Origin of the sequence: Methylocapsa aurea (genome assembly GCF_000746085.1) — a bacterium.
Lineage (GTDB): Bacteria > Pseudomonadota > Alphaproteobacteria > Rhizobiales > Beijerinckiaceae > Methylocapsa > Methylocapsa aurea.
The window spans coordinates 56,143-113,813 of sequence record NZ_JQKO01000014.1 but is presented as its reverse complement, the minus strand read 5'-3'; the positions used below and the strand labels follow the sequence as shown (position 1 = coordinate 113,813).

Here is a 57,671-nt window from a genome sequence, read left to right as displayed (position 1 = left end):
GAGAGTGGAAAGCCTCCCTTGAGGCGGGCGAGGCCATGGTCCATCGCCGCGACGTAATTCGAGACCTCGCGGACATCATCGAGGGGAACGCCAGGCGCCTCCTCCGCTTCGAAGAGCAGCAGGTCCGACAGGGACGATTGCGTGCCTTCGATCTGGGACGAGAGCACAGCCTCCTTGCGGACATACATGTAGAGGAAAAGCGGGGTGTCCGGCAGGATCGACGCCACCCCGTCGAGCCGGCCGAGCGCCTGGTTGGCGCGATCCAGCAAGCCCTGAAACGGCGCGAGGTCGATGGGCGGAACCGGCGGCAGCGGCGACGGCACGAACGCCCGCGCGCGTTCCCCGCCGACGGCGGTCACCTCATAGCGGCCGAGGCGCTGCGACAGATCGGCGGGTGGGGGCAATGAAAACATCCTTTCGTTAGCGTCTTTGCTATGAAAGGATAATGTAGTTTCCTTTCATAATCTAGCCGACCACGGGAGGCCGATGACGTCGCTCCAAAACGCCACTACTGCTCCGAACGAGCGGTCTCCAGCACCGGTTCGGGTCGATCGGCACGCCGTACGCGGGCGCGCGACGGCGTCGCACGGCCATCCAGAATATCGGCCATCTCCGCGGCGACACGGTCGGCGGTCATTCTGAGCGCCTCGTCGATGTGGATATAGCGCTGCGTGACGCCGCGGGCGGAGTGGCCGAGCAGCGCGGCGATCGTCAGCTCGGAAAAACCGAGATCGCCAGCGAGGCTGGCGAAGGTATGGCGGAGGGTATGCGGGGTGACATCGGCCAGTCGCGCCGTTTGGCAGATCCGGTCGAGGACGCGAACGACGCCGATAAAATGGCCATTGCCCCAGTCCGCGGGGAAGAAGAACGGCGATCCTGTCTTCGGCTGCGCCAGCAGGAGATCGACGGCGGCTTGCCCAATGACGCGCATCTGCGCGCCGCTCTTGGTGTCGGGGAAGCGGATCGCTCCCTCCTCTTCGTCAAGCCAGGCGCGTTCGAGACCGAGCCCCTCCATGCGGCGGAAGCCGGTGAGGAGCAAGAAACGGACAGCCGCAAGACCCGTCGGATGCTCTCCCTTTTCCGTGGCTAGGCGCAGCGTCTTGCCGAGGCGTTCGATTTCGGCCCGGCTCAGGCGCCTCTCGCGCGACGCGCCGGCGAGCTTGCGGACGCCCTTGGCGGGATTGGTCTCGATCTTGCCGAGGCGCACCGCATGTTCGAAAATTGCGTGCAATGTCGACATGGTTCGCGCGGCGACGCCTTCGCCGCCTGTCGTCGCGCCGCCGCGACTGCCGACTCGCGGTTTCGAGGTCTTGCCAGTCGCGATGTCGGCCTGGGCGCCCTCGATGTCGCCGAGCTTGAGCGAGCCGACCTGCCGTCTGCCGAGCAAAGGTTTGATGTGCGACTCGATCCGGCTGCGATCCATCGCCAAGGTCGAAGCCTTGATGGCGCGTCGACGTCGGCCAAGGATGCGTCCCGCCTCGGCCTCGAAGATATACCAGTCGCAGATCTCGGCGACGGTCAGGAGCCCGACCGCCTTGGCCTCTTCGGCGAGTGGATCGACGCCCTTTGATACGGCGACCAGTTTCTCATGCGCGAGGATGCGGGCCTCCTCGACGGTCATCAGTCCGTAGCGGCCGATGACTACTCGCCGATGTCGGCCCTCGGGAGTGCGATACTGGATGAAGAAGCTCTTCAGTCCGGATGGCATGACCTGCACGCCGAAGCCGCGGAGCTCGCGATCCCATGCGAAACTCTCCCGAACCTTGACCCCAACCTTCGAAGGTTTGGGAGGCTTCAGAGCGTCCACGACGCATTTTGTGAGCCTTTCATCAGCTATATCAAATACCTAGCGCATTCTTGCTTAGAATAGCGCAATCATACCCCCGATCGAGGCTGATTCCAAGCATTTCGAAGCAAGTCGCGGGGTGGTCAGGGAATACAGGCGGCGGGATTATGTTGTCTTAACTAATTGAATAATAGCGCTTTATCGCTCCGTAGCGAAGCGCCGGATAGTGCGGCGTAAGCCCTTCTGGCACGTTACCAAGGTTGGGGTCGAGGGTTCGAATCCCTTCGCCCGCTCCAGTTTCTCTCCATAAAATCAGCGCCTTAGCGAACGCCCTTCGGGGCGTTTTCTGCTTGCGCCGCCGCCTCAGCGGGGGAACGAATCCTCCGCAAGCGCGTCAATGCGCGCATTTGCGAGCGTCGCCGGAACTAACTAGGATCGATTCGATCCAATCTGAGCGAACAGGATTGTTTATACGTGATTGCAGCATCTGACTTGAGCGGCCCCCTGCCTGCATGGCTGCCGCTTTCGGTTCTCGCCTTTGCCGCCCAGATGATCGCCTATCATGGCGTCGGACTGCTGTTCGAATGGAGCGACCGGACCGGAAGGCTTCGCTCCTGCAAAGTGCGCGACGTCGACAGGTTGAGTTACCGGCAGCTTTTGCCGCGCGTGCTCGCCAATCAGTTTTTCATTCTGCTTCCGGCGATGGTCGCGGTTCAATATTGGGGGCTCGCTTTCGTCGGCGCGCAGCATCTGAGCCTCTGGCATTTTCTCGCTGGCATGCTGCTGATGGGCGTCGGACACGATATCGTCCAATACATTGCCCACCGATTCATCTTGCATCGGCCTGGCCTGATCCGCACGCTGGGCCATAGCCTGCATCATTCGACCGGCGCGAGCAAAGGCGTCAGCGCCTGCTACATGAGCTCCGCGGATTTTTTCCTCGAGATCGTCCTGCCCTATTTGATCCCTCTCATTCTGGTCGGCGCGGGAGCGGACGTTCTGTTTCACGTCGTCGTCGCCAGTCTTGGCGCGATCGGCGGCCTCTACGAGCATTCCGGCTACGATTTCGCCCTGGCCTTGCCGCGTGCGCCTTCAACGAGCATCTGGCGGCGGCCGCTCGCCTTTCTCGCCGCCGCGGTGACGAGCAAGGCTCATGGCGAGCATCATCGCCGCAGCAATGTCAGCTTCAGCGACGGATTCGGCAGTCCAGGCATTTGCGATGCGATTTTCGCGACCCGTTGGGACATGGTCGGCGACAAAGGCAAGGCCTGACGCTTCCGCGGCGGGCCGCCCCCGTCGCCGCCTCGGCCTCATGGCTTGAGGACTTGGCCTATTGTCCCTTCAAAGACCTTTTGACCGGATTTCATTTCACTCATCAGCATCAAATCCTCATTGGAGGCGCCATCCTTCACGGCGCGTCTTGCAACATGCTTGAGCGCGCTCGTCGCCTCCTTTTCAGATCCCCAATTGCGCTCCTCGCGATAGCCGCGCGAAGGAATCTCATAAACATAAAACGGCATGACTCTCTTCCCTGATTGGAAAGTCCGCGGCGCTCCTAGAGCGCTTTCCGATCGAATGGAGTCATTCGATCGATCAGAAATCGCTCCAGTGTTAAAGCGTCTGAGCATATTCTCGTCGAACAGATCGAACCAGTCTGTTCGGAATATGCTCTAGAGCGCTTCCTGGGGATGCGGATTTTCGATCGTCTGGATGACTTCAAATCCTTCAAACTCCGGATGTCCCAGCGTAAGCGGCTTTCGCTCGCCGGCCTGCTTGTGCGCGGCGCGGAATTGTTCGGATTTGGTCCAGGCGATGAAATCCTCTTGGCTCGCCCATAGCGTGTGCGACGAATAAAGCACGTGATCCTCGCGCTCCGGCCCACGCAGCATGTGGAAGGCAATGAAGCCTTTGACCTCGTCGAGCCGCGACTCCCGCGTCAGCCAGACATTTTCGAACGCCTTCTGCTCATCCTTGATCACTTTGAAACGGTTCATGGCGATGTACATGCGGGCGTTCTCCTTTGGCCGATCCGGCTGCCTTCATCTCTTTTAATGCATTTTCCGGCAAAGGGAGAACCGAAGCTCTCTTGCTCGCATTGACGGCTAGGTTTCGTGTCGTCTGAAGGTCGAGGCGCCGCTTCAATGTCGGTTCGGCGAGAATATCAGCCGGCGGTCTGCGGATTTGGCGGATGCTTTCAGCGCCCTGGCTGGAGCGTCCGGAGCCCGCCAGCCGCGCCTCTGTCGTGTTGGTGAAATCCGATGGCGATAGCGATAGCGAGCCTCTCCACATCGATGGCGCTCTGTCAGGCGGCAAAGCGCTTTGCGCCAGCCTATCTACAATGGAGCCGCCGAGGAGCGGCCTGGGCTGGATTCCAAAATAGGTGGATGGGGGATCGCGCATGAATGATGGAAAGAATTCTGACGCATTGCTTGGCAAACTCGCCAGCGAATGTGAGCATTGGAAGCGACGGGCGATGATCGCGGAGCCGCTCAATGAAAAATGGCGCTGCGCCGCCAACAAGACGGAAACGGACAATGCGGCGCTGCGAACGGAGATAGTCGAACTGCGCAGCCGGCTCAGGTCTTATCTCGGGTCTGAGTCCGTCAGCCCGTTCCCAGCGACGGCGCTTTCAAAACAATTGCGTTCAGAGGCCGGGCGTCCGGAAGGCATCGAAAATGGAACCGCGCTCGTCGCCGCGCAAATGGTGGAGCATTTGGAGGCGCGCGTTCTGTCGCTTGAAATACTCTTAAAGGAGTCGCAAGCCGACAGTTTTCTTGCCGCGGTCAATGCCGAAGCGGCGCATCAGATCGAACGATGGGGCGCCGCCGGCGGCAAAGGCAAGACGCCACTCGATTGGTATTGGCTGATTAGCCATTTCGCCCAAAAAGCCGCCGACGCCGCTATCGCCGGCGACCGCGGCAAAGCGCTGCGCGATGTCGTCTCGACGGCGGCTGTTCTCTTCAATTGGTTTGGCGCCATCAAAGGGACCGAGGCCCGCTTTCAGGCTCTCGTCGATGAGTTGGCGCCTCCTAAGCTAGCGGCGGAATGACCTTAAACTTGATCAAGCGGATGCATGCCGAATAACCAGCACGTTTTCTTTCCGGGCAATGGCCTCGCGATCTTCGGAGGCTTCCGCTATGCGTTTTGACCTCGCCTCCAGCGTCCGGGCGCGGCGCTCGACGCTGAAGGCTTTTTCAATCCCGTCGCAGCCAAGCGGCAGACGGGCGGCGCTCTCAACCGGCGATCGGGATGCTGGCGCCAGGCGCCTCGGAGAATCCATCCCCGCTTGTCGCCCAGCGCATGATCGACGGCGGCATATCGAGATCGAAATGCCGCCGACGCAAAAGCGCGTTGACGATGACCGCGCTGCGCCAAGCCATGAGGCTCAATTGCGGTTCGGCAATGCCATAGCTGTGTCTTCCGGCATTGAGCGCGAAGATGTGATTTTGCCGCGGCCCATCCCATTTCACCGAGAAATCGTCGCCAAGAATAAAATTGCCGGAACGATCGAGGGCTATTCTGTCCTTGAGCGGCGCGAGAAAGTCGGGGATTTTGAAGGCGTATCCAGTCGCCAATATGATGGTCTTGGCGAAGATGATTTCGATGCCCCCGTCGAACCCATTGCGCATCACCAGTTTGAACTCATCCTTCTGCCGGTCCGCCTGGATGACGTCCCGATGCGGCAGGAGCGCGACGTCGGCGTCGCTTCCTTCCAAGTGCCGCAACGCATATAGCCGACGGTAGATCGCGCGCAGAGTCGAGGCCGAGGCGCCGTCGCTCGCGAGCTTGTGATGCGACAGCAGACTCTGTCTGCGCTCCTCGCCAAGACGGCGGAATCGATCGACATATTCGGGCGTGAAAAGCTCATTGGTGAAAGGCGTGGCGTCGAGCGGCTCGAAATTTTGCCGTCGGCTGATCCACTTTATCTCCTTCGCCGGACTTTGCCCCTTGGATAGGAGATTGAGCACGATCTCGGCGCCGCTTTGTCCGCCGCCGATCACGACGATCCGCTCGCCGCTCATTGCGCCCAAATGCTGGGTGGCTTGCGACGAATGAAAGCAGTTGTCTCCGATAAGCGAACTTGCCCATGTCGGAAGACAGGGCGCATGGCCGATGCCGAGCGCTATATGTTGCGATGAATAATCCTGATCGTCCAGCCTCACCGTAAATGCGCTTCGACCGAACGACACCTCCTTCACTCGAGCGTTGAATTGCAAATCGCTCAACCCGTTGGCCGTCCATTCCAGATATTTCGCAAACTCCTTTCGCGGGGTCGCCTCGAATTCAGCGTTGAGAAACTTATAGAAGCGCTTGTGGGCGACAAGATAGGAGAGGAACGACCATCGACTGGTGGGATCGGTGGCCGTCACAAGATCCTTGAGAAAGGATGTCTGCAGCTCGGCGTCCGGCAGCATGAGTCCGGGATGCCAATCGAAGCGCTCGCATTGGTCGAAGAAGCGGGCTTGCACAGCAGGAATGGCGTCAAGATGAGCGGCCAGACTGAGGTTGAAGGGGCCGATTCCGACGCCCGCGAGATCAAGAGTCTGTTCGTTCATAGGCGTCTGTCCCCCAACCTTTGATGAAATTCTCCAGCTCCTCCAAGCGGGGAGCCTGATCGCGAAAAATCGAGCGCTTCCTCCATGCGGAGCGCCAGGCGCGCATGGAATGCGGTTGCGCCAATGATGTGAAGATGCGTCGTCCCCGACACGATTTCGGCGGCTCGAGCGTCGCGCGATAAGCTTCGCCAATCGATCAGGTTGAGGCCTCGGTTCAAGGAATCCTCGGCGGCCCAGGAATGGATCGGGCAATCGAACGGAGCCATATGATAGCGGCGAAAGATCAGCGCGTTGTCGATCAGCACCCAAAACGTGTGCTCCCTGCTGCCGATGTCTGGTCCATCGACTGGCAAGTCCTCCTCGCTATTGCCGACGTAGCGCAGGAATTGATCATAGGCCTGCGCGTCCATCGAACTCAGAAGGCGGTCCCAATCGGCGCGCATCCTGGTTTCGCCCAACCAGATCGCGATGCGCCGCTGTAGGTCGTCTCGCTCCCCCGGATCGAATTTGGGAATCGCGCCGACCGCGAAGTCGGTATCCATATCGCAGACATCGACCATGCCGATCATGCGCAGATCGATATCGTCCTTCAGCATTCGCGCCGCTTCGTAGGCGAGCAGGCCGCCCCATGACCAGCCTAGAAAAAAACAGGGCTGTCCCTTGCTCTCGCTTCGAATGCGCTCCGCATAGCGCGCGGTGATCTCTTCAACGGAGGCGTCGATCTTCTTGTCTTCCGATAGCGAGTAACAAAGAAAGCCCGTCGCCGGCTGATCCGGGCCCAGATAATCGACGAGCCGCATATATTCACGCGTGCTGACAAGAAGGCCGGGAAAGCAATAAAGCATCGGCTTTGCGCCATGGGAGCGCAGGCGAACGATTTCCGCCTCTGGCGTTCGCTCCCGCATTCTGTCAATGACCGGCGCCAAGGAGCGGATGTCTTGATGGTTGAACAGATCGGCGATGCCAATGTCGCTGCTCGGGTTCATCAACTTGACGCGGGCGAGAATTCTCAACGCGGCCAAGGAGTGGCCGCCAATCTCGAAAAAGTTCTGCGTGACGCCGATCTCCGACAGGCCGAGGATATCGCGCCAGATCGCAGCCAGTTCCTCCTCCCGCTTCGTCGCGGGCGCGACGAGATCCGCCGGCGATGATGCTGGGGAGGGCAACGCCGCGCGATCGACCTTGGCGTTCGCGTTGAGCGGCAGCCTGTCCAAAACGACGATGGCGCTGGGAGTCATATATTCGGGCAACTGCCGAGCCAGGCTCTTGCGCAATTCCGTCGGACTGAGGCGCATCCCCTCCGCAGGGACGACATAGCCCACCAGCTGGGGCGGGTGACCGCCATCGGCTCGCAGCATCGCGGCGCATTCGCTGACATGGGGTTCGGCGCGCAGCGCGGCTTCGATCTCGCCGAGTTCGATGCGATAGCCGCGCAGCTTCACCTGGTGATCGCGGCGGCCGATGAATTCGACCGAGCCATCTTCTCTCCAGCGCGCGAGATCGCCCGAGCGATAGAGGCGCTCGTTCGCCTCGCTAAAGGGATCGCGCACGAAGCGCTCAGCGGTGAGCTCCGGATTTCCGACATAGCCACGGGCGACGCCGTCGCCGCCGATATAGAGTTCTCCGGTTACGCCGATCGGCGCCGGATTGAGATCCTTGTCGAGAATATAGACCCGGCGCCTTCCCACCGCGCGGCCGATCGGCGCGTAGGTCCCATCAAAGCGGGCGCCCGAGCGGACCTTCCAAACCATCGGCGTCATGATGGTTTCGGTCGGGCCGTAGCCATTGATCAGCCATTCCGCCTTGAGCGCGCCCGACAAGAGGTCGAATGTCTTTTGCGCGAGCCCTTCGCCGCCGAACGAATAGAGGCGAAGCGGCGGAGCGGACCCGATCGCCGCCGCCCACTCGGCCAATTGTTGCAGATAGGCGGTCGGAAAACTCGCATTGTTGACGCCATGGCGCCGCATGGCCGCGAATGTCTCCTCGGGCGTCCAAAGCCTGTCGGGGAGCACGACGCTCCCCCCGACCATCAAAGGGGTCATCCAGCGCTCATGCCCGCCGTCCGAGCTGAACGGCAGAAAGGCGAGCTCACAGGACTCGGCGTCCATCTCGTAGATGCGGGCGGTGCTCTGGCAATGGCGAGTCAGCGGACCGTGTTCGACCGCCACGCCTTTAGGAAGGCCGGTCGATCCAGAGGTGTAGATGACATAGGCCAGCTGATCGGGGGCGATGTCGCCTGCTGGCGCCAGATGCGGCTCCCGATCGAGGTCAATCCGATCAATCTCCAACACGACCGCATCGACAACATCAGAAATTGAAGCGCGCAGAGCGCTCTGCGTGAGGACAATCGAAATGCCGGCGTCGTTCAAGATATGGCGGTTGCGCGCTGCCGGATGATCTGGATCGATGGGGACAAATGCGGCGCCGGCCTTCAGCGCCGCAAGAATAGCGACAATGGCTTGCGGCGAACGCCGCAACGCAATGCCGACGCAAACCTCCGGTCCCGCGCCAATGGCCAGCAAGCGGTGGGCGAGTTGATTTGCCGACCTTTCCAGCTGGCCGTAGGTCAAGCATGAATCGCCATGATAGACGGCGGGCGCGTCCGGTTGACGCTGCGCCTGCGCTCCGATGATTTCGTGGATCGGCCGTTCGTCGTCGCTCGCCGCGTCCTCATAGGGCGCAGACAGGCGATCGAGTTCTTCCGCGTCGAAGAGCGCGATATCCCGCAGCGCAATTCCAGGATCGACGGTGACCGCGGCGATAATCTTAGCGAAATGATCCAGAGTCCGCTCGATCATCCCGCTATCGAACAAGTCCCCCGAAAAGCCGATGGACACATCGATGGCGCCATCCGCATTCTCGCTGGTCCTAAAGACGATATCGGCGTCGGCGCGCGATCCGCCCGCGTCGATGACCTCGATTTCAACGCCGCCCTTCAGATGCTCGAAATCGATCACAGGCCGGCGATGTTCGCACAAGGCTTGGATGAAGGTCTTGCCGGATTCGCCATCTCGATCGGAGATTTCCTGCGCCAGCCTTTCGAAGGGGACATGATGCGCTGCGGCCTCGTCTAAAGCGGCGGCTACCCGCTCAAGGGCTTCCAAGAAAGTCATGTCGGTTGTCAGCCGCGTCAAAAGAGGGGCAACATCCTCAAGCCGGCCTACGGCGCCTTGCCGCGCCGAATCGGCCCGATTCTCCACCACCACCCCAAGAGCGAACGCAACTTGCTCGCCATAGCGGCCAAGCAGCGCGTTAAAGGCCGTCAAAAGCAAGGTAGACATTGGCTGCTGCGCGCCGACTCTCAAGCGCCGCAAGCTGGCGCTTGACTCGGCGCCGAGTTTGAAACCGCGCACTCCGCGTTCGCCGGTGGGGGCCCTGCCACCAAGATGACGCGTTGGAAAAGCCAGCGATGGCGGTTCGGCCGGCAAACGATCGCGCCAGAAATTCAACGCCGTGCGACAAGCCTCGGAACGAAGCCATGCCTGCTCGACAAGGGCGGCCGTCAAATCATCGTCGAGGGCCGGCAGGTTTGGCGTCCGGCACTGGAGCAAGGCCGAGTAAAGCTCCATCAGATCGCAAGCAATGACGCGGATCGAAGCGGCGTCGCACACGATTGGATGGATTGTCATGCTGAAGAGATGGTCATCATGCGCGAGCCGCAGCAAGAGCGCGCGCGTCGGCAGCCCATCAGCGAGATCGAAAGAGGCATCGGCAAGCGCTAGGCGCGTGGCCTCAGCGACGCGCCGCTCGGCGTCGATCGCTCCCAGGTCCATGTATTTTGGCGCCAGAGTCGCCATGCCATCGATCTTCTGGTCGATGCGGCCTCCCGCCGAACGCAGAAAGCGCATGCGCAATGCGCCATGACGTTCGCCAAGCAGCCTGATCGCGCGCGTGAGCGCATCAACATCCAAATGTCCCCGCACCCGCAAGCTTAACGCATAGGGGCTCATCACATCATCGCTGCCGATTTGGGCGAGCGACCAGATGCGCCGCTGTCCGAGCGTCAGCGGAAATTCCAGGGGCGAATGTCCGGACAACTTCTCCGGCATGGTTGCGCCAATTGAGGCTGCTATGTTCACAATTCTATCCCCTGTTGGTCCATTGGGCCTCGCCGCGCGCGACTCCTTAAGCCGGCGACTCGCGATCAAATGTCGGATCGCGCGCCGGTACCGACCTACAACCGCGCCTCGCTCGCACTTCGTCCGATGGTCCTTGAATGGAGGTCCGCAATCGGATGGACTCGCTGGACCACATGCCTCCAAAGACGAACAGGCCGCCGCAAAATTTAGCGCGCCGCAATAATTTTTGCGGGCGGCCCATGAAATTTGCGCGGCGCACTAAATTTCGAGAACTGTCCTTCGTCTTAGTTTTCACGGGACGCTGATTGGCTGGAGCTCCATCACAGCGCCATCGCGCCGACTGTCCCGACTTTCCGCTCCTCATTGACCAAAGCCGGAGTCATCGATGCATCAAGCGCAACAAGGGCCTTGCGAGCAAACCTTTTGGGCCTTCAACGCGGATCGCGCGGGACGCTGCCGCGTGGCTTTGGCGGAGGAGCGCCTGATCGTCGGAAGCGTCGGTTCCTCAATTGAGACATTTCGTCTTGATCGCGATCCGCCAACGTTGATCTGCGCAGCCGAGACGCTGGCGCCGCCCGTCGCAGAAACTGAGCGCTTGCTCCTGGCCGCGATTGAGGCGGTGCTTTCGCGCGAGCCGCACCTGGATCGTCTTCGGATCGGGGTCGATCGCGCGTCGGGTCTGTGCGATGCTCTCATCGCCAGCGGCGTGACAATCGAGGATGGCGCACATTTGGTCGTCGCCCCTGAATTATTCTGGCAGCTGCCATCGGCTTGGCTAGCGCATTGCACCCATGCGCCGTTTCCGCAAATTCATGTGACGACCGATGGAAAGCGCCACCCACTGCGGCCGCCCCGCCCAAAGGGAACGCTCTACGCCCGCTTCATTCCGTGGCTGGATCAAGTCATATCGTTTCGCGTTCTCGACATCGAGACGGACGTCGCCTGTTTCAATCGGTGGATGAACGATCCGCGCATCGCGACAATTTGGGACGAGGCGGGCGACCTTTACCGCCACAGAGACTATTTGGAAGCGCGCCTCGGCGATCCGCACGCGCTGCCGCTGATTGGCTGCTTCGACGGCGCGCCATTCGGCTATTTCGAAGTCTATTGGGCGAAGGAAAACCGGCTCGGGCCTTATTACGACGCGGATGACTATGATCGCGGTTGGCATGTCGCCGTGGGAGAAGACGCCTTCCGTGGCAAGGCTTGGATCACCGCCTGGCTCCCCTCGCTGATGCATTTCATGTTTTTGGACGAACCCCGCACGCAAAGGATCGTCGGCGAACCGAGCGCCGCCCACGCCCAACAAATTCGCAATCTCGACAAATCCGGCTTTGCCAAGATCAAGCATTTCGATTTCCCTCATAAGCGAGCGCTTTTGGTGATGCTGCTGCGCGAGCGCTTTTTTGGCGACCGCCTGTGGGCTCCGGATAAGACGGGCTCGGAGCGGGCGGCGTCCCTGTCGAGCGCCTCGTCAATTGCGCTGTTTCATCGCGGCGAGCAGGCGGTGGTTCGATGAGCGGCTCGCAATCCTCCTCGCAAGCATCCTGCGCAATCGACGACTCTCTCGCATCCATCGAAGCGCCAGGGTTGAGGCCGTCCTTGCCAAAGCCGGTCGATCTCGGCGATCCCCGGCTGGGCTCGCTCATCATCCGTCTGGCGACGCCCTCCGTCTTCGGGCTGTCGATCCATGCCCTGCATCATGTCGTCAATGCGGCGTTCATCGGAATGTTGGGCGTGGAGGCCGTCGCTGCGGTCAGCGTCGCCTTGCCGATTTTCCTTTTCGTCTCGGCGCTCGGTCACGGACTGGGGGTCGGCGCCGCGGCGTCGATCGGACGTCTGCTCGGCGCAAAGGACGCCGAAGACGCCAACGCGACCGCGACCATCGGTTTGGGCCTCGCGGCTTTGCTCGGCCTTGCATGCACGGCCGGACTGCTCCGCTGGCTGACCCCGATTCTCCTTCTCTTCGGCGCGACCGAGGCCATCCTGCCGCCCGCGCGCGACTATGTGGGGATCATGTCTTTCGGCTGCGCCTTCATGCTGCTCCAGATCCTTTGCGACTTCGTCGTCATATCCGAAGGCAACACCCGCTTCAGCATGTGGACGCTGATCGGCGCCTTTGCGCTAAATATTATTCTCGATCCGCTCTTCATTTTTGCATTCGGACTTGGCATAGGGGGCGCGGCGCTCGCGACGATAACGTCGCAGCTCGCGGCGCTCGCCGCCTTCGCAATTTATTTCGCCAAAAGAGCTGGCGTCCTTCGGGTCGATTGGCGACTGTTCCGCCCGACCGCGCGCCTCCTTCGCCCCATTCTCAACGTCGGCGTGCCGGCGACGCTCACCACCGCCTTATCGGCGGTCGCCTTCACCATGGTGTATCGCGCCGCCGGCGCCTATGGCGGCGATTCCGCAATCGCCGGCGTCGGCATCGCTTTGCGCATCCTCACCTTCGGCGAACTTCCGTTGGTCGGCTTTTGCATCGGCGCACAGGCCGTGCTCAGCTATGCCTGGGGCGCGAAGGCGCCGTTGCGCGTGCTATCGGCCACCAGGTTCATGCTCACTGCGACGACGGCCTTCGCTGTCGCCTACGCATTGGCCATCTTGGCCTTTCCACGGGCGATCGTCGGCCTGTTCACAGTGGACCCGGCCGTGCTTCGGATGGGCGTCGAGGCGGTTGTCGCCTTTCATATCTGCTTTGGATTAATCGGCATCCAGCTCGTTGCGTTGGTGTTGTTGCAGTCTCTCGACAAAGGCGCGTCGGCGGCGATCGTCAGTCTCGCCCCGCAAGGCTATCTGCTCATCCCGCTCCTCATCGTGCTGCCCCGCTTCTGGGGCATTGACGGCGTCATCATGAGTCCCGTCGCAGCTATGGCGCTCACGGCTATCCTCGCGGTAATTTTTCTCTGCAAGGAAGCGGCGGCCCTGAAGCGGATCGCTGGCGACGCCGCCCTCTTGCAAAGAGGCCGGCTTTCGTGACGATGAGCGCAGCCAATCCCGCTGTTGCGGTGATGGAAATTGTTGAAGACAAGAGCGAAATCTGCCGTGAGATCATGAACGATCTTCTCGAATGGTTCGATGATCCGAAAACGGCGGCCGCATGCGCCAAGGCGGTCGCCGAATGGCCCATGTTCGGCGCTTTGCGGGAGCAAACCATCGTCGGCTTCGTCTCGATCAAGCCGCATCCGCCCTCTACAGCCGAGATCTATGCAATCGGCGTGAAGCGACGGCATCATCGTAGCGGCATTGGACGAGAACTCCTCAACAGGACCCAATCCTTCGCACAAGATCGCGGCATGCGACTCTTGACCGTCAAGACGCTGGCTCCCATCGAGCCGGACCCGCCGCATTACGCAGCAACGCGGCGCTTCTATGCGGCGAATGGGTTTCTTCAAGCGGAAGTGCTCGAAAGCCATTGGGACGAGGCGCATCCCTGTCTTTTCCTCGTAAAGCCGCTCTAAGACTATGAACTGAAAGCTGCTTTATGCGAACGCCAACGCTTTGATCTGAAGCGCGCGCTGGCCGCCATTCAACTGGCCCAATAGTGGACCTATCTTTTCAACAAGCAAACCAACGCGGGCGAAATAATGAACAGGCCGCTTCCTCCCTTCGACCATGATGCGCTCGCCGCTGCCGAGGCGCTTGTCGCTCCCGAGGCCTATCCGGCGAACGCCGCGGCGCCGCCAATCTTTCAGACCTCGCTTTTCACTTTCGACAATTTCGCCGACATGGCCGACGTCTATGCGGGACGCTCGCATCAGCTGATTTATTCGCGCGGCGACAACCCGACGGTGATGGAATTCGAGCGGCTGATCGCAGCGTTCGACGGCGCCCAGGCGGCGCGCGCCTTTTCGAGCGGAATGGGCGCGATCGCCGCGACGGTCCTCGCCTTCGTCGGCGCCGGCGAACGCATAGTCACCATCCGCAACGTCTACAGCGACGCCTATCGGATGTTCGAATTGCTTCTCTCGAAATTCGGCGTGAGGGTCGATTATGTCGATGGCTCGGATTGCGATGCGATCGCCGCGGCGCTTCCCGGCGCCAGCCTTCTCTATCTTGAAAGCCCGTCCTCGATCGTCTTCGAGCTGCAGGATATCGCCGCCTTGGCGCATCTGGCGCGTGAGCATGGAGTCGTCAGCGTCATCGACAATTCATGGGCGACCCCTTTGTTTCAGAGGCCGATCATCCACGGCGTCGATCTCGTCATCCACGCCGCCTCAAAATACCTCGGCGGCCATAGCGACACGGTTGCCGGAGTGGTGTCGGGATCGTCGGAGAATATCGCCAAGATCAATGCGCGGACTTATCCGTTCCTCGGCGCGAAACTGTCGCCGCTCGAGGCTTGGCTCCTCGTGCGGGGCTTGCGCACGCTGGCGCTGCGGCTTCCGCACCACATGAAAAGCGGCCTTGCGATCGCGGAGCGTCTCAGGAGCCACCCGGACGTCCAGCGCGTCCTTCATCCGGTCTATTCGAGTCATCCGGGCAAGGCGACGCTTTCCGGCTTCTCGGGCCTGTTTTCATTTGAAGTTGCCGACGCCATCGACGTGCCGCAATTCGTTGACGCCCTGCGGCTGTTTCGGTTGGGCGTGAGCTGGGGCGGCCCGGAAAGCCTCGTCGTGCCGGCATTGGCGCCATTGCAAATGCCGGAGGCCAATTGCCTGGCCCGCTTCGGCGTGAGCCCGCGTTTGATCCGGCTGCATATTGGCTTTGAAGACGCCAATGCGCTTTGGGACGATCTACAGCAGGCCCTGGCGCGCGCGCGCCGCTGATCCCCGCGGCAGACGCGCTCTCGCGATAGAGCGCGTTCTTATGGCCATGCTTGCATCTCCTCCGTCGGGAACCCGCCCGATGGTTCGCGCAGAGGCTTTTGCGCGTCCAGGCGCTTTCTTCGCCCGCCGACGCGAATTCGCTTCGCGCCGGGCGCCCGCCGTTTCAACCTATGGTCCAGCGAAGGCGAATCCGTCCCTGACGTAAAATCATCTTGTTCATGCTCTTGAAGCCGCGCAAAGCAATGCCGATGGGCGGCTTGAACCATGAAGTTGACGAGCGTTGGCGAAACGCCGAGATCGGCCGCGATGCATTTTTGCGAAACCCCTTCGATGCGCGCGCGCTCGAAGACATGGCGGGTCCGCGCCGGCAGTTCCTCAAGCGCGGCGAGCACCGCGTTCATGGCTTCGCAAACCTCTAGACGCGCGCAAGGGTCGGCGCAGGATGACGTCATTGTTTCGCCATCCGCTTCGGGAGCCGCGTAGCGGCATTCCAGGCTGCGTCTGCGCGCCTGATCGATCGCCAGATTCTTGACCATCCTTCGGGCGAATTGCTCTGGACAGCCGATGCTTGTTTCATCGCGCATATGGCTCGCCTTGACCGCCGCGTCTTGAATGACGTCCTCGGCGAGGTGCGGGCACCGAAGGATTCTCCGGGCGATCGCAAGGAGCTGGGGTCTTTGACAAATGACCACGTTCAGGAGGGCGTTCTTGCCCTCCATAGGCCGGGAAATGGACATAGGGGAACCTTCCTGGAGCCCGCGTCGCTGGCGGTCTCGGGATCAGCAGAGGGACACTCTACAAATGTCTTGCCGCCGCCGCGCGCGAGCGGCGGACGTCACCACCGGTAGCGCAATGAAGCGATGACGGTGCGGCGTTGTCCCCAGTAGCCGTAGCCGGCCTGCGATGTCGTATATTCCCGATCGAACAGGTTGGTCGCGTTCACCTGGAATCGCAGCCCCGCCAGGCCCGGGTCGAGCCTTCCAAAATCATAGTGGAGCGCGGCGTCGAACAGGGTCGTCTGCTGGTTCATGAAGGTGTTCTGATCATTGCCATAGCTGGCGCCGATGAAGCGCATCCCCAAGCCCGCGCCAAAGCCGGGCAGGAAACTATCGGGCGGCAAAGTATAATTGGTCCAGAGCGAGACGGTCTGCGCCGGAATTCCGGACGGCGCCTTGCCGATCGTATCGGCGGCGCCGTTCAAAATCCTTTGCTGGAGCGCGGTGTAGCCGAGAATGACATTTAGCCCGGCGGCGGGGTTCACCACGCCTTCCAGTTCGAAACCGCGCGAGCGAATTTCGCCGGTCTGAATTTGAAAGGCGATATCGTTCGGGTCGGGGCTCAAGGCGTTTTTCATGGTAATGTCAAAGAGCGAGGCTGTGATGAGCCCATTCATCCCGGCAGGCTGATATTTGACGCCCACCTCCTTTTGGTTGCCGGTGATCGGTTGGAACGGCTTGCCGCTCGCATCAAGTCCAATCGTCGGCGCGAAAGCGGTCGAATAGCTGGCATAGGGGGCAAGGCCGATCGGCGAGAGATAGGTGAGGCCGACGCGGCCGGTGAAAGCTTGATCGTTCTGGATCGCTTCGGTCAGGGCGAAGCGATCATTCGTCTTCGTCGACACCCAATCGTTTCGTCCGCTGACCGTCAGGACCACTGGTCCCCATTTCGCCTGGTCCTGCACATAGGCGCCGACCGCTCTCTGCAGCTGGTCGGCATTATACGAATAGGCGGGACTGGGGATGAATTGCGCGCCATAAGGCGGACGCGACGAAGAGAGATAGAGATCGGGCGCCCATCCAAATCCGACCTTGTCGTTATATTGGGCCAGCGTATAGTCGAGCCCGGTCAAGACAAGATGGCTTACCGGACCGGTCGAGAATTTCGTCAGCAGCTGATTGTCGATGCCGAACGTGGCGAGATGATTGACCACTCGCCCCGTCGAGCGCGTCGCGCGCGCGGCGGCGAAATCGATGAAGTCGATCTGGGTATATTTGGCGTCGGCGAAGACATAGGAATAGCGCATGTTCTGCCGCACCGTGAAGGTCTCGTCGAACTTATGTTCGAATGCGTAACCGATGCGCGTCTGATTTTGCGTGAAGTCGCCAAAGGCCGGATCGCCGGCGTAAATCTGGGTGAGCAGCCCTTCCGGCGTCTGGTAAAAGCCCGGATTTCCGGTTGTGAGGCTGTTCATGAATTCAGAAAGGACCGTGAACGAGGTCGCCGCGTCCGGGCGCCAAGTCAACGCCGGCGCGATGAAGTTGCGATTGTCCTTGACGCCGGGCAGTTGAGTGTTGCTGTCGCGGAACAGACCGGTCAGCCGGTAGGAAAAGACGCCGGCTGGATCGATCGGCCCGCCGAGATCGAATTGTCCTTGATAGCGTTGATAGTTTCCAAGCTGGAGCTGGACCTCGCGCAAGGGGACCGAGGTCGGCCGCTTGCTGGTGAGGTCGATCAGTCCGCCGGGGGACCCGAGCCCATAGAGCGCCGAGCTTGGCCCTTTCACCACAGTGATGCTGTCGAGCCCGTAAGGCTCCGTCTTGTAGATCGAAAACGGGCCGGCCGGTTGACGCAGCCCATCCCGGTAGATGCCGGTGTAGGTCATGTCGAAGCCGCGGACATAGAAGGAGTCGAAACGCGGATCGAAGCCGAAGACGCCAATCTCGACGCCGGGCGTATAGGCCAACGCCTCGGTCAGCGTCTGCACGTCGCGGTCATCGAGCTGCTCGCGGGTGACGACGGAGATCGTCTGCGGAATCTCGATGATCGGCGTGTCGGTTTTGGTCGCGACAGCAGTGCTATGCGCGACATAGCCTTCGACGCCGCCTTCGCCGCCGCCGCCTCCAACTCCGCCTTGGACATCGACTTCATCAAGGATGACGGATCCGTCGGCCGCAGCGACGCCGCTTGGACTGGCGGAGCGATGATCAACGAGAACAATAGAGTTCGAGGACCCCACGCGGTAGGAGATCCCTGTGCCCCCGATCGCTTGCGCCACGGCCTGTGCGGGGGTGAAATTCCCGCGCACCGAACCGCCCATGAGATTAGCCGGCAGGGAAAAGCCATAAGCGATGCGCCAGCCTGTAATGGCGCCGATTTCGGCGATCGCGTTGGCGAGCGGCTTGGCCGCGATCTCAAAACGATAAGTTCCAGCCGAGGCTTGCGGGGCTTGGCTCGCCGTTGGCGCGGCCGGCGCCCCTACCTGCGCCTCCGCAGGAGGGGCGGATGCGGCCCAAAGCACTGAGGTTCCGACGAAGCCAGCCATGATCTGAAAACGTCCGCATCTGGTCCGACCCTGCATCGACTTGCTCCTAGGCGACCCTACACCCTCGGCTTAGACGCGCCAGGGCATTCACTCGTCACGTTTGTAAAACGAGCGGCGGAAGCGAACCCGCACATGGAGACGCGAAAAAAGCTTCGCTATTGGGGTCGGAGCAAGATTGCTTTGGCGCACGGCTGCAAGCTTGCTTGAATTTAGAGCATTTTCGAGCGAAGTGGATGCCGGTTCGCGTAAAGAAAATGCGACAAAACAAAGAGCTAGAGCTGCTTTCTGATTCCGCCGAAACTGAAAGCGCTCTGGCCTTTCATTTTTGGAACTGTTCTTGGATCCGGTCTGGGCGCGCCTTCATCAAAAAGGTCAGTAGACGATCGTCAACCAGGGGGTGAGGCGAACGACATTGGCGCCGATAGCCGCGCCAATCGTGTCGAGAGAGCTTGGAGCATCGTCCATCGGAAAAGTGCCGGAGATCTTGGCGTCGGCGAGGCTCCCCAACACAAAGAAGCGGCCTTTGACCTGCCGTTGCAGGACGATTGCGACATCGCGCAGGGGCAGATTCTGAAAGACGAGGCGTCGCGACATCCAGGCCAGAGCGGCGTCGACATCGGCTGGCTCGACCGGCGCGGTTTTCCCTGCCGCTACGACAACCCGCCGGCCTTGCTCGAGGCGAACGGCGGAAGACTCCTGACCAAGCACGTCAACCGCTCCTTCGCGGACGGTGACGATCATCGCATCGCCGCGGCGATCGACGTCGAACTTAGTGCCGGCGACGTCGACCCGATCGCCGCCGACCCGCACCGCGAAAGCATTTGCTTGGCCGGGGCGGACCTCGAAATAGGCCTCCCCTCGCAACAATTCGACCTGCCGCCGGCCGCCCTCAAAATCGAACTTCAGGGCCGTATCGGCGGCGGCGTGAAGCTTTGACCCATCCGGCAACTCGAAGGTCTTCTGCTCGCCCCGCGATGTGACAGCGTCGGCGCGCCAATCCTGGCTCATCGACGGATCGACGATCCAAAACAGGCCGAGCGCCGCGAAGGCGGCCATCGGGGCCAAGGCCCAGGTTTTGCGGCTGAGCCAGCCTTCCTGACGCCGGCGGATCGACGAAGATTGCGCGGCAAGGCGAGCGGCGGGCGCCTCCAGATGGATCCACAGATCCTCGACATCGTCATAGGCGCTTCGATGCCGCGGATCCGCCGCCAGCCAGGCTATGAACTCCGCTTCGGCCTCGCCCGCCGCCGCTCCGCCCGTGCGCCGCACGAACCAGAGCGCCGCCAAATCGCGTTGATCTTCGGTGGGCTTGCCATGCGCCTCCATTGCGTTTCCCTTCGCCCGAGGCTCTGACGAGTGGCTTCGTCGCACGGGGCAAAATTGTTTACATCCATTCTAAGATACGAATGGAGGCTAAAAATCCGCACCTGAGATGTCAAAGAAATTTGGCCCGTCAAAAAAGACTTGAGGCGTGTAAAGGGCTTTCAGTCTCGGCCAAGATGCGCCGCGAGGCGGCTCTGGCAATGCCGCAACGCGCGGACGAGGTGCTTTTCCACCGCGCTGACGGAAATGCCGAGGCGCGCCGCTATCGCGGCGATCGGGACGCCATGCACCCGATGCTCGATGAAAATCTCTCGGCTGCGCGGACTGAGTTCCGCGAGAGCTTGATCCAGGGCGGCGATCGCCTGTTTCGACTCGAGGTTCGCGCCGCTCGACGTTGGCGCCGGGGCGATTTGATCTGGCGGGAGGGCAGCCAATAATCGAGCGCGGCGCGCCGTCATCATGCCGCGATCGATCGCCGCGTTGCGCGTCGCGGCGTAGATCACCCGCGTATCCGCCTCCGCCGAGCCGGCGCCGCCGGCCTCGAGCATGCGCAAAAAAACATCCTGCACCACATCGGCGGCGGCCTCGCGGTCGCGCACGCGCCGCATCACGATCGATTCGAGCTTCGCCCGGTGAAGGACGAAAAGTTTGCCGATCGTTGTCGCCCAGCTTGTCATCAGGCCAATTCGCCGGGGATCGCATTGCGCGGTGGGATCCTCATGGCGCTCACACGTTTATGGTTTCCATTGCCGATAGTCTTTTCGATAGAGGGGATAACCTTGCAATGGAATTTATCGGCTAAATACGCTCGCGCAATCTAATTGATTTAGATTTATTTCTATTCTAATCTTGAACATAAATTACAGACGCCGATGAAGGCGGCGGCTACATTATTCGCCAGCTACGCCAAGAGGATCATCCAACGTCGGAGCATTGGCGCGGATTGCCCGGCTCATCCGGCGCGCCCGGCGTTTCTTCAGCCATATGACGACTCCGGTGACGGAGAGCGCCGCAACGGCCAGGCCCATGAAGGAGATGACGATGCGGCCGGCAAGACCGGCGATCCTCCCGGAATGCAATGGAAATTGAACCTGCAGGAAGAGATCGCCCGCCGAGCCATGCCAAGGAATGCGATCGCCAAGGAGGCGGCCGTCTTCTCCATCGAAATAGAGCTCCGCCGGACCGACTCCGGCTGCGCCATATTCGTCTCCTGATTCAAAGAATTGCACGCTATATGCGCCGATTTGCTGCGCATAGCCCACTGCGCCCGGCGGTTGGAGCCATTGCCGCCGCGCCGCCTCCTCGCGCGCGCGCAGAACGATTTCGGCCATAGAAACCTTTGGCATGATCGACTGGTCCTTCGGCTTCTCGGCGCGCAAATCGTCCAGCGTCGGCGTGAAGCTCGAGAAAAAGGCGACAATCGGCTGGGCCACTTCCTTATTGAGGTTCAAGGATGCGGCGGTCACCGCCAGGATGAAGAGAAGCGCCCACAGCCAAAGGCCAAAGGCGCGATGGATATCGAAGGTCACGCGATAAGGCGTGCTCGCCCATCGGATTCGCCAAGCGGGCTTCCAACGGCGCCAGATCGACGACCTCTGTTCCTTCAAAGCGCGCTGAGGGGGCGGCAAAGTGACATAAAAGCCGACGAAACAATCGATGATCCAAAGGAGAGCGATCCCCCCCATGAGCCAGACGCCCCATTGCTCGATTCCCCATAGCTCGGGAATGCAGAGACTGTAATGAAGCTTATAGAGGAAGGGGATAAGATGTTCGCGATCGAGCCCGATCTCGCCCCATTCGCGCTTGCCCAGGATGTTTCCTGAAACCGGATCGACGAAGACTTGATTATAGCCCAGCTCGAAAAGCGTTCCCGTCACCGGGTCGACCCGCGCATCGACGAGAACCGAAACGGATTTCCCGATTTCGGCGTGAAGCGGCAGATAGGTAACGAATCCCCGTGGATCGCTGGCTTCGACTCGCGCCGCCAATTCGTAAGGAGAAAGGAGATCTCCACGGCTTGGCGCGCCGCGGAGAGACGGATTGAGCCATCCGTCCAACTCGCGATCCCAAGAGATCAGGGCGCCGGTCAGCCCCGCAATGAAAAGAAACACGGCGATCGCGAGGCCAACCCAGCGATGCAAAAAGACAAAAGCCGATCTTATGGAGGCTCGCTCGACGCCGCGTGCGTTCTGAGGGCGAGCGCCGCGCAATTGAGTTCGGGGTGCGCGCATTCTTGCGATGGGCCTGTTTGACTATGATGATTGCCGCAGCGCAAACATCATGGCGCCAACCGAGCCCTGGAGAAAGCAATTATTTCATGATATCAGTATATTAGATCAATTCCAGACTGGCTTGCGCCGACGATCTCAAATTCATTTTCTGCGATCTCTTCGGATGCCTATCGTCAAAACAGCCTTGGGGTCCGGCCGCAGCGGCGATCCAAACATTCTATCGGCACGTGACGCCGCTGACATTTCTCAGAGCGTCGCAAACCGTTATGGCCTGCTGATCTTGGATCACCTGCTGCGGGACAACCACGACATTGCCGGGAATCTGCAAAATAGGCGTCGGGGTCCCGGCGGCGTCCTTTATCGTCGGGTGTAATAGTCGCTCCCGGTCTGAGCGGGTTGGCGAACTGCGCCGCGCCGCGAAGGTGCCGGTTCAGCGCTTGCCGTCTGCGCCAGCGCAATCGCCGCGCTGAACCCGATGGCTCGATATATCCTCATGATCCATCTCCCTTTCCAGGCGGCGGCGCGCCTCGCTTGACCTCATCGTCGAATATTGATGAACCTGCCGTAAAGGTGCGCCCCCGCTCAATTGGCATTGTCCGGGATTTATTCAAGGCGCGTACCGCCTGTCGCGTGGGAGAAGAAATAAGGTCAAGCAGAGCATTTGCCGATTGCCTGGGAACAGGCGCGATCCGTCAGTCTTCAAGCAAATAAAAGAGATCGACCCGGCCATTCCGCTGACAGCTCTACGTGGGTATTAATCTTGCGTCAGCTAGTTTATCGGAGTTGTTTCTATATACCTCTTTAGAGCGCTTCCAATTTCCGCGAAATCAGAAAGCAGGTTGTCTTTGTTTTGTTGTTTTTCTTAACGCGAACCGGCATCCACTTCGCTCGAAAATGCTCTAGTTGCGAAGGAGCAGATCAGATCGCACCGCCGGCTCTGGAGCCGCTTCGCGCTCTAGTCACCCGCCTGCTTCGCCCTTTCGCGCATCTTTTTCTGCACAGGGAATCCACCCTCATCGCGGGGCCAGGCGAATCCCTAACGGTCGGGACCAGAAGCCTCCCGTAGGAGATATTGGAGCGAAGCCTGACCGAAAATGTTTTCACAGTCCGGACGCCATTCGCTCTGCGCGCGCCACTGGGAGCAGACAGCTATGTCGAGCCGCAACTTGAGGCGCTTCATTTAGATCGACCCGCTCGGCGACCACCGGTTGGGTCGACCGGTGGTCGCCGGATGTGTCGCCCGGCGCGTTGAATCCATCTGAAAGAATTGGAGAGGGCAAAGCGCCGGAGGCGATGACGCTGTTAGGACCTCCAGCGGATTCGGATAAATCCTTGCAGCGGAAATCGGCCTACTCGTCCAGGCAACCGCACGGACTCGGGCGTTATAGGCGCCGCAAAACGTTTGCCGTCATTGATAAAGGGGATTGTCCGCGTAGTGTCAGCTGAAGGCGGCCTCCCCTCGGAAGCCGGGTGTGGTTTGCGGCGCCGGCAATCACAGAGCCCTGTGGACAAGTAGGCGCCGCTCGCGGTTGTAGTAAGTGATATCGCGCCCGAGCCACGGCTTTTGAGAAAGGCGTTCGTCAGAGGTTCGGTCGCCTCGCTGCGGACGCCTGATGCATCGTCGGAAAATGTGGCCACACGCGCAAGTTGGGTGGTTGTGCAAAAAGCGGTAGTGACAAACCCTAATTGTCTCGATAAATAATGGAATCATGGACACTTCAATCGAACTCATCCGCACAAAAATCGCCGAACTGGAAGCCAAGATCGCCGATCTTCGCATCGCCGAGCGCGAGCTCCAGGCTCTTGAAAAACCTCCAGCGCGAAAGACAAGACTCGCGCCGGGCCCCAAGCCAAAACGCAAGCCTGCCGAAAAGCCCACAGAAAAGCCGGAGCCGAGCGAGGAGGGCGCGGCGCGCCAGACCATCGGCGCCGCGATCGCCAATGTGCTGGGTCAGCATGGCGCCCTTTCGGTCGGCGAGATCGCCGATCTGATCAAGGCGACTGGCCGAGACATCACCAATCGAACGATCTCGTTTTCGCTTCAAGCATTGAAGAAGCGTGGCCTTGTCAAGGGCGCCGACGGCAAGTGGTCTTTGCCAAAGACCCGCTCTCGGCAATCGCCCTCGTAACGGGGCGGCGGCGACTCATTTCCAAATGCTGCGGCTTTCGCCGACGATCAATTCGTCGGCCTGCCGCAGATCGCCCTTGACGATTTCGGCATAGGCGCCGTCGCTGAGGCCGATCTCGACCGAGATCGCCGTCGGCTTTCCATCGCGCAAAACCCACAGCCGCGATCCGCCCTCTGGGGCAGCGCCCCGTCCGGCGTCCGTTGAAGCCGCGCGGCTGCTCGGCGAATAGCGCAACGCCTGTTGCGGCGCGCGCAGAACGTCGTCGCGCCTGCCGACTACGACCCGCGCCGTCGCCATCATGCCGGGCTCCAGCAACAGGTCGGGATTGGGCGCGCTGATCGCAACATCATAAGCGGCGATATTCGGGATGGTTTGCGGCGGTGGCAGGATGCGGCTGACCTCTCCCGCGAAGAGATGGCCGGGAAGGGATTCGACCGAGAGCGCCGCTTTGTCGCCGAGCTTGACGGCGCCGATGTCGCTCTCGCCGAGCTTCGCTTCGACTTGCATCAGAGTGAGATCCGTGGCGATCAGAAAGAGCGGCGTCTCTGTTCCTGCCGTGACCGTCTGGCCTATTTCAACTTTGCGCGCGACCACGATTCCTGCGACGGGCGCGACAATATCGGCATGGGCAAGGTTGATCTCGGCGGCCTCAAGCGCCGCTTGACGCTCCGCAAGCAAAGCCTCGCCAAGTCTTGTTCGACGTCTTGCCCCCGCCTCGGCCCGCGCATAGGCCTTGCGCGCCGCCTTCAGCGCGCTCCCCGAGATTGCCCGGCGTTTCGCCATCGCCTCCTTCCGGACGAAGCCCGCTTTTGCCTGGGCGAGATCGGCTTTGTCCTTGGCGAGCCGGGCCTCGGCCGCCGCAAGATCCGCCTTATCGCGATCGACGATGAGTTGATAGGGACGCGGGTCGATTTTCGCGCAGAGTTGGCCCTTCGCCACTTTCGTTTCGCGGTCGCAAGAGAGCGCCTGGATCACGCCGGGAACATGAGCGACGACCGGGGCGACGGCTATCGGATTGACGACGCCGCTCGCGGTCACGACACGGACGACTGAGCCGCGCTCGGCCTTCTGCGTCAGGTAGCGAACCCCGCCGCCGTACAAGGACCAAGTAAGCCATCCGCTTCCGAGCGCCAGAAGCGCGAACGCGCCCGCCGCTGCTCGCCAACGCCAAGCCCCGTTGCAGCTGGCTTTGGCGACAGGTTGAGGAGCGCACGGTGGCGCACCCACATCGCGCGCCGCCGCCCCGGCGCCCGTGGGCGCCGGGGCAGGACCAGACAAGGTCTTGACGACCTCGAGCACGAACAGGGGGAGAGCGGAGGCCGCCAGCAAAAAGAGCCCCTCTCTGTAGGATATCAGCTTCGTTCCAAAGAACGTTGCGAGCAGTTCATTATGTTGAATGCCCATCTGGATGATGATTGGGGCGGCGATCGCGGCGAGCAAATTGACGTTTGAGCGCATGTTCATGCGCCAGAGGGTGCGGGTCTCGCTGCGCGCGCCCAGAGCGCGGAGAAGTTCGGCGAAGACAAGCGCCGAGAACGCATAGGTTTGCGCCAGTTCCGGCGTCCCGGACTTGAGCGCATAGAGATAGGCTGCGAAAGACACGCCTGCGGTCAGCGCGCCGGTCAGGAGCATCCTGCCGATAAAGCCGCCGTCGACGATGCGCTCGCGCCTGGCGCGCGGACGCTGTTTCATGACCTCGGGATCGACCCGGTCGGCCGCCAGCGACAGCGCGGGAAGTCCGTCGGTGACGAGATTGATCCAGAGCAGATGGATCGGGAGCAGCGGCGCAGGCAGGCCGATGAGGACGCAAACCGTCATCAGCATCAGTTCGCCGGTATTGCCGGCAAGCAGGTAGTGAAGCGTCTTTCGGATATTGTCGTAAATTCCACGGCCTTCTTCGACGGCGGCGACGATGGTCGCGAAGTTGTCGTCGGTGAGGATCATGTCCGAGGCCTCCTTCGTCGCCTCGGCGCCGCCCCGGCCCATCGCGATTCCGATATCGGCGCCCTTGATCGCGGGAGCGTCGTTCACGCCATCGCCGGTCATTGCCACGATGGCGTCATTCGCCTGCCAGGCCCTAACGATGCGGAGCTTGTGTTCGGCGCTGACGCGGGCGTAAACGGAAATGCTGGGCACGCGTTCGCGGAGCATGTCGTCGGTCAGCTGATCCAGTTCGACGCCCGACAGCGCTTTCGCGTCCTTGGAGATGCCCAGTTCGCGGGCAATCGCAATCGCGGTGCGCGGCTGGTCGCCGGTGATCATCACCACCCGAATGCCGGCGGCATGGCATTTGGCCACGGCCTCTTTGGCTTCGGGTCGCGGCGGGTCGTACAGCCCCGACAGGCCGACGAAAACAAGGTCGCGCTCGACGTTTTCCGCGGTGAGCCGATCGGGCGGCAGGGGGTCGACATCGCGAAACGCCGATCCAAGAACGCGCAGCGCCTTCCCGGCGAGCGTTGCATTTTGTTCGGCGAGTTGCGCCCGGTCCGCATCGGTTATCGGCCGCACGCCCGCATCGCTGTAGATGTAGGAGCAGCGGGACAGCAGCAATTCCGGGGCACCGTTGACCAGAACGCGCTCGCGTCCGTCGGGGAGCAGACGCAAGACCGAATGGCGCTTGCGGTTGGAGTCGAATGGGATCTCGCAGCGCCTCGGCAAGTCCCGCTCGATGTCCTGCTTGCGGCCGCCGGCTTTGTAGCCGGCCGAAAGAAGGGCGCCCTCCGTCGGATCGCCGATGACCTTCCAAGCGCCATTGTCCAATTCGAGATGGGCGTTGTTGCAGCCTATCAGGATTTCGGCCATCCGCCGCAATCGCGCGGCGTCGTCCTCGCCGGTCGCCTCGCCTTCAAAGCGCGTCTCGCCTTCAAGGCCGTAACCTTCGCCGGTGACTTCATAGATCCTGCCCGCGACAAACAGCGCCCGAACAGTCATTTCGCCGACGGTCAGCGTCCCGGTCTTGTCCGTGCATATGACATTCGTCGAACCAAGCGTTTCCACGGAAGCCAATCGCCGCACCAGCGCGCGCCGCCGGGACATCCGCATCACGCCAAGGGAAAGCGCCGCTGTGACGACCGCCGGCAGGCTCTCCGGCAAGGCTGCTACGGCGAGACTGACCGAAGTTAGGAAGAGCTCGAGGATTGGCGTCCCACGCGCCAGTCCAAGGCCAAACAGCAGCACGACGATCGCGAGCGTCGCCCACAGGAGAATGCGGCCAAAGCTTTCGAGCTTTCGCTGGAGCGGGGTTTCTTCCTTGCCGCCGGCTTCGCTGACGAGGGTTGCTATGGCGCCGATTTCGGTCTGCATCGCGGTGGCGACCACGACCGCGCGACCGGATCCGGCGGCCACGCTCGCGCCCATGAAAATCATGTTCTCCCGGTCGCCGATCGGAAGTTCGGCTTGGTCCAATACGCTTGCGCGTTTCGCAACAGCCTCGGACTCGCCGGTCAACGTGGCTTCGACGCAAGCGAGCTGCGAGGCGCTCAACAACCGAGCGTCGGCGGCGACGAGATCGCCGGACTCAATCTCGAGAATGTCCCCCGGAACGATGTCTGCCGCCGCGAGGGTCGTCACCGCGCCGTCGCGCCAAACCTTCGCCTGGGGCGCCGTCATTTTCTGCAATGCGGCGATCGACTTCTCGGCGCTGAACTCTTGGATGAAGCCAACCACCGCGTTGAGGCCGACGATGGCCAGAATTGCGAATGCGTCGAGCGCCTCGCCGAGCATGGCGGAAACGGCGCAGGCGCCGATCAGGATCCAGACCACGACGCTCTTGAATTGAGCGAAGAAGATCGCCCAGGGGCTGATCGGCTTGGCCTCCTTCAGGAGGTTCTTGCCGTGCCTTGCGAGCCGGGTCCGAGCTTCCGCGGCGGTCAATCCGATCGCCGAAGCGCCCAGCCGTTCGAGCGCCTCAGCGGACGTTCCACAATGCCAGGGCAGGCGCTTCGATAGGCCGGACGGCGCCTTATTCATTCTCGCGCTTCCGCAATCCGCGTTCGCCAGACGTCGAGAAGCGACGTGGCGATCGTCACGGCAATAGGCCCAAGGATGAGGCCGGAGGCGCCAAACAGGCTCAGCCCGCCGATCAGGGAAATGAACGCTGGCACAGTATGGAGTTTGAGACGGTCCCCGATCAGCATCGGATAAAGGAGGTTGTCGATGCCGCTGACGACCACCCCGCCCCACACGCCAAGGATGATGGCGTTCGACCAATTGCCTTCGAGCGCCAAGATAATCGTCGCCGGAATCCAGACGATGAAGGCGCCCAAGACCGGCACGATCGCCAGCAAGCCCATGACAAGGCCCCAGAGCGCTGGCGTTGGAAGGCCGAGCCACCAAAACATCAGACCGCCCAGCGCACCCTGCACGCAAGCGACGACCACCGTGCCATAGGTCGTGGCGTACACGGTGTCCGCGATCTTGCCGAGGAGTTGGTCCATCTCCGCCTGGGATAAGGGCGATAGGCGTCTCAGCTCATTGAGCGCCAGGCTCCGATCGCGGAGAAAATAGAACAAGAGGTAGAATGTCAGCAGAAGGCCGGCGAGTTGAACCACAGACCCGCGAACAAAGGACGCGCCCGTGTTCGTGAGCCAGGACGCGACGTTTCCGAAAATCGCTGGGAGGTTGATCTGCTTTTCGATCCACTGGTCGATGGGCGCAAGCCGCGGATGCGCCTCGATGGCGCGCCGCCATGCGCCCGACTCGGCTTGCGCCTGAACGATGGCCGCGCCCTTGGCGGCTTCATTGACGAGCCGTTCGGCGACGAAGGTCGCGGGGGCGACGACGATCAGCGCCGCCATCACAACGCAGATTATCGCCGCGAGGTTGGGCCGCTTCAGCGTCAATTCGAGCGCTCGATGCGCCGGCGCGAACAGAATCGCCAGCGCCAGCGCCCAAGTCAAAGCGGGCAGGAATGGCAGGGCGAGCAGATAACAAACGTAGATTGCGACGCCGGTCGCCGCCGACAGGACCACCGCCTGGGTCCAGCTTCTCAGCCCCCAGAGGGTCCAGGCTCGGGCGGGCTGATCCGCCGAAACGTCTTCATTCATGACATCACCGTCTGGTTTGCGCTCGCTTGATTAGGCTATTTTGATGACAGAGCCGCCAACACAAGGTCTGGATATTATTGATCCGCACGGCATATGTCGCCCAGGGCCTCCGATCGGCTGAAGCCTTCGGCCCAGCCGTCGCGGCTATGGCTTTGGAGCGCCCAAGGCGGAGTACGAGGCCCCGAGATGGATAGCCCTGTTGACAAGCCGGCAACGAGTCGAAGCCGGCGTCTGCTGCAGCGCCTCAAGGAGCCTCAGTGGCGCCTCGCGCGAATACCGGTCGGCGCGACGCTGACGCTGGGAGGATTGGTTGGCTTTCTGCCGCTGGTGGGCTTTTGGATGTTGCCGCTCGGACTGGCGATCCTCGCGGTCGACATTCCCGTGGCCGGGCGCCTTTTGCGTCCGTTGACCCGCCAGACCCGGCGGCTGAGCCGCTATTTTCGGCGTCGCTGGAGAGGGCCCCGCACAGGAACTTGACGCCTCCGGATTATGGTCCAGCGCGCGGGACTCTTTTCTTGCAGGATGAATCATGCCAGGATGAAAGCGTGCAAATCTGGTCCGCTCTCCGCCGCCTGCTGCCGATCCTCGCTGTAGTAGGCCTCATTGCTTGGCCATTCGCCGTCCCCGCGGCGGCCTATGTGACAACGGCTGCCCCAACGACGGTTATGGCGCAGGGCATGCACTGCGATGGGCATGGCAATCCGCCGTCGCCCGATTGCCAGAAAAAATGTCCGCTGATGGCCGCCTGCGCGGCCAATTGGCTCCAAGCCGCTCCGGCCGACTCGACTTCACGCGTCGTCTTGCCCAGTTGCTCCGATGTGATCGTTCCGCATGATGACGCGGAGCGGCGCGGCTTGACCGAAGCGCCTATCCCCCGCCCCCCTAGATCCTAGGTCCATCGCCGGCATTCCCGCCGGCCGCCTCGATGCGGTTTTCCCGCCGCCGCTCGGGCGTCGCATGGCTTCAACCATGACATTTGGCGCGCGCGAAGCGCGGCCGAACGATGGCTCCAGGATCATCAAACCATGAATCACTTCCAAAAAAGGTGCGCCGCCGCGGCGCCGCTCCGTCTCGCTCGCTCAATCGGTTGCCCTCAGGGGACAGGAGCTTTGCTATGAGGGCGCCGGGCTGGACAAGCCTCGCCCTCGCCGCCGTCCTCTCGACGGCGGGCGGCTATTTTGCGGGTCGCCACAGCCCTCAGAGTCTCGCCATCCCCGACCACGCGGAACCGCAGCGAACTGCGAGCAAGCCGGAGGCAAGCGAATCCAAGCGGCGCATCCTCTATTACCGCAATCCGATGGGCCTGCCCGATATCTCGCCGGAGCCGAAGAAGGATTCGATGGGAATGGACTATGTCCCCGTCTTCGACGGCGAGGACGAGGAGGGGTCCATCATCAAGCTCTCGCCGGGCAAGCTGCAGCGCAGCGGGGTCCGTTCCGAAATCGTCGCCAAGCGAGTGATCATGCGTCCCTTGCGCGCGCCGGGCTCGGTGCAGCTTGACGAACGAAGAGTTTCGATTGTTTCGACAAGGTCCGAGTCCTTCATCGACCACGTCGAAAATGTCACCACCGGCGACCGGGTCCGCAAGGGGCAGGTTCTGATGCATCTCCACTCTCAGGAAATCCTGTCGGCGTCGGCTCAGTTTGTCTCAAACAGCGCGTTCGAAGGCGCAAGGCGCCGTCTCGAAAATCTCAATGTTCCAGCCGAAGCGATCGAGGACATGCAGCGCTCCCGCAAGGTCATTCATTCGATCGGCTGGAGCGCGCCGCGCGATGGCGTCGTGCTCGAGCGCAACGCCGTCGAAGGCATGAAGGCGGCGGCCGGCGACGTGCTTTTCCGCATCGCCGACCTTTCGACGATCTGGGTCCTCGCCGACGTGCCCGAACATGAATTGAGCTTGGTCCGGACCGGCGCCTCGGCCGCGATCCGGGTGCGTGGTCTGCCTGATCGGACCTTCAGCGGCCGCGTCGGCCTCATCTATCCGCAGGTCAACAGCGCGACGCGAACCACCCGCGCGCGCATCGAGATCGCCAATCCGGACGGGCTCCTGCTGCCCGATATGTATGCCGAGGTCGAGATCGCGACGGGATCGCCGCATCCGGTCGTCGCCGCTCCCGACAGCGCCGTGATCGATGCCGGCGCGCGGCGAATTGTCATCCTCGATAAGGGCGAGGGCCGTTTCGAGCCGAGAGAGGTCAAGGTCGGAGCGCGCGGCGCCGGTCTCGTCGAGATCTTGCAAGGCTTGGAGCCAGGCGAAAGGATCGTCGTCTCGGCCAATTTCCTGATCGACGCCGAAAGCAACCTCAGGGCGGCGCTCGCCGGCATGACCGGCGCGGAGGCGGCGCCATGATCGGCGGCCTGATCGGCTGGTCCGCCCGCAATCTGGTCCTGATCTTTGTCGGGACAGCTTTCGCCATCGCGGCTGGCCTATACGCGCTGCGCACGCTGCCGCTCGACGCCATCCCCGATCTCTCGGATGTCCAGGTCATCGTTTATACGACCTATCCGGGTCAGGCGCCGCAGGTGGTCGAGGACCAGGTGACCTTTCCCTTGACCAGCGCCATGCTGACCGTCCCGCGCTCCAAGGTGGTCCGCGGCTTTTCATTCTTCGGCGCATCATTCGTCTATGTCATTTTCGAAGACGGCGTCGACCCCTATTGGGCGCGCAGCCGGGTGCTGGAATATCTCAACGCTGCGGCGCAACGCCTGCCGCCGGGCGTCAGTCCAAGCCTCGGGCCGGACGCAACCGGGGTCGGATGGGTCTATCAATATGCCATCGTGGCAAAGGATATGACCCTGGCCGAGCTGCGTTCGCTGCAAGACTGGGTTGTCCGCTATGCGGCGTCCAAGGCCGAGGGCGTGGCCGAGGTCGCGAGCGTCGGCGGCTTCGTCAGGCAATATAATATCGTGGTCGATCCGCTTCGGCTCAGGGCGCAGGGGCTCTCGCTGTCGAAGCTTCGCGAGGCGGTGCGCGCCAGCAATATGGATGTCGGCGGGCGAACGGTCGAGCTCTCCGAATTCGAATTCATGATCCGCGGCAAAGGCTATCTCAAAACTACGGCCGACATCGAGAATATCGTCCTGAAAACCGAACGCGGCGCGCCTTTGCGGCTCAAGGATGTCGCGCGCGTCGAGATCGGGCCCGATGAGCGGCGCGGAATCACCGAGCTCAATGGCGAGGGCGAGGTCGCAAGCGGCATCGCCCTGCAACGGTTCGGCGCCAATGCGCTCACCGTCATCGAGAACGTCAAGGAGCGGCTCGCCGCGATCGCCCCCAATTTGCCGAATGGCGCGAAGATTATTCCGGTCTATGACCGTTCGCGCCTCATCGAGGCTGCGATCGAGACGCTGCGCGGCGCGCTTGTCGAGGAAAGCCTGATCGTCGCCTTGGTCTGCGTCGTCTTTCTGCTCCACTTGCGCAGCGCGCTGGTCGCCATCCTCATGCTGCCAGTCGGGATTCTGCTCGCCTTCGCCGCCATGCGGTCGATCGGCCTCGGCTCCAACATCATGAGCCTTGGCGGAATCGCCATCGCGGTCGGCGCAATGATCGATGCGGCCATCGTCATGATCGAGAATGCGCATAAGCATCTCGAACGCGCGCCAAGGGGCAAGCCGCGCCTCGACATTCTGGTCGAGGCCATGGCCGAAGTCGGCCCGGCCTTGTTCTTCAGCCTTCTCGTCATCACTGTCTCTTTTTTGCCGATCTTCACGCTCGAATCGCAAGAAGGCCGGCTGTTCGGCCCGCTCGCCTTTACCAAGACGTTCGCGATGGCGGCCGCGGCGCTGCTGTCGATCACGCTGGTTCCAGCGCTCATGGTCATCTTTGTGCGGGGCAAAATCGTTCCGGAGCACAAGAACCCGGTCAATCGAGTCCTGATCGCACTCTATCGGCCGATCATTCGATCCGTGCTCGGCGCGAAGGGCCTTACCATCGTCGCGGCGCTCGCCATTCTGGCCGCAAGCCTATGGCCCGCGCGCCAGCTCGGCGGCGAGTTCATGCCGAACCTCGACGAGGGCGCGCTCATGTATATGCCAACGACATTGCCGGGACTCTCCGTCACGAAAGCGGCCGAGCTGCTCCAGATGCAGGACCGGATCATCAAGGCCTTTCCCGAAGTCGAGTCCGTCTATGGCAAGGCCGGACGCGCGCTGACGGCGACCGACCCGGCCCCGATCGAAATGTTCGAGACGATCATCAATCTCAAGCCGAAGGCCGCCTGGCGGCCGGGCCTCACCATCGATGGCCTCAAGGCGGAAATGGATAGAGCGCTGCAATTCCCGGGAGTCTCGAACGCCTGGACGATGCCGATCCGCGCCCGCATCGACATGCTCTCGACCGGCATCCGCACGCCGGTGGGCGTCAAGATATTCGGCGCGGATCTCGCTCGGATGGAAGAAATCGCGCGCGAAGTCGAGGCGGCCTTGAAGAAAGTTCCGGGCACGGCGAGCGCTTATGCCGAGCGGGTGAGTGGCGGCTATTTCCTCGACATCTCGCCGGACCGCGATGCGCTCGGACGTTACGGTCTTTCAGTTGGCGATGTGCAGGATGTGGTTTCAAGCGCCCTCGGCGGCGAGGCGGTCACGACGATGGTGGAGGGTCGCGAAAGATATAACGTCAATATCCGCTATCCGCGCGAGTTGCGCAGCGACCCCCAGGCGATCGCCGGCGCGATCGAGGTTCCGCTGCCGGGCGGGGGAACCGTTCCGCTCGGTGAAGTGGCGGGCGTCAAGCTTACCCGCGGCGCGACCTCGATCCGCACCGAAAACGGCCAGCTCGCCGTCTATGTTTTTGTCGACATCAAGGATCGCGATCTCGGCGGTTATGTCGCCGAGGCTCGAGAGGCGGTGGCGAAGGCGGTGGCCTTGCCGGCCGGCTATTCCATCGGATGGAGCGGGCAGTATGAATATCTGCAGCGGGCTGAAGCGCGGCTGAAGATCGTGGCGCCGGTAACACTGCTTATTATTTTCCTCTTGCTCTATCTTAATTTCCGAACGCTTACAGAGACGCTCATCGTGATGCTCTCGCTGCCTTTCGCTTTGGTCGGCGGAATCTGGCTCATGTGGCAGCAGGGATTCAACATGTCGGTCGCGGTCGCGGTCGGGTTTATCGCGCTCGCGGGCGTCGCGGCGCAGACCGGCGTCGTGATGCTGATCTATCTCGACCAGGCCATGAAGCAGCTCAAGGCGGAGAGGCTGGCGGCCGGCCGCCCCTTCACCCAGGCCGATGTAAAGGAGGCGATCATGCTCGGCGCGGTCGAGCGGGTGCGCCCCAAGATGATGACCGTGGCGGCGATCATGGCGGGCCTTGTCCCGATCCTTTGGAGCACAGGCGCAGGCTCCGAGATCATGCAAAGAATAGCCGTTCCCATGATTGGCGGGATGATGTCCTCGACCGTGCTGACCCTCATCGTCATTCCCGCCATCTTCGGACTGATCGAGGGCTGGCGGCTCTCCCGTAGCGGCGCGGCGGCGAATAGCAGGGTCGAGCCAAAGCCAGGCGCAAGCGATGCCGACTCGGCGCGAGAGAGGTCGGCATGATGGAGGGAGAGCGTCAGGGCGTTCCCCTCTGGCCGGGAAGCGCTCAAGCTAAAAGAAAAGCCCAAGAAAGGGGAACCATCAAGCTGCGAAACCTTTTCTAAGTATGCTTTTCCAAAGGCTGTAGTTCGATGGCGAAACTTCAGGCTCAACTCAAGCGGGAAGTCCAAGAACAGGGCGCGCGGGCGCCGTCCGAAAGAGATTATTTGTCCCTGCTTCTGGATCAGGCTGACGAATTCTCTCGGCGGCTGGGGATCGGGAAGGACGTCGTCCTGGAGACCTATACGGAGACGTCCGATTGGACCTTCGTCATCAAGGTTGACGCGCTCATCGAAACCGCCTGTCGCGAAATGATCTCTCGGCTTCGCACGACGCTTGGCGGCAAGAGGACCGTCGGCAAGAATGTTTACGCATCGATCGAGCACATCGGGGTCCAGGGCGGGGAGTCCGCTCTTCGACTTACCGAAGCGATGGAGGGTCCAAAAGACGATGTTCGCTTTCTAAGGTGCTTGAAGCGCGCCCGGGATGCATTTGCTTATGACATTCGCTCGGTCAACATGAGCTTGGCGGAAATGATCGAGATGCTTGGAGACAGAGCTCAGTTCTGGAGCGCCTTCTCTGCGATGGGCGATGATGGCAACGACGCGGCGCGGCGCGCCGGCGTGATCCGCAACGATCCGGGTTTTCTTCGGTTTGGAATTCTTCGTCAATCAATGGATTTGCTGCAACTGATGCACGCCAAGCTTTTTGAGAGCGCGGATGATTGCATCGACGCGGCCCCCGAAGCCCCGCCTGGCGCCAGCATTGCGCCCGCCCTGAGATTGGTTGGCGAGACAGGGGCGGATGCTTCAGGACGGCCCTTGTCGATAGACTCTACCCGGAGCGGCGCAAGGTCCGCAACGGCGGCTGCTTTTTTTCGACATTCCTTTACCAATCCGACAAAGCCAAACCGGACGCGGTCCCTTTGGGCTTACGTCCTGGCCTTCGCGGCGAAGAGTCTTTTCGCAATCGGCGGCCTAGCCGCCGCCGCAATCATATTCTCCCTTTATGGGATTTTGCCCGCGATCCTTGTCGGGGCCATCGCGCTGGTCCCTGTCGGGCTCGACAAATGGACTGCCGGCGCCTGGAAGGGACATTGCCCCCATTGCGGTTCGCAGATCGCGGTTCCACCTAGCAAAGAGGCCAATTTCGAATTTGGCTGTCCCGTCTGCGCCACACGAATCGTTCTACGCGACAAATCATTTTCCATGCTTTAGATCACGATGCTTGGTGATTGATCGAGGCGAGTTGGCCTTCCTGCGATCACTCGTAGAAATAGCCCTGCACAGTCGAATAAGGCGGAAACTCCTTCGGCAATTGCCGCCACTCACAGCCCATCGAACCTATGTACACGATCGCATCGACGACCGACCGCAACTTTGTCGCTCGCGGACGTCCAATCGGCGAAGCAAGCGGCATCATCGGTTCGATCAAAGCCCATTCCGCATCGGTCAAGTCCCTTGCGTAGTGCCGGCTTTCACGCCGATACTGAGGCCGGGTGGTTTCATTCCAGGTCATCGCGGTCTCTATCGAATCTTCGCAAATCCGACGGAATCGCAACCTTTTGAAATCACATAACTCTTTTTCAGTCGGGCACTGAGAGATCGCTGTAGGCCTAGAGCAGGCCTACCTCCTACTCGATCAGATTTAGTTGCCCGGGATGAGTGGAAAGAGGAAGCGCGTCGCGGGCTAGTATTTTCGCGCCAGAACTCGAGGCTGCTTGAATTCTCACTAACTGCGCCATAGGTAGATTTTGCCCAACATAAAAGGGAGATTTCAAAAGGGAGATTTCAAAATGGACATCCTTAAAAGTATCGTTCTCGGCGCAACAATGGCGGGCGCTCTCGCGCTTCCGGCATATGCATGCACTCAAGAAATGGTCGGAACCGACAGCGGTTTTGGCTACATTCGTGGAACACCTGATCGTAGTGGTGAGCAGCTTTGGAAGCTTTCCACTGGTTCGGTGGTCGACTGGTGTGGTCGTAATTCGACCGATGATGAAGGAATTACCTGGCATTGGGTTACGTTCAAATCCCAAGAGGAGCCCTGGGCGCACAATGGATGGATATCGTCGCGCATTCTCCAACAGACGGGGCGAAGCGTGGGGAGGTACAGGGGAACTCAACCCAACAGACCAGTTCAACACAACTGATCGGCATAATTTGCATTAGCTAAGATTTAATCTGACAGTAGTGTTCTGGCCCGCTGGCACAACGGTAGGCGGTGCCTGGAGGGGGTTGCGAAGCGCCCCACGTCGGCTATCGTTGTGCTTTATGACGCGCTCAAAATTGCCCAACTATCTGGGGCGCGAAGTTGCGAAGCTGAAGCCTTGGGGATCCCTTCTTGAATAGCAGCGCAAAAAGCCACCGACCGACATGTTCACATTCGCTGGCATTTTCATTTCAGAATGCCGGGCTTTTGCTGGCTTACTCCACCCTACCCGTGTGAGTGGCCCTCTTGCTCTCCGGCATTGGTGCAGAGCGGGGCCTACCGGACCTAATATTACATTGCAATTTCAATGACATAAGCGTTCGCGGTTTTACCCCGACCGGCACGCCAAATTTATCAATGGCTTATCTGGTCATCGCAAATCCGACGAAATCACAACCCTTTGAAATCACCCACCTCCTTTCAGCCGGGCACTTAGGCGCGGGCGGAAAAGTCGCGCCGCATTCTCACAGCCATGCTTGGGCGCGACCGCCAGCGAACGCGCGCCGGTCCAACCGCCAACCCGCTTGACCCCGCCCCGCCGAAGCGCGAGGAGAAGCGCTAGCGCTTTCCTCAAGCCTCGCCGGTGATCAAATGCCCCTGCCCTCCCCCGAAAAGCAAGCCATCGCCCGCGAGACTGCAAAAATGCTGATCGAGGCAAAGGCAATCTTGTTCAATGCGGAAACCCCTTTCATCTTTACGTCGGGCTGGGCGAGCCCTGTCTATACAGACATGCGCAAGATCATTTCCTACCCGCGCCTGCGCCGCCGCCTCATCGAATTCGCTGCGGCGACGATCGAGCGCGAAATCGGCTATGAGAGCCTCGACGTCATCGCGGGGGGAGAGACGGCGGGGATTCCTTTCGCCGCCTGGCTCTCCGACCAGTTCATGCTGCCTATGCAATATATCCGCAAGCAGCCGAAAGGGTTCGGCCGCAACGCTCGGATTGAAGGCGATCTTCACGACGGCGGCCGCGCCCTCCTCGTCGAGGATCTCGCCACCGACGGGCGCAGTAAGGTCGGCTTCTGCAACGCCCTGCGCGAGGCGGGACAGCGCTGCGATCACGCCTTCGTCTTTTTCTTCTACGATATTTTTCCGCAAACGCCGGCGATCATGACCGAACTCGGCCTGACCTTGCATTATCTTGCGACCTGGCGGGACGTTGTCGCGCTCGCCCGGGAAGACCATTATTTCGAGACTGCGACGCTCGATGAGGTCGACGCCTTCCTGCGCCAGCCGGCGGAATGGTCGGCGGCCCATGGCGGCGTCAGCGCGTTCAATCCGGCGGGCTGACCGGATTTCGAATCGCGACTATTTCCGGATCAAGCGCTCCTTGACGAGAAACTCGAAAGCCCGGACATAGGCCCTGTCGTCATCGCCGCGGAATTGGCCATTGGCATAGGCGACATAGGCGTCCGACTTGAGGTCCACAACGTAAATATCTACCGTGGAAATCAAGGTCGAGACCTTATGCACAACCGCCAAAACGGCGGCGTCGGCGCCGGCCTCCTTGGCGATGTCGCGCCAGCACCCGTTGCAGTTGTAGCGCGGTTCGGTCGCCGCGATCTTGGCGGCGAAAGGCGTGAGATCGACGCTCCGATAGGCGCCGGACGCTTCAAGCAATTGCGCCAGCGTGCGGGTCGCGAGTTCGAGCCGCTCCTTCTGACCCGGCTTCACCCCCTCGCCGCTGGTATCCCAAAGCTCGACCGGGAAGATTGCCGTCGGCCGGGGAGTCTCGGCGCGCGCCGAGGGGCCCGCCGCCTCGAACGCCGCCAGAAATGCCCCGAGGGCGAGCGCCACAAATGCGCGCATCTCTCTTCTTTCTGATCTCGGACCGGCTTCGACGCGCTCAAGCCGCGCCGGAGCGCGCCACGGCGGCGGCACTGCGATCAACCCGCGTGTAGAGCGTCCAGCGAGGATCGAAGATGAACTTCAGCCACAGGCCGACCCATGACTTGTGGGTTTTCAGATCGGCGTAGAATTCCGGCGCCATTTGCTTCAAGCGCGGCAGCCGCGACCAAGGCGCATCGGGAAAATCATGATGTTCGTTGTGATAGCCGATGTTGAGCGCAATCAGATTTAGGGGACCGTAATAATCGAAAGTCTCTTGGGCCGGATCGGTGGTGAAATGCTCCTGAACCCAGCGGGCGGCCAGCGGATGCAAGCCTCCAACGGAAAACCAGAACGACGCAAAGAGATACAGCAATGCGTTCGGACCAAAGAAGGTCAGAATGGCGATGTCATAGACAATGATGCAGGCGGCATTGACGAAGGTCCAGGCACCCCACATTGGCACGGCGCCCTTCAAACGGCCGAGGCGGAAGAGCTGCAGCGCCGGGAAAAAGAACATCCAGGCCGCCTTGCCATACCAGGTGCGCCCAAACAGGCGCGCCTCCCAATGGCTAGGCAAGTCGGCGTCGTAATCGTAATCGCCGAGATGCGAATGATGCTTCATATGATAGCAGCGAAACCCCATCGCGGTTGGGAAGGCGTTCGGCAGATCGGCGAAGATCGCGACCCATTTGTTGAGAGAGTTGGATTTGAAGACGCAATTATGGGTCGCGTCATGGATGACGACGAACATGGCGTGATTGGCGAAGGCGCCGACGCAAAAAGCGCCAAGCAGGGCCGCCCACCAATAGGCAAGGCCGAGATAGCCGAAAAACGCCGCCAGCACGGTCTGACCGATGACGACGGCGAGGGTGATCGCCGCCGTCCTTGGGTCGCGCCCGATCAAGGCTTCAACCTCGGGATGGGCCGCGAGAATCGCGCGCCGGCGCAAGGGATGCGGACGTTTCGCGGTGGTTGGAATGAACGAATTTTCGCGCGACGCGGAGGTTGCGCTGTGGATGGACGAGATGTCGAAAGCGTGAGAGCTCATGCGCCGATCTTCCTTCTCATTTCGTTCGGTTCGATCTGTCGTGGTCCCGCTCGCCGCCGTCTAGAGCATATTCCGAACAGATTGGTTCAATCTGTTCGGAATATGCTCTAGACTCTTTAACACTGGAGCGATTTCTGATCGATCGACTGACTCCCTTCGATCGGAAAGCGCTCTAGCCGGCTCCGCCTGAAATGCCCATTATGTCTTATCGTCCTCCCCGTCGCCGAAAGGGCTCACGGCGCGAGGGATTTCTCATAGATGCGATGAATCTTGTCGATGCGCCCGCCGGCAAGTTCGATCGGCCGGCGCATGCCGATATTATCCTCCAAAACCCAGCCGAATTCGACGTGCTCGAGCGGACTTGTTCCGCTACGCCGCCGGCATTCCTCGATAAAGGCTAAAATGACCGCGCCGCCCGCGGCTTTTCGATGCAAGGCGCGGCGGACCCCAAAAAGGGCGAGCCGTCCCGACTTGAACGCGTGAGTCCTGATTCGCGAGATCAAGCGCGGCAGACCGAGCGGAAATAGCCGGCCGTCGAGATCGGCGGTGATCTCGTGCAAGTTTGGCAAGATGATGCCGAAAGCTTGCGCGACGCCATCGAGTTCGACCATGAATCCGCCTTCGACGGGCATGACGAGCTTCAGTCCATCGGCGGAGGACAGGAACTCCTTAAGGGTGAAAGGAACGAAGCCCCAGTTTTCGCTCCAGGCGTCGTTGAATATCTCGACGATGATCGCCGCCTCATTTTTGAGATTCTTGAGATTCAGAGTTCTGATCTTCAGTCTGTCGCGCCATTCCGGCCGCGCCAAAATGCCCGGCTTCGCCAACCGATCTTTGTCGGTCACCTCGTAACGATAAGAAATCAGATCATGCGCCTTTTTGTAGCCGCGCCGCTCCAGCGCAGCCGCGAGATAAGGCGGATTCCAAGGCATGAAGACCATTGGCGCAGCGTCGTAGCCTTGCACGAGCAGGCCCGCCTCGCTGTTGACCGATGGTGAAAAGGGCCCATTCACGCGGTCCGCGCCGCGTTGGCGCAGCCAGCTTTCGGCCGCCTCCGTCAGGGCCCCGATAACGGCGTCATCGTCGATCGCGTCCAGACAGCCGAACTGCGCCCGCGAGGCCCCGACCGGCGCATGGGCCTCCTTGTAGACTTGCGCGTAAATCCGGCCAACGAGCGCGCCATCCTTGCGGGCGAGCCATGCCTGCGACTCGACAAGCTTGAAATGCGGATTGAGCCGCGCTGCGTGCAATGTCCAGCGCTCGGCGTCAAGAGGCGGCGCGAATCCCTGCTGACCCTTATAAAGAACGCGGGGTAGCCGGCAGAAAGCGAGAAAATTTCGAAGCCCGTCCGCAGGAATAATCTCGATGGTCTCTTTGGCCATAGCCTTCCTCTCGAGCGTCGTAGCGAAGCAAACGCCGTTTTCTTTGAGAACGCAGGCCTATAATCCGCATCGGTTTCGCCCTAAACGCTGGCGCCGTTCGCGGATCGCGCGCCAATGCAAAGATCTGCTTCCAATGCTCTGGTATGGATTGCGCGGATTTGCTCCCTAACCCTGCCCTGAACCCCCAGAAGGCCGCCGGCCGGGGGGACGCGCCATGGCGCGACCGAATGCCAAGGTCTTTCTGAATGGTCAGGTCGCCGCGCTGAGCGCATGGGCTGGCGCCATTGAAATGCTTTTCCGCTTGGCCAAAAGATCGATAACGCTCCGGATTTCCGCCTCCGTATGCAGAGCCGAGAGGAAGAAACGCAGCCGCGGCTGGTCCTTCGGAACGCCGATCTGGATGATTGGCGGCACATAAACCCCGTGCGCCATCAAATGGCGGGAGGCGGCCAAGGTTTCGAGACTATCGGAGAAGAGGATCGGGACGACGCCGCGCCCGATGGCCGGCCCGGTGTCGAGCCCAGCTTCATGCGCGAGCTCCACGAACAGTTCGGCGTTCTCACGCAGGCGATCGATGCGCCAGGTCTCTTGCTGCATCAATTGCAAAGCGGTCTCCGCCGCCGCCGAAATGACGGGCGACAGACCGACGCTATAGACGAAACCCGGCAGCGTATAACGCAGCCACTCGATCACCGGAGCCTTGGCGCAGACGAAGCCTCCGCAGGAGGCGAGGGTTTTCGATAAAGTTCCAATGATGAGATCGATCTGCTGTGGGTCTACGCCGACATGCTCGCAAAGTCCGCGTCCATCGGTGCCGAGCACGCCAATCGAATGCGCTTCATCGAGCAATAGCCAAGCCTTGCGCCGCTCCTTGACCTCCACCAGCCGCGCAAGGTCGGCGATATCGCCGTCCATGCTGTACAGGCCCTCGGCCACGACGAGAACGTTGCGAAAATTGTCGCGCCGTTCACGCAAAAGGAAATCGAGGTGATCGAGATCATTATGGCGGAATACAATGGTCTCGGCGACGGCGCTCTTGGCGCCGCTGACGATGCTATTATGCGACAATTCGTCGATGAACAGCGCGTCGCGCGACCCCAAGACATGCGAAATGGTCGTCACGTTGGCGAGATAGCCGCTGACCAGAGTCAGGGCCGCTTCCACCCCCAGAAATTTGGCGAGCCCTGTTTCCAAATGGCGATGCGAGGATCGTTCGCCGCCAACGAGGCGAGAGGCCAGAGCGCCGACGCCAAAAGTTTCCAGCGCAGCCGACGCCGCCGTCTTGACCATTGGATGGGACGCCAACCCCAGATAGTCGTAATTGGCGAAACTGACGAAATGCTGGCCTTTCGCCGCGGCCTCTTGGCGCAAGCTATCGGTCGGCGCGAAGAATGGATCCCCTTCCGCCAGATAGGCCTTGCCGGCGAGCCGGAAGCGCTTCGTTGCATAGTCGGAGAGGCTGTTGATCTTAGACACGAAATTCGGAAGTCCAAATCGAGTTCAAAAAACGCCCCGCAAATTGCGGCGTCTCGACAACAATGGATCGAACTGATCCCCGGATAGCAAATCGACGCATAGCATCATGAGTGGAGGGGAGCAAAAGGTGATCTTCGACCAATGCCCAGCGCGCCGGCGCACAGGCAACCTCAGAATGACATAAATATTTTAAGTTCAAATACTTACCAGATATAGTCAATTCCGGTTACAAAACGTAACAAAGCCCTATCGGCGCCAGCGCCACAAGAGCATCGACTGCTCCGGCATGCGCGCCAGGGGGCGAAAACGAATCAAATCTATGCCGTCCCTGTTACGCTTGCGGTCCCGCCATAGACAAGCCGCCGCGCAACCGGCAAGGGCGGCGATTTCGTCCGATCAACGAATCCGCCAAACTCGAGGCGCGGGAAGCAATCGCCGACGCCGCTCTACTTACGGAAATGACGCCGCAAGCCCGGCGCGCCGGAGCGCGAAAAACGGCGCTGCGGTCAGGACAAATCAATCGCGTAGCGCTTGAGATCGGCGAGGGCGCAATAATCGAGCGCGCCTTCATGGGTCGCCTGAAGGACGACGCGCGGCGTCATTCCGGCTTCGAAAGCCTGCTGCCAGCGCGGCGCGCAAAGACACCAGCGATCGCCCGGTTTGAGGCCGGGGAAGCCGTAATCCGGGACCGGCGTCGACAGATCATTGCCGGCAGCCTTGGAAAAAGCCAAGAACGCCTCGGTTGCGACGATGCAGACGGTGTGGCTGCCGACATCCTCCGCGGCGGCATCGCAGCAGCCGCTGCGGTTGAACCCCGTGATCGGATCGGTTGAACAACTCGCCAGAGGTTGCCCCAAGACATTGCGGGAAGGCCCGCGTCCGCGACCGCCAGTATCATCCCTGAACATTTGCGCTCCAAAACGCCGGGGTTTGCAACGGATTTGAACAAGCCGCACGACAACAGACTTGGCCCGGCCTGACAACTGACGATTGTCCTCCGCCGCGCGCGTTTCGGCTCACTCTTCGCGTCGCCGTGGCCGTAGAGACACAGTTTTTATGGCTGCGCTTTGCTAAGCTGTCAAAATCGAGCGTTTTTCGAGTCCGCGCCAACGTGGACGGATGGGCGCAAGATCACTCTTTAACTTTTGCCGCCCTTTCGTTCGCGGGCATGGAATTTCCGAATTCGTCATTTCGGGAGCGATAAAATGCTTAAACAATTTCTCGAAGGCGGGCAGGCTCCAACAACCGACCCTGGATCCAGACCATCGGCGCCAGCCGCCTGCATCGGCGCGATCGTAGGCGGCATCGGACTTCTCGCCACGCTATCAACCCCCGCCAACGCGCAATCTGATTGCCTCGCGACCGGCCAAGCCGCCTTCATCGGGCGCCAGGGGTTCAATTTTGTTCCCTTTGCCTCTGGAGGATCGATTAACGCTCTGGTTTCCGCCATCGACGCCGCGAATAGCGCGTTCTTGACCCAGTCCACGGCATTTATCGGCAGCCCGCCCAATCCGGAGCCGAACCAATTGGGCGGCGGCGTGTGGGCTCGAGCCATCGGCGGCGAATCCACCTTCAAAAGCACCTCGACATCGACCTACGCAATTGGCGGAGCCCCGCTCTCCGGCAACATAACCTGCAACACAAAGACGAAACTAGATTACGCCGGCGCTCAAATCGGCGCCGATGTCGCCCGATTGAACATCGACGGGTGGAACCTACACGGCGGCTCTACGCTCGGCTACCTGGGCGCCGCCGCGAATGATTACGCGTCCGGCGGAGGCTTCAGCGACCGTTTGCAGATTCCCTTCGTGGGCATCTATGGCGCAGTCACCAAGGGCGGCCTCTTCATCGACGGGCAGGCTCGGTGGAGCTATTTTCAAAACCAGCTTTCGGACCCTCAAGCCGGCGTGTTCCGCCAGAACCTGGACGCGCGCGGTTTTTCGATCGGGGCCAATATCGGCTACAATCACGCCTTGCCGGACAATTGGTTTATCGAACCCTCCGCCGGCGTCCTCTGGTCAAAGGTCACCGTCGACCCGTTCCAAATGTTTGGCACGCTTGCTTTGTCGAGCCCGGGATTGGCGCCGCCCAGCACGGTCGAGATCAGCGATATCTACAGCACGCTGGGGCGCGTCAGCGTCAGGGCGGGAACAAGCTTCAACGCTGGCGGCGTCGTCCTTCAGCCCTTCGCCACGATCAGCGGCTTTCACGAATTCGTCGGCAATCAAACCTCGACGGTCAACACGAGTTTCGCGGCTCTGAATATTTCGTTTCCCGAAATCAGCGGGAAGCTTTCCACCACCAATATTGGGACCTATGGCCAATTTGGCCTCGGCGTCGTAGCCCTTGTCCCGAATACCGGATGGCTCGCTTATATTCGGGGCGATTATCGGACGGGGCCGAAAGTCGACGGCTGGAACATGAACGCCGGTCTACGCTATCAATTAACCTCCCCCAATCCCGTGCTCAGCGCACGCAGCAGCTATGGTGGTCCGGCGGTTCCTGTTGGGTATGATTGGAGCGGCTTTTATCTCGGCCCTTCTCTGGGAGTCGACTGGGGCTATACGCAATGGACCTTCCTAAGCGTCGGCACGAAGGCCTATCCCCGCTTCGGGGGCATGCTCCCTGGCGGCCAAATCGGATATAATTATCAAATGGGCCAGTGGGTTGTCGGCATCGAAGGCGACGCCGGCTGGTCGAATGCGCATGGCGCGCGCGCCTGTCCGAACGGGTTCGGTTTCAGCTGCGAGATTGATGTGAATTTTCTGTCCACGGTGACCGGTCGCGTCGGCTTCGCCTATTGGGACAGGGTCCTGTGGTACGGAAAAGGCGGTTTGGCGATTGGAAAGGTCGCTGCTCAGGGCCGATGCAACACCGATTCCCAGCTCCTTATCAATGGACTCCTCTTGAACCCCGGTTGTCCGGCTCAAGGCACAAGCAATACCGCGTTGGGCTGGACCGTTGGCGCCGGCACGGAATTCGGCTTGACGGAAAACTGGTCGGTCAGAGCGGAGACCAGTTACTTTAATCTTGGCAAAGCTCACTATACGTTCGGACCGCTGGACAGCCCGGTTGGAGTTGACATCAGCAGGACCGGCTTTATCGCATCCATCGGGCTGAATTATCGCTTCACCGGATTCGGCGCAGCTCCGACCGTCGTCGCCAAATATTAAGCTGAAATCGGTCTAGCCAAAGGTCCGGAGCGCTCGCCGCCCGGGCCTTTGAGTGCTTTGAGCCTTGGACTTAGCTCAGACTGGCGCAAAAGCGCTGGATTTTCGCGCAGGCCTTCTCCAGGACGGAGGTGGCCGTGGCGTAGGAAATCCGGAAGTTGGGGCCAAGACCAAAGGCCGAGCCCTGCACGACCGCGACGCCCTCGGCATCGAGCAGGGCGGCGACAAAATCCTCGTCCGAGGCGATCAGATTGCCGTCTGGCGTTCTTTTGCCGATCGTCTCGGCGCAGGACGGATAAACATAAAAAGCGCCTTCCGGCGTCGGGCAGTGCAGATATTTCGCCTGGCTCAACATTGAGACGACCAGGTTGCGCCGCTCCTCGAAAATCTTGCGCCGCTCGGCGATGAAGTCTTGCGGCCCGGTCAGCGCCTCAACTGAAGCCCATTGCGCGATGGAGCAAGCGCCCGAGGTCTGCTGGCCCTGCAACATTTCCATCGCCTTGATCAGGAATTCCGGCCCGGCGGCATAACCGATGCGCCATCCCGTCATGGCGTAGGATTTCGATACGCCATTCATGGTGAGCGTTCTGTCGATCAGATCGGGCTCTACCTGCGCAGGGGTCGCAAAAGTAAAATCGCCATAAATCAGATGCTCGTAAATGTCGTCCGTCAGAACCCAGACCTGCTCATGGCGCAACAGAACATCGGTGAGCGCCTTTAGCTCGGCGCTGGCATAGGCCGCGCCAGAAGGATTGGCCGGCGAATTCAATAGGAGCCACTTTGTTTTCGGCGTAATCGCCTTCTCAAGCGCTTCTGGCTGCAGCTTGAATCCATTCTCGATCTTGGTTTCCACCGGGACCGGCGTGCCGCCCGCGAGCAGCACCATGTCCGGGTAGCTGACCCAGTAAGGCGCCGGAATGACGACCTCGTCGCCAGGATTGATCGTGGCCAGAAAAGCATTGAAGAGAATATGCTTGCCGCCCGTGCCCACGATCGTCTGCGATGCTTTGTAATCGATGCCGTTTTCGCGCTTGAATTTCTGCGCGATCGCCTCGCGCAAGGGCGGAATGCCCGCAACCGGCGTATATTTCGTCTCGCCCCGCTCGATCGCCGCGATCGCCGCTTTCTTGATATTGTCCGGGGTGTCGAAATCCGGCTCGCCAACCGACAGCGAAATAATGTCGCGCCCCGCATTTTTGAGATCGCGCGCCTTCTGCGTCACCGCGATCGTCGCGGAAGGCTTCACCCGCAGCAGGGCGTCGGCGATGAAGGACATGCTAAAGATCTCCCCGAGCATTTTCAAGCAAAGCGGCAACCGGTCCGCATGAAAAGGGGGCGAGCGCCCCTTGAATCCGGCCGGACCTTAGGTTGGCCCAGGCCGGAGGGCAACCGCAAGCGCGCGGGACCATTCCAGGCGCCTGTCGACAGAACGGATCGCTGCGACAAGAAAATATTAGCCTTGAAAGCTTCCCCTTATGGAGCTGTCTCCGGCTCGAACGATATCTTTACCAGCGTAATGGAACAGATGGGCGGCGCCGGCGATATCTCCAATGTGTTCCAGCGCACAGGCGAAGGCCGCGCCGCTGTTCATAGAGTGTTCCTGGGTGTTGGATAGAAGCTTAAACGCAGCACTGGAGTTGCGATATGTCGATCGCAGATCATTTTGACCCCGAGCCGGATGCCGGCTTCGTCCGCAGCTACGACGCCCAATCTGCCCGGCGCCAATTTCGGGTCTCCGTCGCGCTCATTTTGGTTCTGGGGCTTGCGGTCGGCGCGCTCGGCCTGCTCGGACGTCTCGACCAGCCTATGGCGCCAACGCATTTTTCGTCAGTCAAGACGAGCAACGTTCATTTCGCGGAAACTTTACTGGATATTCTCAGCTAATGTCGTCATATCGTCACACGAACTTCCCCTTGGCCCCCGGGAAGCTCGTGCAAAGGGCCGCGCTCCCCGCAAGGAGAGCGCGGCCTGTTCGCAGGATATATTTGCTGATCAATGCCGCATGGCGCCGAAGGGCCATCCCTTAAATCGCTCCTACAAGCCGGCCGATTAGTCTCCGAGCCCAAGCACATCCGCCATCGAATAAAGGCCCGGCTTGCGATCCTTGCCCCAAAGGGCGGCGCGCAGCGCGCCGCGCGCGAAAATGCTGCGGTCCTCGGCCGCGTGAGCGAGCTCGACGCGCTCCCCCGGCCCGGCGAAGATCACTTTATGTTCTCCGACGACAGTTCCCCCTCTCAGAGTGGCAAAGCCGATATCGCCAGGTCGACGCGCGCCGGTGTGGCCATCTCGCGCACGAACCGAATGCGCATCGAGATCAATGCTGCGCCCTTTCGCCGCAGCCTCTCCGAGAAGGAGCGCGGTGCCCGATGGCGCATCGACCTTCATCCGATGATGCATTTCCAGGATTTCGACGTCATACTCAGGGCCGAGCGTGCGGGCGACCTTTTGCACAAGGGCGGCGAGCAGATTGACGCCAAGGCTCATATTGCCGGACCGGACGATGACCGCATGGCGCGCCGCAGCCTCGATCCGCGCGAGGTCTTCGGCGCCCAAACCCGTCGTGCCGATAACGTGAACGATTCGCGCCTGCGCCGCCAAGGCCGAAAGTTCGGCGCTCACCGCCGGCGACGTGAAATCGAGGATGCCGTCGGCGCCGACGATTGCGCTGAGGGCGTCGCCGCTGATTTCAACTCCAGTTTGACCGCAGCCGGCGAGCAGCCCCGCATCCTGGCCGAGGGCGATCGAATCCGGCTGCTCGATCGCGCCGACGAGAGCGGCGCCGGGGGTTTCATGAATGACCTGGACGAGCGCGCGGCCCATCCGGCCGGCGGCTCCAGCGACGACAAGGCGCATTTCGCTCATGATTGATCTCCAAAGGGCCGCGCCGCGCCACTCCGTCTATAGTCTTCAACCACTTTGAAAAAAAGCTCCCGAAAGCGCCGCCCCCTTTTTTTCGCGCCATAGATTGGAGCCGGGTCTCGCCCGCGTCATTCCCGCGTCACGCGCTCCTTCTATTCTCGGTTTAGCTCAGGGCTGCTCGAAAGAGGTGCTCTGGGTCGCGCGCCGGGCCGGAGGTACGCCCGGCGTTTCGCGTTTGGCGCTTCCCGTCTCGTTTTCACTTTTGGCGCTTCCCGCCTTAGGGACTGGCCGAGGCGATCTCCGCCAAGATCGCTTCGGCGGCCGCGCGCGGGTTTTGCGCTTCTGTGATTGGGCGGCCAACGACGAGATGATTTGCTCCGGCGGCGATCGCCGCGGCGGGCGTCATCGTTCGCTTCTGGTCGGCCGCCTCAGCGCCAGTCGGGCGGATGCCAGGCGTCACCAAAATCATCTCGGGGCCAAGCGCCGCGCGCATCGCGCCGGTCTCCTCGGCGGAAAGAATGAGGCCGTGAATGCCGGCCTGGCGCGCCTGCGCCGCCCTGCGGGCGACCAGGTCCTTGACGCCAAAGGCATATCCGGCGTCTCGAAGATCTTGATCATCGTAGGACGTCATGACGGTCACGCCGAGAAGGCGGAGCGACGAGCCTGCGACCCCCAATTTCGCCGCCGCCATGGTCTGCGGATAGGCATGGATCGTGAGAAAACTTGCCCCGAGCTGCGCGATCCTTGCGCAAGCCCGCGTTACGGTGTTGGGAATGTCATGCAGCTTGAGATCGAGGAAGACCTGCTTGCCCTCCTTGATCAGGTCTTGCGCAAAAGGCAGCCCGCCGCCATACGCCAGCTCCATGCCGATCTTGTAAAATGAGACGCTCTCGCCGAGCGAGCGCACCATTGCCTCCGCCTCGCGCTGGCTTGCGAAATCCAGCGCTACGATGAGCTTTCCCCGGGCCGCTGAGTCGGCCTCGCTCATCAGCGGGGGCGCGATTTACGAATGGCGCCAAGATGGTCGAGAATCGGCCGATTGCGCGCCGGCTGCGTTGGTCCCGGCTTGAACTGAAGTCGGGCTCTTGCGCCCTCGATCTCCTTTTTCAAGCTCACCTGCATCTTTTCGGCGCCGACTCTGACCCTGTCAAAAAACTCTTGCGCTGGCCGCGATGATTTTTGCTGCGGGACGCCGGCATCGTCGCCATGACGCCGATAGATCCAGACCCGCGCAGGCGGCAGGTTCAACCACACCGGCGGAGAGGCTTCGGTCTTAAAGCCTAGCCCCGCTGCGTGAGAGCGCGGCATGGGCGAGACCGGACCATAGGTAAATTGAATGAAACAGGCATCTGGCGCCATGAAAGCGAAGGCGTCGGCGAGAAGCGCGAGCCTTTGCATTTCGGGCTTCATCAAAAGGGGAAGACTTGAGACGATGGCGGCGGGCGGCGCCTCGAGCTGATTGGCCAGGGTCGAGGTCAAATGATAGGCGTCGCCCTGAACGACGCGCACTCCAGGAAAACGCCGCTTGAGAAGCTTGCAGAATCCGGGATCGAATTCGACAAGAACGAGCCGCTCTGGCGCTACGCCGCGCTCCAGGAGCGCCTCGGTGATCGCCCCCGTTCCAGGCCCCAGCTCGACGATCGGACCCACGCCGAGCGGATCGACATAGCGCGCCATCATTCGCGCCAGAAAGCGTCCAGAGGGGGAGACCGCTCCCGCGATCATCGGATTGTCGAGCCAGGATCTGAAAAAGCGCGCTTCGTCGGCAAGACGCGCCTCAATCGGGATATTGGGCTTTGCTGGGCCGCGATGGTTCGGACGCGAGGATTGGCTGAGCAAAAGGGGATGTCCTCGCTTCAGGCGATTGGGAGACACTTTGTTGGCGCAAAATAGCGACTACGAGCGCACCGTCAAGGAACTGTAATAAAAAATAGCGCCGGGCTGACATTGGAGCCCGTCCCGATCGCGTGGGCGCCTCTGCGATCGGGGAAAAATCGCCTCAAATCGAGGACTAAGGCCATCCGGTCGAAAGCCAGGCGCGCCGACGCGAGCGGAGCGGCAAGACAGCCTGGCCCACCGAGATTGCCCATCCGTTGGCAATCCGGCATTCACTCGCCGCTGACGAAAAAGTCCTTCATCTTGGCGAAGAAACCATGCGACTCCGGATGCGTCTTTTGCGAGGATTCCGCCTCGAACTCAGCAAGCAATTCGCGCTGGCGCTTGGTCAGATTTTGCGGCGTTTCGACCGTCGCCTGGATGTAAAGATCGCCCACATCGCGCGAGCGCAGCACCGGCATGCCCCGATTCTTCAGCTTGAACTGCTTGCCGGACTGGGTTCCTTCCGGAATTTTGACCTTGGCCTCGCCACGGCCGTCGATCGTATGCACGCTGACCTCGCCGCCAAGCGTCGCCTGCACCATCGAGATCGGAATCCGGCAAAAGAGGTCGGCGCCATCGCGCTGGAAAAAGGGATGCGGCTTCGTCGAGACAAAAATATAGAGGTCTCCCGCCGGACCGCCCTTGGCTCCGGCCTCCCCCTCGCCAGCGAGACGAATGCGGGTGCCATCCTCGACCCCTGGCGGAATGTTGACCGACAGGCTGCGCTCGCGGGTGACGCGGCCTGATCCGCCGCAAGGCGGGCACGGATCGTCGATGATTTCGCCGCGCCCATGGCAATGGGGACAGGTCCGCTCGATCGCAAAGAATCCCTGCTGCGCCCGCACGCGTCCCTGGCCGCCGCAGGTAGGGCAAAGCCGCGGCTTCGCGCCAGGCTTCGCGCCGGTGCCAGAGCAGACCTCGCAGCCAACCGAGGTTGGCAGGGTCAGCGACGCGGTCTTGCCGTGGAATGCCTCCTCGAGCGTAATTTCCAAATTATAGCGCAGATCGGACCCGCGCGCGGGTCCCGTGCGGCCGCCGCCGCGCCGCCCCATCACATCGCCGAAAAGATCGTCGAAAATATCCGCCATCGACGCGGCGAAACCATCGCCTCCGCCGCCAAATCCGCCGCCATGTTCGAAGGCTGCGTGACCGTAGCGATCATAGGTCGCCCGTTTCTGCGCATCCGAGAGGGTTTGGTAGGCTTCGTTCAATTCCTTGAACTGAATTTCGGCATCCGCATTGTCGGGATTGCGATCAGGATGACAATCCATCGCCGCTTTGCGGAAAGCCATTTTCATTTCGGCGTCCGTGCATGTCTTGGAGACGCCCAGGATTTCGTAAAAATCGCGTTTGCTCATCGTGCTTCGCGTTCCAGTCCATACGCCCAGCGCCTCGCATCGGTCGCGCAGCTTGACGCCCCCATGCCTTTTGGCGCCGCCGCGACCTCAAAGTTGCATGCGCCGTTAAAAATGCAAGCGCAACATGCAAGATGCATGCTGCCCTTCGCGCGCCACCGCGCTCAATAATTATGCTCAGCCTTTAGTGCGTTTCTCTATCAAATGAAATCGTTTGATAGAGAAAGCCCAGGCCAAAACAGAAAAGTTTGAGCAACTCCGCTCCAACAAGGTTACGCGGGTCTTTTCATCGCCCCCACGCGATCGCAATGGCCGCACCGGAACTCGCTCCGGGAGCGTCGGCGGCGCTGGCCTGCCATATTGAGCCTGTATCGAGCCGCATTTCCGGCGGCAGCGCAAGCACTGTCCGCCGTCGAAAATGCGCCTCTGTTGAATTTACGCCGACTTCTTCTTGTCGTCGGGGCCGACTTCCTTGAAGTCCGCATCGATGACGTCGTCCTTCGCCTCGGCTTGGCCGGCATCCGCGCCGCCCTCGCCGCTTTGGGCCTTATACATGGCCTCGCCGAGCTTCATGGAAGCCTGCATGAGGTCATTGGTCTTGGCCTTGATCGCTTCGACATCCTCGCCTTCAAGAGCCGTCTTCAAAGCGCCGACCGCCGCATCGATGGCGCCCTTATCCGAATCGGCGACCTTGCCGGAAAATTCCGCGAGGGATTTCTCGGCGGTGTGGATCATCGCCTCTCCGTGATTCTTGGCGTCGACGAGTTCGCGCCGCTTCTTGTCTTCGGCAGCATGCGATTCGGCGTCCTTCACCATCTTGTCGATGTCCGCCTCGTTGAGGCCGCCCGAAGCCTGGATCCGGATCTGCTGCTCCTTGTTGGTCGCCTTGTCTTTCGCAGTCACATTGACGATGCCATTGGCGTCGATGTCGAAGGTGACTTCGATCTGCGGCACGCCGCGCGGAGCGCCAGGAATGCCGACGAGATCGAACTGGCCGAGCAGTTTGTTGTCGGCGGCCATTTCGCGCTCGCCCTGGAAGACCCGGATGGTGACCGCGGTCTGATTGTCCTCGGCGGTCGAAAACACCTGGCTCTTCTTGGTTGGAATGGTCGTGTTGCGATCGATCAAACGGGTGAAGACGCCCCCGAGCGTCTCGATGCCGAGCGACAGCGGCGTCACATCGAGCAAAAGCACGTCCTTCACGTCGCCCTGGAGGACGCCGGCCTGAACCGCGGCGCCGATGGCGACGACCTCATCCGGGTTGACGCCCTTGTGCGGCTCCTTGCCGAAGAAGTTCTTCACAACCTCCTGCACCTTGGGCATGCGGGTCATGCCGCCAACAAGCACCACTTCGTTGATTTCGCCGGCAGTAAGCCCGGCATCCTTGAGAGCCTTGCGGCAAGGTTCGACGGTTTTCTGGATCAGATCGTCGACGAGCGCCTCGAATTTCGCCCGCGTCAGCTTCAAGGCGAGATGCTTTGGCCCGGTCGCATCGGCGGTGATATAGGGGAGGTTGATTTCGGTCTGGGTCGCCGAGGACAATTCGATCTTGGCTTTTTCGGCGGCTTCCTTGAGCCGCTGCAGAGCAAGCTTGTCCTTCTTCAGGTCGATCCCGTTTTCCTTTTTGAATTCGTCGGCAAGATATTCGACGAGACGTATGTCGAAATCCTCGCCCCCAAGGAAGGTGTCGCCATTGGTGGACTTCACCTCGAAGACGCCATCGCCGATTTCCAGAATCGAAATGTCGAAAGTGCCGCCGCCGAGATCGTAGACGGCGATGATCCCGGAGCCCTTCTTGTCCAGGCCATAGGCGAGCGCCGCCGCGGTCGGCTCATTGATGATGCGCAATACTTCGAGACCCGCGATCTTGCCGGCGTCCTTGGTCGCCTGCCGCTGGGCGTCGTTGAAATAGGCGGGGACGGTGATAACCGCCTGGCTCACCGGCTGGCCGAGATAGGCTTCGGCCGTCTCCTTCATCTTTTGCAGGACGAAGGCGGAAATCTGCGAGGGAGAATATTGCTTGCCATCGGCTTCGACCCAGGCGTCGCCATTGGGCGCCTTGATGATCTTATAGGGCACGAGGCCCATATCCTTCTTGGTCATGGGGTCGTCGAAGGTCCGGCCAATGAGCCGCTTGATCGCGAAAAAGGTCCGTTCCGGGTTGGTGACGCCCTGCCGCTTCGCGGGCTGCCCGACGAGACGCTCGCCATCATCCGTGAACGCGACGATCGAAGGCGTGGTCCGAGCTCCCTCGGCGTTCTCGATGACCTTCGGCGTCGTGCCCTCCATGACCGCCACGCAAGAATTGGTGGTTCCGAGGTCGATTCCGATTACTTTACCCATGATCAATCTTCCTTTTCAATCCGCAAGACCACCGGACCCCGAAGCGATCCGGCAAATGGGCGGACGGATTTCCGCCCGGTCCCCGACTATTTCAAATTGGCATCGCCGCGCACGAGCGCAAGATGGCCCGTATATAAGAGGAGGAACGAGAGGCGCAAGACGCAGCCTCGGGCGGACGCCCGCCCGAGCGACGCCAGGATTGGCGCCGCCGCCCGATTCGTGCCACCTTCGCTCCCGCAAGCGCAATGATTTTCTAAAACTTCCTCAAGCGGCCCGGTATAGCGTCAAGACAAATGACTAAAATAAGCGCGCGTTTGAAGTATTTTCCATTGACTACGCTTGTCGCGGCGGTTCTGGCCGGTTTTTTTTGCGAAACCTCCGCGCGCGCGCAGCTCATGTTGCCGGGCGCCCTTCAGGCGGCGCCCCCTGCGGGCGCCGAACCGGGAAACTCCAGTCAGCCGGCGCCGGCGCCCGCCAAGCCCAAACCCGTCGCGGAGAAGCGGCCGGACGAAGCCGCCATCCTTGGGCGCGATCTTTCGCAAAACGGGTCCGCCGGCAGCATCGCCTTTCAAATGCCCTCTAGCAAAGGCCTAGAGGTCACCCGATTGTCGCTGCTGGGAGAGGCAATTTCGCATCCCGGCGAGCAATGCCGCGTCGATGTCGTCGCGGACGCGCCGATCGACGCTAAATTCAGCGGCCGGCCCAATGGCGTCGCGCGTTACGACGTCGCCATCGAAGCCTGCCCGTTTTCGCTCGATGTTCTGGAAGGCGCCGTGCTCGTCATGCGCGCCGAAGGGGCCTGCGACTTTGCGGCGGCCGATTGCCGGGTCGATCCGACTGGACTTTGGGGCCCCGCCGGCAACGCCATCGATCCAGCACAGATCAAGCAAATGGAGCGCGAACGCGGCCGCGCCGAGACCAGCATGCGCGCCAATTATCACGCTCTGGCCGCAAGCGCCGGCAAAGACAAGGCCGCAATCAAAAGGATTGCCGGGGAACAGGCCGGGTTTTCATCGGCGCGTGAAGTCATGTGCCGCAATTATTTGCGCGAGGAGGCGCATGGATTTTGCGCGCTGCGCATGACCCAGGCGCGCGTGTTCGCCCTGCGGGCCGAGTTCGACGCCAAAGCCAAAGGTGACGACGGAGAAAAGCCCCTCAGGGCCGCGATGAAAAAGAAGCCTCGGCCGGCGCCAGCGGCTGCCGCCGAGCCCCCGCCCAACTAGAGCGTTTTCCGATCAGATGGATTCATCTGATAGAAAAGGAATCGCTGAAATTCAATGAGTTGGAGCATGTTCTTATGAGGCATCGGATATATCCGATGTCTCATAAGAACATGCTCAAGAGCGTGAGGTCTTCAAGACGACCGTGCGTTTTGGATCATTCTCTAAAGCCGGGTCACTGCGCCCATTTTTCGCTCGTCGAGAGCCGAGGTCTTGATCAGGGCGAAGACTGGAGAGCCGCGCTCGAGGCCGAGTTCATCGAGAGCGTGCCTGGTCGCCATGGCGAATAGATGCCCCTCCCCTTTGAGCGCGATCTCGACTGTCGCGAGCGGACCGCTCGTCTCAACGGCTTCGACGCTTCCCGATAGGACGCTGCGGACGCTGAGATTATGCGGCGGCTGAAGCGAAAGGACGACATTGGTCGCGTTGATGATAATCCGCGCTTCGCCTCCGATTGGACCCGCCGGACCGGCGAGCCAAACCGTCCCGGAAGGATGCTTCAGTTCGGTCAGGCCATAGGCGGCGTTGGCGCCGCAGACTTTCATCGTCAAGACCGAAGAGCGGTCGAACCGATCCTCCGCGCTCTGGGTCGCCATCGCGCCAAAGACCTCGCCGGGGCTGCCGATGGCTTTGACCCGACCGGCTTCGATCACGACGATGCAGGCGGCGAGCCGGACGACCTCCTCGATCGCATGTGAGACATAGACCATCGGCACCTTGAATTCGTCGCGCAACCGCTCGATCAGGGGCAAGATCTCGAGTTTGCGCTCCATGTCGAGCGCCGCCAGCGGCTCGTCAAACAGAAGAAGTTTCGGAGAGGACAGAAGCGCCCGCCCGATTGCGACCCTCTGCCTTTCGCCTCCCGACAAGCGCGCCGGAGGGCGCGAAAGCAGCTTTCCGATTCCCAAGGTCTCGATCACCGCGTCAAAATCAATCTCACGGTCGCCGCGCGGCGCGAACCAGCGCCCAAACAGTAGATTTTGCCTCACGCTGAGATGCGGAAAAAGGTTCGAGTCCTGAAAAACAAGTCCGATGCGGCGGCGGTGCATGCGAACAAAAACGCCTTGCGCGACATCGACAAGAGCCTCGCCATCAAGCTTGATATAACCTTGATCCGGCCGCATCAAACCCGCGATGAGACCGAGAGTCAGCGATTTGCCCGACCCCGATTGGCCAAACAGCGCCGTGACGCCCTGGCCATTTTCGAACGCCACGTCGAGGGTGAAAACCCCAAGGGTAAGCCTGACGTCAACCTCGATCATTCGATGCTCGCCACGCGCTTTTCCGCCATCCGCTGGATGATTTCGGAAGCGATGAGCGCAACAAGCGCGATTGCGATTGCGACGACCGTCAGACGCATGGCGCTCTCATCGCCGCCTGGGACTTGCGTATAAGTATAGATCGCCGCGGAAATAGTCTGCGTCTCGCCGGGAATATTCGAGACGAAAGTGATCGTTGCGCCGAACTCCCCAAGCGCCTTGGCGAAGGCGAGGATCGCGCCGACGACAATGCCCGGAATTGCGAGCGGCAAACTGACCAGAAAGAACGTCCAGATCCGGCTGGCGCCCAGCGTTCCGGCCGCCAGCTCCAACCGCCGATCGATCGCTTCGAAGGACAGCCGCATGGCGCGCACCATGAGCGGAAACCCCATCACCGCGCAGGCGACCGCGGCCCCAGTCCAGCGAAACGACAGAACAATGCCGATGTCAGCGAGGAAGGCGCCGAAGACGCCCTTTCGGCCGAGCAGGATGAGCAGGATGAAGCCGGTGACGACGGGAGGCAGGACCAAGGGCAGATGAACGATCCCGTTGACGATCGTCTTGCCGGGAAAGCGCCAGCGCGCGAGCGCGTAAGCCGTGAAAATGCCGAATGGCAGACTGGCGATGGTCGCAACGGTCGCGATCCGCAACGAAAGCCAGATCGCCGTCCATTCCGCGGGCGACAAATCAGCCAGAGCGGAGGGCGAAAAGTCAAGCAAACCGGCGTCCTTTCAGATCCTTGAAGCGCTTGCCGATCAAATGAGCGTATAGGGCCATTTGATCGGCGCAAGGATCGCTCGAAATGAAACTTGTAGCCGCGCCCTGGGGTAAAAGCCTGGCGGCGTTTTTCCAAGCCCGGCGTCAGGTTCCGGCGGCGGCCGCCAGAACC

General features: G+C 61.1%; 43 protein-coding genes and 2 pseudogenes (1 of these 45 running past the window's edge). 17 read left to right on the top strand and 28 right to left on the bottom strand.

The window, feature by feature from the left end:
- Together DL86_RS11385 and DL86_RS11380 are read right to left on the bottom strand one after the other, a co-directional pair.
- Positions 1-413: the start of a Fic family protein gene (locus tag DL86_RS11385; RefSeq protein ID WP_036261385.1), read on the bottom strand. 781 nt of this gene lie to the left of the window's left edge; the window shows 413 of its 1,194 coding nt (coding positions 1-413); its start codon is at positions 411-413; the stop codon falls past the left edge of the window.
- Between the two features lie 95 nt (positions 414-508).
- A complete protein-coding gene (locus tag DL86_RS11380; RefSeq protein WP_245276346.1) occupies positions 509-1,807 on the bottom strand; it encodes an integrase arm-type DNA-binding domain-containing protein in 1,299 nt (432 codons plus the stop codon).
- A 453-nt stretch (positions 1,808-2,260) separates the two neighbouring features.
- Between DL86_RS11380 and DL86_RS11375 the strand changes: the two genes are divergently transcribed.
- The gene (locus DL86_RS11375) at positions 2,261-3,058 is read left to right on the top strand and encodes a sterol desaturase family protein (RefSeq protein ID WP_245276345.1); all 798 of its coding nucleotides are present in this window, start codon (positions 2,261-2,263) and stop codon (positions 3,056-3,058) included.
- 38 nt (positions 3,059-3,096) lie between these two features.
- Here the strand turns inward: DL86_RS11375 and DL86_RS11370 are convergent, their stop codons facing one another.
- Together DL86_RS11370 and hmuQ are read right to left on the bottom strand one after the other, a co-directional pair.
- Positions 3,097-3,306: a hypothetical protein gene (locus DL86_RS11370; RefSeq protein WP_036261383.1), complete on the bottom strand. Its 210-nt coding sequence runs from the start codon at positions 3,304-3,306 to the stop codon at positions 3,097-3,099.
- A gap of 150 nt (positions 3,307-3,456) precedes the next feature.
- On the bottom strand, positions 3,457-3,792 hold the full coding sequence (gene hmuQ / locus DL86_RS11365; RefSeq protein ID WP_036261380.1) for a heme-degrading protein HmuQ: 336 nt from the start codon (positions 3,790-3,792) through the stop codon (positions 3,457-3,459).
- A 392-nt stretch (positions 3,793-4,184) separates the two neighbouring features.
- Between hmuQ and DL86_RS11355 the strand changes: the two genes are divergently transcribed.
- Positions 4,185-4,835: a hypothetical protein gene (locus DL86_RS11355; RefSeq protein ID WP_036261374.1), complete on the top strand. Its 651-nt coding sequence runs from the start codon at positions 4,185-4,187 to the stop codon at positions 4,833-4,835.
- 184 nt (positions 4,836-5,019) lie between these two features.
- On the opposite strand, the gene DL86_RS11350 is transcribed toward DL86_RS11355, so the two are convergent.
- Complete coding sequence (locus DL86_RS11350) at positions 5,020-6,342, bottom strand: lysine N(6)-hydroxylase/L-ornithine N(5)-oxygenase family protein (protein ID WP_036261372.1); 1,323 nt, start codon at positions 6,340-6,342, stop codon at positions 5,020-5,022.
- The gene (locus DL86_RS11345) at positions 6,339-10,391 is read right to left on the bottom strand and encodes a non-ribosomal peptide synthetase (RefSeq protein ID WP_084572863.1); all 4,053 of its coding nucleotides are present in this window, start codon (positions 10,389-10,391) and stop codon (positions 6,339-6,341) included. The genes DL86_RS11350 and DL86_RS11345 overlap by 4 nt, the downstream gene beginning before the upstream one ends.
- Positions 10,392-10,806: 415 nt before the next feature.
- Here DL86_RS11345 and DL86_RS11340 point away from each other — a divergent pair, with 415 nt between their 5' ends.
- From DL86_RS11340 to DL86_RS11325, 4 genes are all read left to right on the top strand, one after another.
- Complete coding sequence (locus tag DL86_RS11340; RefSeq protein WP_084572862.1) at positions 10,807-11,940, top strand: GNAT family N-acetyltransferase; 1,134 nt, start codon at positions 10,807-10,809, stop codon at positions 11,938-11,940.
- On the top strand, positions 11,937-13,397 hold the full coding sequence (locus DL86_RS11335; protein WP_084572861.1) for an MATE family efflux transporter: 1,461 nt from the start codon (positions 11,937-11,939) through the stop codon (positions 13,395-13,397). Before DL86_RS11340 ends, DL86_RS11335 begins: the two co-directional genes overlap by 4 nt.
- 2 nt (positions 13,398-13,399) lie before the next feature.
- Positions 13,400-13,879: a GNAT family N-acetyltransferase gene (locus tag DL86_RS11330; RefSeq protein ID WP_084572860.1), complete on the top strand. Its 480-nt coding sequence runs from the start codon at positions 13,400-13,402 to the stop codon at positions 13,877-13,879.
- A 126-nt stretch (positions 13,880-14,005) separates the two neighbouring features.
- Positions 14,006-15,187, top strand: coding sequence for a PLP-dependent transferase (locus DL86_RS11325; RefSeq protein WP_036261369.1), 1,182 nt, complete (start codon positions 14,006-14,008; stop codon positions 15,185-15,187).
- Between the two features lie 38 nt (positions 15,188-15,225).
- Here DL86_RS11325 and DL86_RS11320 read toward each other — a convergent pair whose 3' ends face one another.
- The 6 genes from DL86_RS11320 to DL86_RS20745 all read right to left on the bottom strand — a co-directional run bounded on the left by DL86_RS11320 (position 15,226) and on the right by DL86_RS20745 (position 22,292).
- Positions 15,226-15,924, bottom strand: a complete 699-nt coding sequence (locus tag DL86_RS11320; RefSeq protein WP_084572859.1) for a sigma-70 family RNA polymerase sigma factor — start codon at positions 15,922-15,924, stop codon at positions 15,226-15,228.
- A gap of 98 nt (positions 15,925-16,022) precedes the next feature.
- Positions 16,023-18,449, bottom strand: a complete 2,427-nt coding sequence (locus DL86_RS11315) for a TonB-dependent siderophore receptor (protein WP_051953235.1) — start codon at positions 18,447-18,449, stop codon at positions 16,023-16,025.
- A 372-nt stretch (positions 18,450-18,821) separates the two neighbouring features.
- A complete protein-coding gene (locus DL86_RS11310; protein WP_036261367.1) occupies positions 18,822-19,775 on the bottom strand; it encodes a FecR family protein in 954 nt (317 codons plus the stop codon).
- Positions 19,776-19,933: 158 nt separating this feature from the next.
- Positions 19,934-20,449, bottom strand: coding sequence for an RNA polymerase sigma factor (locus DL86_RS11305; protein WP_036261364.1), 516 nt, complete (start codon positions 20,447-20,449; stop codon positions 19,934-19,936).
- Between the two features lie 213 nt (positions 20,450-20,662).
- Positions 20,663-21,934, bottom strand: coding sequence for a PepSY-associated TM helix domain-containing protein (locus DL86_RS11300; RefSeq protein WP_051953250.1), 1,272 nt, complete (start codon positions 21,932-21,934; stop codon positions 20,663-20,665).
- A 286-nt stretch (positions 21,935-22,220) separates the two neighbouring features.
- Positions 22,221-22,292 carry a hypothetical protein gene (locus DL86_RS20745; RefSeq protein WP_342585868.1) on the bottom strand — a complete coding sequence of 24 codons (72 nt, stop codon included), beginning with the start codon at positions 22,290-22,292 and terminating at the stop codon, positions 22,221-22,223.
- 1,420 nt (positions 22,293-23,712) lie between these two features.
- On the opposite strand from DL86_RS20745, the gene DL86_RS11290 reads away from it, so the two are divergent.
- Positions 23,713-24,132, top strand: coding sequence for a winged-helix domain-containing protein (locus tag DL86_RS11290; RefSeq protein ID WP_036261359.1), 420 nt, complete (start codon positions 23,713-23,715; stop codon positions 24,130-24,132).
- A 15-nt stretch (positions 24,133-24,147) separates the two neighbouring features.
- Here DL86_RS11290 and DL86_RS11285 read toward each other — a convergent pair whose 3' ends face one another.
- Positions 24,148-28,101, bottom strand: a complete 3,954-nt coding sequence (locus tag DL86_RS11285; protein WP_156964599.1) for an HAD-IC family P-type ATPase — start codon at positions 28,099-28,101, stop codon at positions 24,148-24,150.
- Complete coding sequence (locus DL86_RS11280) at positions 28,098-29,177, bottom strand: AI-2E family transporter (RefSeq protein ID WP_036261357.1); 1,080 nt, start codon at positions 29,175-29,177, stop codon at positions 28,098-28,100. The genes DL86_RS11285 and DL86_RS11280 overlap by 4 nt, the downstream gene beginning before the upstream one ends.
- A gap of 186 nt (positions 29,178-29,363) precedes the next feature.
- Here DL86_RS11280 and DL86_RS11275 point away from each other — a divergent pair, with 186 nt between their 5' ends.
- From DL86_RS11275 to DL86_RS11255, 5 genes are all read left to right on the top strand, one after another.
- Positions 29,364-29,654, top strand: coding sequence for a hypothetical protein (locus DL86_RS11275; protein ID WP_036261354.1), 291 nt, complete (start codon positions 29,364-29,366; stop codon positions 29,652-29,654).
- Positions 29,655-29,722: 68 nt separating this feature from the next.
- The gene (locus DL86_RS18730) at positions 29,723-30,070 is read left to right on the top strand and encodes a hypothetical protein (protein ID WP_156964598.1); all 348 of its coding nucleotides are present in this window, start codon (positions 29,723-29,725) and stop codon (positions 30,068-30,070) included.
- 221 nt (positions 30,071-30,291) lie between these two features.
- A complete protein-coding gene (locus tag DL86_RS11265; protein WP_036261351.1) occupies positions 30,292-31,527 on the top strand; it encodes an efflux RND transporter periplasmic adaptor subunit in 1,236 nt (411 codons plus the stop codon).
- Positions 31,524-34,715 (top strand): efflux RND transporter permease subunit, encoded by a 3,192-nt coding sequence (locus tag DL86_RS11260; protein ID WP_051953232.1) that lies wholly within the window; start codon positions 31,524-31,526, stop codon positions 34,713-34,715. Before DL86_RS11265 ends, DL86_RS11260 begins: the two co-directional genes overlap by 4 nt.
- A gap of 128 nt (positions 34,716-34,843) precedes the next feature.
- Positions 34,844-35,968 carry a hypothetical protein gene (locus DL86_RS11255; RefSeq protein WP_036261350.1) on the top strand — a complete coding sequence of 375 codons (1,125 nt, stop codon included), beginning with the start codon at positions 34,844-34,846 and terminating at the stop codon, positions 35,966-35,968.
- Positions 35,969-36,017: 49 nt separating this feature from the next.
- Here the strand turns inward: DL86_RS11255 and DL86_RS19270 are convergent.
- Positions 36,018-36,269: pseudogene (locus DL86_RS19270) on the bottom strand (transposase); the annotation flags it as partial.
- 277 nt (positions 36,270-36,546) lie between these two features.
- On the opposite strand from DL86_RS19270, the gene DL86_RS19810 reads away from it, so the two are divergent.
- Positions 36,547-36,903: a hypothetical protein gene (locus DL86_RS19810; RefSeq protein WP_156964597.1), complete on the top strand. Its 357-nt coding sequence runs from the start codon at positions 36,547-36,549 to the stop codon at positions 36,901-36,903.
- Positions 36,904-37,553: 650 nt separating this feature from the next.
- The gene (locus DL86_RS11250; RefSeq protein ID WP_036261348.1) at positions 37,554-38,252 is read left to right on the top strand and encodes an orotate phosphoribosyltransferase; all 699 of its coding nucleotides are present in this window, start codon (positions 37,554-37,556) and stop codon (positions 38,250-38,252) included.
- An 18-nt stretch (positions 38,253-38,270) separates the two neighbouring features.
- Here DL86_RS11250 and DL86_RS18725 read toward each other — a convergent pair whose 3' ends face one another.
- From DL86_RS18725 to DL86_RS11225, 5 genes are all read right to left on the bottom strand, one after another.
- Entirely contained in the window at positions 38,271-38,771 is a 501-nt protein-coding gene (locus DL86_RS18725; protein WP_156964596.1) for a DUF3280 domain-containing protein, read from the bottom strand.
- 37 nt (positions 38,772-38,808) lie between these two features.
- A complete protein-coding gene (locus DL86_RS11240; protein ID WP_051953230.1) occupies positions 38,809-39,840 on the bottom strand; it encodes a fatty acid desaturase in 1,032 nt (343 codons plus the stop codon).
- Between the two features lie 233 nt (positions 39,841-40,073).
- Positions 40,074-41,222: a hypothetical protein gene (locus DL86_RS11235; RefSeq protein WP_036261346.1), complete on the bottom strand. Its 1,149-nt coding sequence runs from the start codon at positions 41,220-41,222 to the stop codon at positions 40,074-40,076.
- 249 nt (positions 41,223-41,471) lie between these two features.
- Positions 41,472-42,698 (bottom strand): aminotransferase class I/II-fold pyridoxal phosphate-dependent enzyme, encoded by a 1,227-nt coding sequence (locus DL86_RS11230; protein ID WP_036261344.1) that lies wholly within the window; start codon positions 42,696-42,698, stop codon positions 41,472-41,474.
- A 506-nt stretch (positions 42,699-43,204) separates the two neighbouring features.
- A complete protein-coding gene (locus tag DL86_RS11225) occupies positions 43,205-43,606 on the bottom strand; it encodes a DUF2237 family protein (RefSeq protein ID WP_036261343.1) in 402 nt (133 codons plus the stop codon).
- Positions 43,607-43,903: 297 nt separating this feature from the next.
- Here DL86_RS11225 and DL86_RS11220 point away from each other — a divergent pair, with 297 nt between their 5' ends.
- On the top strand, positions 43,904-45,871 hold the full coding sequence (locus DL86_RS11220; protein ID WP_051953226.1) for an autotransporter domain-containing protein: 1,968 nt from the start codon (positions 43,904-43,906) through the stop codon (positions 45,869-45,871).
- A gap of 70 nt (positions 45,872-45,941) precedes the next feature.
- Here DL86_RS11220 and DL86_RS11215 read toward each other — a convergent pair whose 3' ends face one another.
- Positions 45,942-47,144: a pyridoxal phosphate-dependent aminotransferase gene (locus tag DL86_RS11215; RefSeq protein WP_036261431.1), complete on the bottom strand. Its 1,203-nt coding sequence runs from the start codon at positions 47,142-47,144 to the stop codon at positions 45,942-45,944.
- Positions 47,145-47,512: 368 nt separating this feature from the next.
- Here DL86_RS11215 and DL86_RS11205 point away from each other — a divergent pair, with 368 nt between their 5' ends.
- Positions 47,513-47,752: a hypothetical protein gene (locus DL86_RS11205; RefSeq protein ID WP_036261340.1), complete on the top strand. Its 240-nt coding sequence runs from the start codon at positions 47,513-47,515 to the stop codon at positions 47,750-47,752.
- A gap of 165 nt (positions 47,753-47,917) precedes the next feature.
- On the opposite strand, the gene dapB is transcribed toward DL86_RS11205, so the two are convergent.
- From dapB to dnaK, 5 genes and pseudogenes are all read right to left on the bottom strand, one after another.
- Entirely contained in the window at positions 47,918-48,730 is an 813-nt protein-coding gene (gene dapB, locus DL86_RS11200; protein ID WP_245276344.1) for a 4-hydroxy-tetrahydrodipicolinate reductase, read from the bottom strand.
- Positions 48,731-49,004: 274 nt separating this feature from the next.
- Positions 49,005-49,715 carry an orotidine-5'-phosphate decarboxylase gene (gene pyrF / locus DL86_RS11195; RefSeq protein WP_036261338.1) on the bottom strand — a complete coding sequence of 237 codons (711 nt, stop codon included), beginning with the start codon at positions 49,713-49,715 and terminating at the stop codon, positions 49,005-49,007.
- A 221-nt stretch (positions 49,716-49,936) separates the two neighbouring features.
- Positions 49,937-50,566: pseudogene (locus DL86_RS11190) on the bottom strand (class I SAM-dependent methyltransferase); the annotation flags it as partial.
- Positions 50,567-50,835: 269 nt separating this feature from the next.
- Positions 50,836-51,963, bottom strand: coding sequence for a molecular chaperone DnaJ (gene dnaJ, locus DL86_RS11180; RefSeq protein ID WP_036261334.1), 1,128 nt, complete (start codon positions 51,961-51,963; stop codon positions 50,836-50,838).
- Between the two features lie 432 nt (positions 51,964-52,395).
- On the bottom strand, positions 52,396-54,303 hold the full coding sequence (dnaK, locus tag DL86_RS11175; RefSeq protein ID WP_036261331.1) for a molecular chaperone DnaK: 1,908 nt from the start codon (positions 54,301-54,303) through the stop codon (positions 52,396-52,398).
- Positions 54,304-54,596: 293 nt separating this feature from the next.
- Here dnaK and DL86_RS11170 point away from each other — a divergent pair, with 293 nt between their 5' ends.
- The gene (locus DL86_RS11170) at positions 54,597-55,526 is read left to right on the top strand and encodes a hypothetical protein (protein WP_051953221.1); all 930 of its coding nucleotides are present in this window, start codon (positions 54,597-54,599) and stop codon (positions 55,524-55,526) included.
- Between the two features lie 161 nt (positions 55,527-55,687).
- On the opposite strand, the gene modC is transcribed toward DL86_RS11170, so the two are convergent.
- Positions 55,688-56,785 (bottom strand): molybdenum ABC transporter ATP-binding protein, encoded by a 1,098-nt coding sequence (modC, locus tag DL86_RS11165; RefSeq protein WP_036261330.1) that lies wholly within the window; start codon positions 56,783-56,785, stop codon positions 55,688-55,690.
- Positions 56,782-57,501, bottom strand: a complete 720-nt coding sequence (gene modB / locus DL86_RS11160; protein WP_051953219.1) for a molybdate ABC transporter permease subunit — start codon at positions 57,499-57,501, stop codon at positions 56,782-56,784. Before modB ends, modC begins: the two co-directional genes overlap by 4 nt.
- Positions 57,502-57,671 lie beyond the last annotated feature (170 nt).

What these genes read in the sequence shown, in the direction of transcription:
- DL86_RS11370 (WP_036261383.1), bottom strand. Translation starts at nt 3,306, where the DNA reads ATGCCGTTTTATGTTTATGAGATTCCTTCGCGCGGCTATCGCGAGGAG.
- hmuQ (WP_036261380.1), bottom strand. Translation starts at nt 3,792, where the DNA reads ATGTACATCGCCATGAACCGTTTCAAAGTGATCAAGGATGAGCAGAAG.
- DL86_RS11355 (WP_036261374.1), top strand. Translation starts at nt 4,185, where the DNA reads ATGAATGATGGAAAGAATTCTGACGCATTGCTTGGCAAACTCGCCAGC.
- DL86_RS11350 (WP_036261372.1), bottom strand. Translation starts at nt 6,342, where the DNA reads ATGAACGAACAGACTCTTGATCTCGCGGGCGTCGGAATCGGCCCCTTC.
- DL86_RS11345 (WP_084572863.1), bottom strand. Translation starts at nt 10,391, where the DNA reads ATGCCGGAGAAGTTGTCCGGACATTCGCCCCTGGAATTTCCGCTGACG.
- DL86_RS11340 (WP_084572862.1), top strand. Translation starts at nt 10,807, where the DNA reads ATGCATCAAGCGCAACAAGGGCCTTGCGAGCAAACCTTTTGGGCCTTC.
- DL86_RS11335 (WP_084572861.1), top strand. Translation starts at nt 11,937, where the DNA reads ATGAGCGGCTCGCAATCCTCCTCGCAAGCATCCTGCGCAATCGACGAC.
- DL86_RS11330 (WP_084572860.1), top strand. Translation starts at nt 13,400, where the DNA reads ATGAGCGCAGCCAATCCCGCTGTTGCGGTGATGGAAATTGTTGAAGAC.
- DL86_RS11325 (WP_036261369.1), top strand. Translation starts at nt 14,006, where the DNA reads ATGAACAGGCCGCTTCCTCCCTTCGACCATGATGCGCTCGCCGCTGCC.
- DL86_RS11320 (WP_084572859.1), bottom strand. Translation starts at nt 15,924, where the DNA reads ATGTCCATTTCCCGGCCTATGGAGGGCAAGAACGCCCTCCTGAACGTG.
- DL86_RS11315 (WP_051953235.1), bottom strand. Translation starts at nt 18,449, where the DNA reads ATGGCTGGCTTCGTCGGAACCTCAGTGCTTTGGGCCGCATCCGCCCCT.
- DL86_RS11310 (WP_036261367.1), bottom strand. Translation starts at nt 19,775, where the DNA reads ATGGAGGCGCATGGCAAGCCCACCGAAGATCAACGCGATTTGGCGGCG.
- DL86_RS11305 (WP_036261364.1), bottom strand. Translation starts at nt 20,449, where the DNA reads ATGACAAGCTGGGCGACAACGATCGGCAAACTTTTCGTCCTTCACCGG.
- DL86_RS11290 (WP_036261359.1), top strand. Translation starts at nt 23,713, where the DNA reads ATGGACACTTCAATCGAACTCATCCGCACAAAAATCGCCGAACTGGAA.
- DL86_RS11285 (WP_156964599.1), bottom strand. Translation starts at nt 28,101, where the DNA reads ATGAATAAGGCGCCGTCCGGCCTATCGAAGCGCCTGCCCTGGCATTGT.
- DL86_RS11280 (WP_036261357.1), bottom strand. Translation starts at nt 29,177, where the DNA reads ATGAATGAAGACGTTTCGGCGGATCAGCCCGCCCGAGCCTGGACCCTC.
- DL86_RS11275 (WP_036261354.1), top strand. Translation starts at nt 29,364, where the DNA reads ATGGATAGCCCTGTTGACAAGCCGGCAACGAGTCGAAGCCGGCGTCTG.
- DL86_RS11265 (WP_036261351.1), top strand. Translation starts at nt 30,292, where the DNA reads ATGAGGGCGCCGGGCTGGACAAGCCTCGCCCTCGCCGCCGTCCTCTCG.
- DL86_RS11260 (WP_051953232.1), top strand. Translation starts at nt 31,524, where the DNA reads ATGATCGGCGGCCTGATCGGCTGGTCCGCCCGCAATCTGGTCCTGATC.
- DL86_RS11255 (WP_036261350.1), top strand. Translation starts at nt 34,844, where the DNA reads ATGGCGAAACTTCAGGCTCAACTCAAGCGGGAAGTCCAAGAACAGGGC.
- DL86_RS19810 (WP_156964597.1), top strand. Translation starts at nt 36,547, where the DNA reads ATGGACATCCTTAAAAGTATCGTTCTCGGCGCAACAATGGCGGGCGCT.
- DL86_RS11250 (WP_036261348.1), top strand. Translation starts at nt 37,554, where the DNA reads ATGCCCCTGCCCTCCCCCGAAAAGCAAGCCATCGCCCGCGAGACTGCA.
- DL86_RS18725 (WP_156964596.1), bottom strand. Translation starts at nt 38,771, where the DNA reads ATGCGCGCATTTGTGGCGCTCGCCCTCGGGGCATTTCTGGCGGCGTTC.
- DL86_RS11240 (WP_051953230.1), bottom strand. Translation starts at nt 39,840, where the DNA reads ATGAGCTCTCACGCTTTCGACATCTCGTCCATCCACAGCGCAACCTCC.
- DL86_RS11235 (WP_036261346.1), bottom strand. Translation starts at nt 41,222, where the DNA reads ATGGCCAAAGAGACCATCGAGATTATTCCTGCGGACGGGCTTCGAAAT.
- DL86_RS11225 (WP_036261343.1), bottom strand. Translation starts at nt 43,606, where the DNA reads ATGTTCAGGGATGATACTGGCGGTCGCGGACGCGGGCCTTCCCGCAAT.
- DL86_RS11220 (WP_051953226.1), top strand. Translation starts at nt 43,904, where the DNA reads ATGCTTAAACAATTTCTCGAAGGCGGGCAGGCTCCAACAACCGACCCT.
- DL86_RS11215 (WP_036261431.1), bottom strand. Translation starts at nt 47,144, where the DNA reads ATGTCCTTCATCGCCGACGCCCTGCTGCGGGTGAAGCCTTCCGCGACG.
- DL86_RS11205 (WP_036261340.1), top strand. Translation starts at nt 47,513, where the DNA reads ATGTCGATCGCAGATCATTTTGACCCCGAGCCGGATGCCGGCTTCGTC.
- dapB (WP_245276344.1), bottom strand. Translation starts at nt 48,730, where the DNA reads ATGAGCGAAATGCGCCTTGTCGTCGCTGGAGCCGCCGGCCGGATGGGC.
- pyrF (WP_036261338.1), bottom strand. Translation starts at nt 49,715, where the DNA reads ATGAGCGAGGCCGACTCAGCGGCCCGGGGAAAGCTCATCGTAGCGCTG.
- dnaJ (WP_036261334.1), bottom strand. Translation starts at nt 51,963, where the DNA reads ATGAGCAAACGCGATTTTTACGAAATCCTGGGCGTCTCCAAGACATGC.
- dnaK (WP_036261331.1), bottom strand. Translation starts at nt 54,303, where the DNA reads ATGGGTAAAGTAATCGGAATCGACCTCGGAACCACCAATTCTTGCGTG.
- DL86_RS11170 (WP_051953221.1), top strand. Translation starts at nt 54,597, where the DNA reads ATGACTAAAATAAGCGCGCGTTTGAAGTATTTTCCATTGACTACGCTT.
- modC (WP_036261330.1), bottom strand. Translation starts at nt 56,785, where the DNA reads ATGATCGAGGTTGACGTCAGGCTTACCCTTGGGGTTTTCACCCTCGAC.